62 protein-coding genes, 4 tRNA genes and 1 pseudogene (2 of these 67 cut by a window edge) are annotated in these 54,749 nt (G+C 66.8%); 35 read left to right on the top strand and 32 right to left on the bottom strand.

All coding sequences use genetic code 11. From position 1 onward, the window contains the following. The 3 genes in view from C1A30_RS30565 to C1A30_RS36385 are tightly spaced (at most 4 nt apart) and all read left to right on the top strand, a layout consistent with a single transcriptional unit that may run on beyond the window. On the top strand, window positions 1-336 hold the 3' portion of the coding sequence (locus C1A30_RS30565) for a UBP-type zinc finger domain-containing protein (protein ID WP_101951976.1). 15 nt of this gene lie to the left of the window's left edge; only the last 336 of its 351 coding nucleotides appear in the window; its start codon lies off the left edge, out of view; the stop codon is at window positions 334-336. A 4-nt stretch (window positions 337-340) separates the two neighbouring features. Beyond that, window positions 341-1,285, top strand: coding sequence for a cation diffusion facilitator family transporter (locus C1A30_RS30560; RefSeq protein WP_101951975.1), 945 nt, complete (start codon window positions 341-343; stop codon window positions 1,283-1,285). After that, a complete protein-coding gene (locus C1A30_RS36385) occupies window positions 1,282-1,416 on the top strand; it encodes a hypothetical protein (RefSeq protein WP_255413275.1) in 135 nt (44 codons plus the stop codon). Before C1A30_RS30560 ends, C1A30_RS36385 begins: the two co-directional genes overlap by 4 nt. Here the strand turns inward: C1A30_RS36385 and C1A30_RS30555 are convergent. The 3 genes from C1A30_RS30555 to C1A30_RS30545 form a co-directional block, all read right to left on the bottom strand. Then, on the bottom strand, window positions 1,413-2,393 hold the full coding sequence (locus C1A30_RS30555; RefSeq protein ID WP_101951974.1) for an NAD-dependent epimerase/dehydratase family protein: 981 nt from the start codon (window positions 2,391-2,393) through the stop codon (window positions 1,413-1,415). The two genes, C1A30_RS36385 and C1A30_RS30555, sit on opposite strands and share 4 nt — an antisense overlap. A gap of 115 nt (window positions 2,394-2,508) precedes the next feature. Further along, window positions 2,509-4,065: an NAD(P)/FAD-dependent oxidoreductase gene (locus C1A30_RS30550; protein ID WP_101951973.1), complete on the bottom strand. Its 1,557-nt coding sequence runs from the start codon at window positions 4,063-4,065 to the stop codon at window positions 2,509-2,511. A gap of 54 nt (window positions 4,066-4,119) precedes the next feature. Then, window positions 4,120-4,725 carry a TetR/AcrR family transcriptional regulator gene (locus C1A30_RS30545; RefSeq protein ID WP_101951972.1) on the bottom strand — a complete coding sequence of 202 codons (606 nt, stop codon included), beginning with the start codon at window positions 4,723-4,725 and terminating at the stop codon, window positions 4,120-4,122. A gap of 69 nt (window positions 4,726-4,794) precedes the next feature. Between C1A30_RS30545 and C1A30_RS30540 the strand changes: the two genes are divergently transcribed. From C1A30_RS30540 to C1A30_RS30495, 10 genes are all read left to right on the top strand, one after another. Next, a complete protein-coding gene (locus C1A30_RS30540) occupies window positions 4,795-5,277 on the top strand; it encodes a DUF2834 domain-containing protein (RefSeq protein ID WP_101951971.1) in 483 nt (160 codons plus the stop codon). Window positions 5,278-5,287: 10 nt separating this feature from the next. After that, window positions 5,288-6,076 (top strand): MBL fold metallo-hydrolase, encoded by a 789-nt coding sequence (locus tag C1A30_RS30535; RefSeq protein ID WP_101951970.1) that lies wholly within the window; start codon window positions 5,288-5,290, stop codon window positions 6,074-6,076. Window positions 6,077-6,084: 8 nt separating this feature from the next. Beyond that, window positions 6,085-6,507, top strand: a complete 423-nt coding sequence (locus C1A30_RS30530) for an SRPBCC family protein (RefSeq protein ID WP_101951969.1) — start codon at window positions 6,085-6,087, stop codon at window positions 6,505-6,507. A 72-nt stretch (window positions 6,508-6,579) separates the two neighbouring features. Further along, the gene (locus tag C1A30_RS30525; protein ID WP_101951968.1) at window positions 6,580-7,047 is read left to right on the top strand and encodes an ester cyclase; all 468 of its coding nucleotides are present in this window, start codon (window positions 6,580-6,582) and stop codon (window positions 7,045-7,047) included. Further along, window positions 7,040-7,663 (top strand): TetR/AcrR family transcriptional regulator, encoded by a 624-nt coding sequence (locus C1A30_RS30520; protein WP_101951967.1) that lies wholly within the window; start codon window positions 7,040-7,042, stop codon window positions 7,661-7,663. The genes C1A30_RS30525 and C1A30_RS30520 overlap by 8 nt, the downstream gene beginning before the upstream one ends. Further along, window positions 7,660-8,436: an MBL fold metallo-hydrolase gene (locus C1A30_RS30515; RefSeq protein ID WP_101951966.1), complete on the top strand. Its 777-nt coding sequence runs from the start codon at window positions 7,660-7,662 to the stop codon at window positions 8,434-8,436. Before C1A30_RS30520 ends, C1A30_RS30515 begins: the two co-directional genes overlap by 4 nt. 118 nt (window positions 8,437-8,554) lie before the next feature. Then, window positions 8,555-11,722 (top strand): BTAD domain-containing putative transcriptional regulator, encoded by a 3,168-nt coding sequence (locus tag C1A30_RS30510; RefSeq protein ID WP_235010270.1) that lies wholly within the window; start codon window positions 8,555-8,557, stop codon window positions 11,720-11,722. 54 nt (window positions 11,723-11,776) lie between these two features. Further along, complete coding sequence (locus C1A30_RS30505; protein WP_101951965.1) at window positions 11,777-12,847, top strand: NAD(P)-dependent alcohol dehydrogenase; 1,071 nt, start codon at window positions 11,777-11,779, stop codon at window positions 12,845-12,847. 17 nt (window positions 12,848-12,864) lie between these two features. Beyond that, window positions 12,865-13,542: a type 1 glutamine amidotransferase domain-containing protein gene (locus C1A30_RS30500; RefSeq protein WP_101951964.1), complete on the top strand. Its 678-nt coding sequence runs from the start codon at window positions 12,865-12,867 to the stop codon at window positions 13,540-13,542. Between the two features lie 5 nt (window positions 13,543-13,547). Beyond that, the gene (locus tag C1A30_RS30495; protein ID WP_101951963.1) at window positions 13,548-14,339 is read left to right on the top strand and encodes an alpha/beta hydrolase; all 792 of its coding nucleotides are present in this window, start codon (window positions 13,548-13,550) and stop codon (window positions 14,337-14,339) included. Window positions 14,340-14,342: 3 nt separating this feature from the next. Here C1A30_RS30495 and C1A30_RS30490 read toward each other — a convergent pair whose 3' ends face one another. The 4 genes from C1A30_RS30490 to C1A30_RS30475 form a co-directional block, all read right to left on the bottom strand. Then, entirely contained in the window at window positions 14,343-15,347 is a 1,005-nt protein-coding gene (locus tag C1A30_RS30490; protein ID WP_101951962.1) for a medium chain dehydrogenase/reductase family protein, read from the bottom strand. 64 nt (window positions 15,348-15,411) lie between these two features. Next, window positions 15,412-16,272: an SDR family oxidoreductase gene (locus C1A30_RS30485; RefSeq protein ID WP_101951961.1), complete on the bottom strand. Its 861-nt coding sequence runs from the start codon at window positions 16,270-16,272 to the stop codon at window positions 15,412-15,414. A gap of 49 nt (window positions 16,273-16,321) precedes the next feature. Then, entirely contained in the window at window positions 16,322-17,233 is a 912-nt protein-coding gene (locus tag C1A30_RS30480) for an alpha/beta fold hydrolase (protein ID WP_101951960.1), read from the bottom strand. Then, complete coding sequence (locus C1A30_RS30475) at window positions 17,230-18,585, bottom strand: cytochrome P450 (RefSeq protein WP_101951959.1); 1,356 nt, start codon at window positions 18,583-18,585, stop codon at window positions 17,230-17,232. The genes C1A30_RS30480 and C1A30_RS30475 overlap by 4 nt, the downstream gene beginning before the upstream one ends. 157 nt (window positions 18,586-18,742) lie before the next feature. Between C1A30_RS30475 and C1A30_RS30470 the strand changes: the two genes are divergently transcribed. Beyond that, window positions 18,743-20,236, top strand: coding sequence for an NAD(P)/FAD-dependent oxidoreductase (locus tag C1A30_RS30470; RefSeq protein WP_101951958.1), 1,494 nt, complete (start codon window positions 18,743-18,745; stop codon window positions 20,234-20,236). On the opposite strand, the gene C1A30_RS30465 is transcribed toward C1A30_RS30470, so the two are convergent. The 8 genes and pseudogenes from C1A30_RS30465 to C1A30_RS30430 form a co-directional block, all read right to left on the bottom strand. Then, window positions 20,187-20,786 (bottom strand): TetR/AcrR family transcriptional regulator, encoded by a 600-nt coding sequence (locus C1A30_RS30465; RefSeq protein WP_101951957.1) that lies wholly within the window; start codon window positions 20,784-20,786, stop codon window positions 20,187-20,189. The two genes, C1A30_RS30470 and C1A30_RS30465, sit on opposite strands and share 50 nt — an antisense overlap. Before the next feature lie 34 nt (window positions 20,787-20,820). Continuing rightward, window positions 20,821-21,396 (bottom strand): annotated as a pseudogene (locus C1A30_RS30460) (adenylate/guanylate cyclase domain-containing protein); the annotation flags it as partial. A gap of 102 nt (window positions 21,397-21,498) precedes the next feature. Next, complete coding sequence (locus C1A30_RS30455; protein WP_101951956.1) at window positions 21,499-22,800, bottom strand: sensor histidine kinase; 1,302 nt, start codon at window positions 22,798-22,800, stop codon at window positions 21,499-21,501. Beyond that, the gene (locus C1A30_RS30450) at window positions 22,782-23,153 is read right to left on the bottom strand and encodes a response regulator transcription factor (RefSeq protein WP_235010269.1); all 372 of its coding nucleotides are present in this window, start codon (window positions 23,151-23,153) and stop codon (window positions 22,782-22,784) included. Before C1A30_RS30450 ends, C1A30_RS30455 begins: the two co-directional genes overlap by 19 nt. A gap of 65 nt (window positions 23,154-23,218) precedes the next feature. Further along, entirely contained in the window at window positions 23,219-23,890 is a 672-nt protein-coding gene (locus C1A30_RS30445) for a response regulator transcription factor (protein WP_101951954.1), read from the bottom strand. 67 nt (window positions 23,891-23,957) lie between these two features. Further along, window positions 23,958-24,034 (bottom strand) — tRNA-Phe (locus C1A30_RS30440). Between the two features lie 45 nt (window positions 24,035-24,079). After that, window positions 24,080-24,156, bottom strand: a tRNA-Asp gene (locus tag C1A30_RS30435). 44 nt (window positions 24,157-24,200) lie between these two features. Next, window positions 24,201-24,273, bottom strand: a tRNA-Glu gene (locus tag C1A30_RS30430). A gap of 142 nt (window positions 24,274-24,415) precedes the next feature. On the opposite strand from C1A30_RS30430, the gene C1A30_RS30425 reads away from it, so the two are divergent. Further along, window positions 24,416-24,491, top strand: a tRNA-Lys gene (locus C1A30_RS30425). A gap of 9 nt (window positions 24,492-24,500) precedes the next feature. On the opposite strand, the gene C1A30_RS30420 is transcribed toward C1A30_RS30425, so the two are convergent. Continuing rightward, window positions 24,501-25,133 (bottom strand): TetR/AcrR family transcriptional regulator, encoded by a 633-nt coding sequence (locus tag C1A30_RS30420; RefSeq protein ID WP_101951953.1) that lies wholly within the window; start codon window positions 25,131-25,133, stop codon window positions 24,501-24,503. A 66-nt stretch (window positions 25,134-25,199) separates the two neighbouring features. On the opposite strand from C1A30_RS30420, the gene C1A30_RS30415 reads away from it, so the two are divergent. Then, the gene (locus C1A30_RS30415) at window positions 25,200-25,718 is read left to right on the top strand and encodes a cupin domain-containing protein (protein ID WP_101951952.1); all 519 of its coding nucleotides are present in this window, start codon (window positions 25,200-25,202) and stop codon (window positions 25,716-25,718) included. A gap of 5 nt (window positions 25,719-25,723) precedes the next feature. On the opposite strand, the gene C1A30_RS30410 is transcribed toward C1A30_RS30415, so the two are convergent. Further along, a complete protein-coding gene (locus C1A30_RS30410) occupies window positions 25,724-26,878 on the bottom strand; it encodes a serine/threonine-protein kinase (RefSeq protein WP_101951951.1) in 1,155 nt (384 codons plus the stop codon). A gap of 40 nt (window positions 26,879-26,918) precedes the next feature. After that, entirely contained in the window at window positions 26,919-27,185 is a 267-nt protein-coding gene (locus C1A30_RS30405; protein ID WP_142392685.1) for a hypothetical protein, read from the bottom strand. Window positions 27,186-27,314: 129 nt separating this feature from the next. On the opposite strand from C1A30_RS30405, the gene C1A30_RS30400 reads away from it, so the two are divergent. Continuing rightward, on the top strand, window positions 27,315-27,638 hold the full coding sequence (locus C1A30_RS30400; RefSeq protein ID WP_101951949.1) for a hypothetical protein: 324 nt from the start codon (window positions 27,315-27,317) through the stop codon (window positions 27,636-27,638). On the opposite strand, the gene C1A30_RS30395 is transcribed toward C1A30_RS30400, so the two are convergent. Then, window positions 27,620-28,627: an oxygenase MpaB family protein gene (locus C1A30_RS30395; protein ID WP_101951948.1), complete on the bottom strand. Its 1,008-nt coding sequence runs from the start codon at window positions 28,625-28,627 to the stop codon at window positions 27,620-27,622. The genes C1A30_RS30400 and C1A30_RS30395 overlap by 19 nt on opposite strands. 80 nt (window positions 28,628-28,707) lie before the next feature. Here C1A30_RS30395 and C1A30_RS30390 point away from each other — a divergent pair, with 80 nt between their 5' ends. Further along, window positions 28,708-29,292 carry a TetR/AcrR family transcriptional regulator gene (locus C1A30_RS30390; protein WP_101951946.1) on the top strand — a complete coding sequence of 195 codons (585 nt, stop codon included), beginning with the start codon at window positions 28,708-28,710 and terminating at the stop codon, window positions 29,290-29,292. 2 nt (window positions 29,293-29,294) lie between these two features. Here the strand turns inward: C1A30_RS30390 and C1A30_RS30385 are convergent, their stop codons facing one another. Then, window positions 29,295-29,717, bottom strand: coding sequence for a hypothetical protein (locus C1A30_RS30385; RefSeq protein WP_101951944.1), 423 nt, complete (start codon window positions 29,715-29,717; stop codon window positions 29,295-29,297). 98 nt (window positions 29,718-29,815) lie between these two features. Beyond that, window positions 29,816-30,148: a hypothetical protein gene (locus tag C1A30_RS30380; RefSeq protein WP_235010268.1), complete on the bottom strand. Its 333-nt coding sequence runs from the start codon at window positions 30,146-30,148 to the stop codon at window positions 29,816-29,818. A 258-nt stretch (window positions 30,149-30,406) separates the two neighbouring features. On the opposite strand from C1A30_RS30380, the gene C1A30_RS30375 reads away from it, so the two are divergent. From C1A30_RS30375 to phoU, 4 genes are all read left to right on the top strand, one after another. After that, window positions 30,407-31,408, top strand: a complete 1,002-nt coding sequence (locus tag C1A30_RS30375) for an acyl-ACP desaturase (protein ID WP_101951941.1) — start codon at window positions 30,407-30,409, stop codon at window positions 31,406-31,408. Beyond that, the gene (dusB, locus tag C1A30_RS30370; protein WP_101952993.1) at window positions 31,396-32,559 is read left to right on the top strand and encodes a tRNA dihydrouridine synthase DusB; all 1,164 of its coding nucleotides are present in this window, start codon (window positions 31,396-31,398) and stop codon (window positions 32,557-32,559) included. The genes C1A30_RS30375 and dusB overlap by 13 nt, the downstream gene beginning before the upstream one ends. Window positions 32,560-32,756: 197 nt before the next feature. Continuing rightward, the gene (locus C1A30_RS30365) at window positions 32,757-34,781 is read left to right on the top strand and encodes an LCP family protein (RefSeq protein WP_101951940.1); all 2,025 of its coding nucleotides are present in this window, start codon (window positions 32,757-32,759) and stop codon (window positions 34,779-34,781) included. A 96-nt stretch (window positions 34,782-34,877) separates the two neighbouring features. Continuing rightward, entirely contained in the window at window positions 34,878-35,543 is a 666-nt protein-coding gene (phoU, locus tag C1A30_RS30360; protein ID WP_101951938.1) for a phosphate signaling complex protein PhoU, read from the top strand. 83 nt (window positions 35,544-35,626) lie between these two features. Here the strand turns inward: phoU and pstB are convergent, their stop codons facing one another. From pstB to C1A30_RS30330, 6 genes are all read right to left on the bottom strand, one after another. After that, entirely contained in the window at window positions 35,627-36,403 is a 777-nt protein-coding gene (gene pstB, locus C1A30_RS30355; protein ID WP_101951937.1) for a phosphate ABC transporter ATP-binding protein PstB, read from the bottom strand. Between the two features lie 9 nt (window positions 36,404-36,412). Then, complete coding sequence (pstA, locus tag C1A30_RS30350) at window positions 36,413-37,327, bottom strand: phosphate ABC transporter permease PstA (protein ID WP_101951935.1); 915 nt, start codon at window positions 37,325-37,327, stop codon at window positions 36,413-36,415. Next, a complete protein-coding gene (pstC, locus tag C1A30_RS30345; RefSeq protein WP_101951934.1) occupies window positions 37,324-38,379 on the bottom strand; it encodes a phosphate ABC transporter permease subunit PstC in 1,056 nt (351 codons plus the stop codon). Before pstC ends, pstA begins: the two co-directional genes overlap by 4 nt. A 49-nt stretch (window positions 38,380-38,428) precedes the next feature. Next, window positions 38,429-39,559 (bottom strand): phosphate ABC transporter substrate-binding protein PstS, encoded by a 1,131-nt coding sequence (pstS, locus tag C1A30_RS30340; RefSeq protein ID WP_101951932.1) that lies wholly within the window; start codon window positions 39,557-39,559, stop codon window positions 38,429-38,431. Window positions 39,560-39,659: 100 nt separating this feature from the next. Continuing rightward, window positions 39,660-40,547, bottom strand: a complete 888-nt coding sequence (gene mshD, locus C1A30_RS30335; protein ID WP_101951931.1) for a mycothiol synthase — start codon at window positions 40,545-40,547, stop codon at window positions 39,660-39,662. Then, window positions 40,544-41,329 (bottom strand): response regulator transcription factor, encoded by a 786-nt coding sequence (locus tag C1A30_RS30330; RefSeq protein WP_067794954.1) that lies wholly within the window; start codon window positions 41,327-41,329, stop codon window positions 40,544-40,546. The genes mshD and C1A30_RS30330 overlap by 4 nt, the downstream gene beginning before the upstream one ends. Before the next feature lie 175 nt (window positions 41,330-41,504). On the opposite strand from C1A30_RS30330, the gene lmeA reads away from it, so the two are divergent. The 9 genes from lmeA (at window position 41,505) to C1A30_RS30280 (ending at window position 46,422) form a co-directional block, all read left to right on the top strand. Continuing rightward, complete coding sequence (gene lmeA / locus C1A30_RS30325; RefSeq protein ID WP_101951930.1) at window positions 41,505-42,302, top strand: mannan chain length control protein LmeA; 798 nt, start codon at window positions 41,505-41,507, stop codon at window positions 42,300-42,302. After that, on the top strand, window positions 42,299-42,721 hold the full coding sequence (locus C1A30_RS30320; protein ID WP_101951928.1) for a thioredoxin family protein: 423 nt from the start codon (window positions 42,299-42,301) through the stop codon (window positions 42,719-42,721). The genes lmeA and C1A30_RS30320 overlap by 4 nt, the downstream gene beginning before the upstream one ends. A 29-nt stretch (window positions 42,722-42,750) precedes the next feature. Then, the gene (locus C1A30_RS36545; RefSeq protein WP_367776342.1) at window positions 42,751-42,843 is read left to right on the top strand and encodes an Ms5788A family Cys-rich leader peptide; all 93 of its coding nucleotides are present in this window, start codon (window positions 42,751-42,753) and stop codon (window positions 42,841-42,843) included. A 92-nt stretch (window positions 42,844-42,935) separates the two neighbouring features. Then, window positions 42,936-43,406, top strand: coding sequence for a DUF4395 domain-containing protein (locus C1A30_RS30310; protein ID WP_101951926.1), 471 nt, complete (start codon window positions 42,936-42,938; stop codon window positions 43,404-43,406). 35 nt (window positions 43,407-43,441) lie between these two features. Continuing rightward, on the top strand, window positions 43,442-44,275 hold the full coding sequence (locus tag C1A30_RS30305) for a sulfurtransferase (protein WP_101951925.1): 834 nt from the start codon (window positions 43,442-43,444) through the stop codon (window positions 44,273-44,275). Between the two features lies 1 nt (window position 44,276). Beyond that, a complete protein-coding gene (locus C1A30_RS30300; protein ID WP_067794968.1) occupies window positions 44,277-44,579 on the top strand; it encodes a DUF1416 domain-containing protein in 303 nt (100 codons plus the stop codon). Window positions 44,580-45,062: 483 nt separating this feature from the next. After that, a complete protein-coding gene (locus C1A30_RS30295; RefSeq protein ID WP_101951923.1) occupies window positions 45,063-45,371 on the top strand; it encodes a DUF732 domain-containing protein in 309 nt (102 codons plus the stop codon). Window positions 45,372-45,535: 164 nt separating this feature from the next. Then, complete coding sequence (locus C1A30_RS30285; protein WP_101951921.1) at window positions 45,536-46,165, top strand: FABP family protein; 630 nt, start codon at window positions 45,536-45,538, stop codon at window positions 46,163-46,165. After that, entirely contained in the window at window positions 46,165-46,422 is a 258-nt protein-coding gene (locus C1A30_RS30280) for a hypothetical protein (RefSeq protein WP_101951919.1), read from the top strand. The genes C1A30_RS30285 and C1A30_RS30280 overlap by 1 nt, the downstream gene beginning before the upstream one ends. Here C1A30_RS30280 and C1A30_RS30275 read toward each other — a convergent pair. The 3 genes from C1A30_RS30275 to C1A30_RS30265 all read right to left on the bottom strand — a co-directional run bounded on the left by C1A30_RS30275 (window position 46,419) and on the right by C1A30_RS30265 (window position 49,352). Then, window positions 46,419-47,273 (bottom strand): ABC transporter substrate-binding protein, encoded by an 855-nt coding sequence (locus tag C1A30_RS30275; RefSeq protein WP_101951918.1) that lies wholly within the window; start codon window positions 47,271-47,273, stop codon window positions 46,419-46,421. The genes C1A30_RS30280 and C1A30_RS30275 overlap by 4 nt on opposite strands. 259 nt (window positions 47,274-47,532) lie before the next feature. Then, window positions 47,533-48,441, bottom strand: a complete 909-nt coding sequence (locus C1A30_RS30270; protein WP_235010266.1) for an adenylate/guanylate cyclase domain-containing protein — start codon at window positions 48,439-48,441, stop codon at window positions 47,533-47,535. 32 nt (window positions 48,442-48,473) lie between these two features. After that, window positions 48,474-49,352, bottom strand: a complete 879-nt coding sequence (locus C1A30_RS30265) for an aminodeoxychorismate lyase (protein ID WP_101951916.1) — start codon at window positions 49,350-49,352, stop codon at window positions 48,474-48,476. Window positions 49,353-49,386: 34 nt separating this feature from the next. On the opposite strand from C1A30_RS30265, the gene C1A30_RS30260 reads away from it, so the two are divergent. Together C1A30_RS30260 and C1A30_RS30255 are read left to right on the top strand one after the other, a co-directional pair. Continuing rightward, window positions 49,387-50,460, top strand: a complete 1,074-nt coding sequence (locus tag C1A30_RS30260) for a folate-binding protein YgfZ (protein WP_101951915.1) — start codon at window positions 49,387-49,389, stop codon at window positions 50,458-50,460. Window positions 50,461-50,636: 176 nt separating this feature from the next. Next, window positions 50,637-50,819 carry a DUF3073 domain-containing protein gene (locus tag C1A30_RS30255; protein WP_101951913.1) on the top strand — a complete coding sequence of 61 codons (183 nt, stop codon included), beginning with the start codon at window positions 50,637-50,639 and terminating at the stop codon, window positions 50,817-50,819. A gap of 6 nt (window positions 50,820-50,825) precedes the next feature. Here C1A30_RS30255 and purM read toward each other — a convergent pair whose 3' ends face one another. Continuing rightward, window positions 50,826-51,899, bottom strand: a complete 1,074-nt coding sequence (gene purM, locus C1A30_RS30250; protein ID WP_101952991.1) for a phosphoribosylformylglycinamidine cyclo-ligase — start codon at window positions 51,897-51,899, stop codon at window positions 50,826-50,828. 108 nt (window positions 51,900-52,007) lie between these two features. Between purM and C1A30_RS30245 the strand changes: the two genes are divergently transcribed. Then, the gene (locus tag C1A30_RS30245; RefSeq protein ID WP_101951912.1) at window positions 52,008-52,433 is read left to right on the top strand and encodes a cupin domain-containing protein; all 426 of its coding nucleotides are present in this window, start codon (window positions 52,008-52,010) and stop codon (window positions 52,431-52,433) included. 15 nt (window positions 52,434-52,448) lie between these two features. Beyond that, window positions 52,449-53,399, top strand: coding sequence for an NAD(P)H-binding protein (locus tag C1A30_RS30240; RefSeq protein ID WP_101951911.1), 951 nt, complete (start codon window positions 52,449-52,451; stop codon window positions 53,397-53,399). Here the strand turns inward: C1A30_RS30240 and purF are convergent. Next, a protein-coding gene (gene purF, locus C1A30_RS30235) for an amidophosphoribosyltransferase (RefSeq protein ID WP_101951910.1) crosses the window boundary here: on the bottom strand, window positions 53,396-54,749 show its 3' portion. It continues 179 nt past the right edge of the window; 1,354 of the gene's 1,533 nt are visible here — the last part of the coding sequence; its start codon lies beyond the right edge, outside the window; it ends in the stop codon at window positions 53,396-53,398. The genes C1A30_RS30240 and purF overlap by 4 nt on opposite strands.

Below are 54,749 nucleotides of genomic sequence, written 5' to 3'. Positions count from 1 at the left end.
GATCCGTCAGTTCCGCCGAGCGGCCCGGGATGCGTCGAGTGCGACGCCGTCGGCGGCTGGTGGGTTCACCTACGCCGGTGCGCGGCCTGTGGTCACATCGGCTGCTGCGACGACTCGCTGGCGCGGCATGCCTCCGCGCACTGGCGGGAAACCGGGCATCCGATCATCCGGTCGTACGAACCGGGCGAAGACTGGTTCTGGAACTACGACGCAAACGAGTACTACGACGGACCGGAGTTGGCGCCGCCCGAAAGCCACCCGGCCGACCAGGCGGTGCCGGGTCCCGCCGAGCGGGTGCCCAAGGACTGGGTGGCCCAACTGCGCCAGCGCGGCTGAGCTGGTGGCCGAGGCCGGCGGCGGGAGCGCACTGACGGTTCTGGTCGCGTTCGGTGCAAACCTCGCGATCGCGGCCGCGAAGACGGCGGCCGCGGCGGTGTCGGGATCCGCGTCGATGCTCGCCGAAGCCGCACACTCGTGGGCCGACACCGGCAACGAGGTATTCCTGTTGATCGCCAACCGGCGCAGCGCCCGCCCGGCCGACGACCGTCGCCCGCTCGGGTATGGCCGCGAAGCCTACGTCTGGTCGCTGCTCGCGGCGGTCGGGCTGTTTGTCGTCGGCGCGTCGGTGTCGATCTGGCACGGCATCACCGAGCTGGCCGGCGGTGCAGAGGCGGGCGGCCGAGACTACACGCTCGCCTACGTCGTGCTGGCCGTTTCGCTTGTGCTGGAAGGCATTTCGTTTACACAAGCGGTCAGGCAGCTGCGCGCAGAAGCCCACACCCTGCATCGCGACCTGCTGACGCACGCGCTGGAAACGTCGGATCCGACCACCCGCGCGGTGTTCGCCGAGGACGCGGCGGCGTTGGTGGGCCTGGTCATCGCCGGGACGGGGATCGCGCTGCACCAGTTGACCGGTGTCGCCGCGTGGGACGCGGTCGGGTCGATCCTGGTGGGCGTGCTGCTCGGCGTGGTCGCGGTGCTGCTGATCGACCGCAACCGCAGGTTCCTGACCGGTGAACCGGGGTCTGCCGAATTGAGAGACGCGGCGATCATCCGGGTGCGGCAACTCGACGGTGTCGCCGAGGTGCGGTATCTGCGACTGGAATTCATTGGGCCCAAACAGCTTTTCCTGGTCGCCAGCGTGGATCTCACGGGCGACGACGCGGAGTCGTCGGTGGCGCGACGGTTGCGCCGTCTCGAACGCGAACTGGAGACCGACCCGTACGTGGTCGACGCTGTGCTGACCGTTTCCGAACCCGACGATGCGGGTAGTCAGCAGCGGTGAATAGCAAGAAACCAGCGACCGAAGACGACGTCGAAAGCGATCCGGCGAAAGGCGCGGGCGATCGCAGCGACTGGTCCGACGAAGGCGGCGCCACACCGAGTGGCCCTGCCGAAGACACCGACGACCGTTAGATCGCCTCACCCAGCGACGACAGCGTCTCGGCGGCAGTGTATTTGGGCGTCCACCCCAAGACGGTCTTCGCCTTGGTGGTGTCCATCAGCACCGACGTGCGACCCGCATGCAGCCACTCCAGCGCCGACGGTACGAACGGCAGTCGGGCGATGACCTCCGACGCCGCGGACGCGGTGATGCGGGGCAGCCGGATGGGCCTTGCGCCGAGCGTCTCGGCCACGTCTGACATCGACAGCACCCCGTCACCCGCGAGGTTGTAGGCCCCGGGCGGGGCGGAAGTCGTTGCCGCCAAGGCGATCGCGGCCGCGACGTCGTCGTGGTGGACCAGTTGCAGCGGCGTGCCGGGATCGGGGAACGGCGGCTTGAGTAGCGGCAGCGCCTGCGCGACCCGTTTGACCGGGCCGGGCAGCTGGTTCCACGGCATCGCTTCGGCCAGCGCGGGCGCCTTGGGCCCGGCGACGATACAGGGCCGCAACACGTACACCTCCAGCGACGAGCCGCCGGTGACCTCGGCCAGCGTCGCCTCACACGCGGCCTTCTGTTCGGAGTAGTAGTGCTCCGGCGAACCGCGCGGCGGCACATCCTCGCTGATCGGCACCGGATTGTCGGCGTGATAACCGTACGCGGCCACCGACGACGTGTACACCAAGCGGCGGGGGCGTGCCGCTGCCACGGTCGCCTCGAAGACGTTGCGGGTGCCCTGTAAATTGACGCGGGCGCTCTCTTCGCGCGAGCCGAGGATGATGAACGCGAGGTGGATCACCACATCGGCGTCGGCGACCAACGCGTCGACGGCGTCGCGGTCCAGGATGTCGCCCTGCAGGTATTGCGTCCGGGTCCACCCGTGCGCGGCCGGATCGAACGGCCGCCGCGCCATCCCGACGATTCGATCGACTGCGGGGTCGTTTTCCAGCGCCTGGACCGCCGAGATACCGATGTCACCGGTGGGACCGGTGACGGCAACTGTGAGGGACATACCTGGTGGCTTCCCCGCCACCCGGCTGAACAAACGGGCGCCGAGACTACGGTTTCTGATGGATTTCGGCGGATTTTTCGTCAGAAAGCGTAGTCTCGGCGGACCCCGGAGGCGCCTACGTGTCGGCGAGCGCCGCCTTGGCCGCGTTGTAGCCGGGCACGAACGTGATACCGGGTCCGCCGTGGCAGCCCGCGCTGCCCAGATACAACCCGTTGATCGGAATCGGCTGGTCGACATAGCCTTTCGGCCCCGGCCGATTGACGCCGATCTGGTCGGGATGGATCAGGCCGTGGCAGTAGTCGCCACCGGGCGCCCCGAACATGGTGCCCATGTGCTTGGGCGTGAACGTGGTGTGCCTGATGATCAGATCCGCGAAGTTCGGCGCGAGTTTCGTGATCTTGTCGATCACCCGTTGTCCCATCTGCACTTTCATCTCGCCGTAGCCGACGTCGCCCTCTTCGATCGGGAACCACAGCGAGAACGCCGACGCGGCGTGCTTGCCCGGCGGCGCGAGGCCCGGATCGTTGACCGACGGAATCTGCAGCGCGATGGACGGATCGGCGGGCACGATGCCGCGTCTGCAGTCCTCCCACTGCTGCTGCAGTTCCTCCGGCGTGCTGAAGATCCCGATGTTCGACTGCATCGCCGGGTCGTTCAGCAGTTCGTAGGGCGCGGCGAACTCCGGTATCCCGTCGAGTGCGAAGTGCATCTGCAGGTAGCTGCCGCGGTGGTCGATGCGGGAGAACCGCTCCCGGATGTCGGCGGGCATCGCCGCCCCGTCCACCAGTCCCACCGTCAGATCGGGTGCGATACCGGACACCACGACCGGCGCGGTGAGCGTCGTACCGTCCTCCAGGCGAACGCCGGTGACCCGCTCGTCGGCGACCAGGATCTCCTCGACCTTGCTGCGCAGGCGCAACTCGCCGCCGTCGGCGGTGAACACGTCGAGCAGGTGCTTCGTGAGCGCGCCGATGCCGCCACGCAGTTTCTTGACCAGCAGCGCGTTTTCGTCGGGAACGGCGAAGCCGTACGCCAACGCGGCGGCGGTGCCGGGAGTCGCAGGACCGCGATAGGTGGTGTTGCACGCCAGCAGCGCGAGCATGCCGCGCAGCGCCCCGTTCTTCTCCTTGTCCGGCAGATAGCGGTCGATCACATCGGTGACGGATCCGAACAGCAGGTCGGTGATCGACGAACGCTCGAATTCAGTTGTCGCGCAGGCATACATCTCATCGAGAGTCTTCGGTGGCTGGCCCGCGTCGAAGCGCCCCAACGCGCGCGTCGGCGCTTGGCACCAGGCCATCAGACCGGCCATCCCGTTGACGGCCTCGGCGCCGTGCACCTCGTTGATGTGGGTCAGCAACTTCATCGGATCGGTGTAGTAGACGAGGGGTTCGTCGCCGACGCCGCGCAGCGATACCGACATCACGTCGAGGTCGACGGTCGGCAACTCGTCGAGTCCGAGTTCGCGGCTCACCACCGCCGAGGTCGGAATCTGCACCGAGCCTGCGATCTCGAATTTGTATCCGTCGAACAACTCCACCGTGGACGCCATCCCGCCGGCGTAGAGCTTGGAATCGAGGCACAGCGTGCGGAGTCCGGCCTTCTGCAGCAGCACCGCCGCAGTCAGCCCGTTGTGACCCGCGCCAACGACAATCGCGTCAAAGTCCGTCATCGGCTGAGGCTGACACGGGTCCGATAGTTTTGTCAATATTGACAAAACTCCGAGTCAGTCCAGCTCCCCCAACCCCGTCCGCAGCGACTTCAGCGCGGCGCGGCACAACCGGTCCAGTTCGGGCAGCGACCGATCCTCGCCCAGCATCCAGACCTCCATCGCCCCGAACACCGCGGCGGCGATGCAGCGCGCGGTGACCGTGATGCGCATCCGCTCGTCGGTACCCGCTTTGGGCGGATTGTCGCCGGTGAGTCGCTCCTCGATCGCCTCGGCGAAGTCGACCTCGAGTTGGCGGATGTGCCGGACGATCCGGCCGGGTTCGAGTTCCTGCGCGCGAAGCCCGGCAATCTCGGTCACCGCCCAGTCGTCGTAGGGCCTCGCCATGATGGCCGCCTGCACCGATTCGATGATCGGTTCGTCGGCCGAGCGCTCCGCCAGCGCTTTTCGGAACCAGTGCACGCCGGCGTCGTAATCGGCGAACAGCAGATCGTGCTTCGAGGCGAAGTGGCGGTAGAAGGTCCGCAGCGACACGCCGGCGTCGGCGGCGATCTGCTCGGCCGACGTGTCCTCGATGCCCTGCGCGGTGAACCGCACCACGGCGGCGCGGCGCAACGCCTCGCGGGTGCGCTCGCTGCGTGCCGTTTGGGCAGGCCGGACCATGTGCGTAAGGTACCCCAATCCAGTTATGTCAATATTGACAAAACTCGGATTGCTGGCGACACTCCGGAAATGGTCTCCCTCGTCGTGCACGCAATTCTCGGAATCGTGACCGTGTGGTTCACCATCGCGTCGAACCCGAAGATCTTCAACCGGCCTCCCGGCGGTGCCCGCTTCTCCACTCTCGAGATCGTGTTCTGGGCGATCGGCCTGGCGTCACTGCCGCTGTGCTGGTACTTCAACGTCCAATACGTGTACGGGTACTCGGCCAACCCGTTCTGGGGCGACGGCGCGAACTGGACGCAGTTCATCTCGCTGGGTTACGTCAACCCAGCGGCAGCCTCGGCCAGCGCCGATTACACGATCGTCAATGTCCTTCTGCTGCCGTTGTTCACGATCATCGACGGGCGCCGGCGCGGCATCCGGCGGCCGTGGCTGTTCTTCGTATCGAGCCTGTTCACCAGCTGCGCGTTCGCCTACGCGTTCTACTTCGCGACCGTCGAGCGGCAGCATCGGCACAAGATTAGCGACCTCGAGGTGCCATCTCGCGTGTGAGACTGCACGTGTGAGAGTTCACCACCTCAACTGCGGAACCATTTATCCGCTCGGGTGCGGGCAGATGGTGTGTCATGTCCTGCTCGTCGAGACCGACAACGGCCTGGCGTTGGTCGACACCGGCTTCGGAACGCACGACTGCGCCGACCCGTGGCGCCGGGTGGGAGCCTCCCGCACCTTCGTCCGGCCGGTGCTCGACCCTGCCGAGTCCGCTGTCAAACAGGTTGAGCGGCTTGGCTTTCGAGCTGACGACGTCCGCCATATCGTGATCACGCACTTCGATTGCGACCACATCGGCGGCATCGCGGATTTCCCCGACGCCCAGGTGCACATCACCGGCGCGGAGGCATTCGGCGCGCTGCGGACGCCGACCCGCGGAGAGAAGATGCGGTTCCGCACCATCCAATGGGCGCACGGACCCAAGATCGTCGAGCACACGCCCGACGGTGAGAAATGGCGCGGATTCGCGGCGGCCAAGGAACTCGACGAGGTGTCGCCGGGCATCGCGCTGATTTCGTTACCGGGGCACACCCGAGGCCATGCCTGCGTTGCGGTCGACGCCGGACACCGGTGGGTGCTGCACTGCGGCGACGCGTACTTTCATCACGGCACGCTGGATGGAACGGCGCGCATGCCGCGGTCGCTCGCCGCATTCGAACGAGCGACGGCGTTCGATTGGAAGATGGTGCACGACAACCACGCTCGCCTCGTCGAGTTGTACCGCAGCGGTGATCCCGACATGCTCATCGTGTGCTCGCACGACCGCAAGCTCTACGAACACGCCAAGAACACCGCCTAGGGGGACGAATGCAGGTCACGTCACAAACCACGGTTGCCGTACCGATCGACGCCGTGTGGGATGCGCTGAGCGATCACGTCGGGATCGGCCGATGGGCGCCCGGGCTGTCGGTGACGATGGACAAAGTCGGCACAGGCGAGCCGAACGGCCTTGGCGCCGTTCGGCGCATCGCGGTCGCGGGACCTGCACCGGACCTCGTCGAAGAAGTCGTGGCGTTCGAACCGCCGCACCTGCTCGGGTACAAAGCGCTGTCCGGCGTGCCTTTCCCCGGCTACGGGGGCGAGGTGCGACTGAGCGAGGCCGGGACGGGCACGCAAATCACCTACACGCTCACGTCCAGCGCCCGGTTGCCGCTAATCAAGGCGCCACTGGCGGCGGTCTGCCAGTTGTTGACACGGATGCTCGCGCACGCCGCCACGCGGCAAAACTAACGCAATTCTTGACGCGGTACCGCCAGGTACCGTAACTTGTTCGCCAACAAGCAAGTGCCTCGGGAGGGCCCCATGATCACTGACGATCTCCGCCAACGCCGCCTCGCGATCGTCCGCGAGCACATGGACACCGAGGTGACCAAGGAGTTCGACGCCACCCTGGCGACGTTCAAGACCAACGGGGAAGGCCATCCCCGCTACGAGATCATGGCCACCGGTCAGATCTACGACGGCGACGACGAGGTGATGGGCTATTACCTGAGCACCCGCACCGCGTTCCCGGACCAGCGTCACGAGAACGCCCGCTTCCATGTCTCCGACGATGCGGTGATCGTCGAATTCGAGCTGCTGGGAACAAATCTCGGCGAGTTCTACGGTATGCCGCCGACCGGTAAGTCGTTCCGGGTGCCTCTGATTGCGGTGTTCTTCTTCGAGGGCGACCGAATCATCAACGAGCGCATCTACTTTGACACCGCGAGCCTGGTCACGCAGATTGGCCGCGGCGAACTGCTCGCGCTGGCCGGGACGCTTGGTGACTGAATCGGCGCTGCCGCGCACCCAGGAGCAGCGCCGGATCGACGCCGAGCGCCGGTTGGTGCGTGCCGCTGCGGAACTGGTCGGCGAGGTCGGGCCCACCCGAGTAACGCTGGCCAATGTCGGGCAGCGCGCCGGCTACAGCCGCGGGCTGGCCACGCACCATTTCGGCTCGAAAGGTGCGTTGATGCAGCGGCTGGTCGAGGTGGTGACCAGTCAGTTCCGCGACGCGATCAGTCAACAGAGTCAATCGGATTCGCCGCTAGATCAGCTGCGCCAGCTGGTCGACTTCTACTTTCAAGTGGTGTCGGACCTACAGCCGGTGAACCGGGCCAGGCTGGTGTTGTGGGCCGATGCGGTGGCGGGGCCGTCGGAGGACGTCAGAGACCAGATGGTCTCCGCCGACCGCGAGTTCCGCGAGGAGATCGAGAAGCGGATCCAGTTGGCGGTGAGCGCCGGTGACGTGCCCGACGACATCGACCCTGTCGGTTTGGCGACGGTGATCGTCGCGATGCTGCGAGGAGTCGCGTTACAACATCTGCTGGACGAGCAGGTGGATCTGGTCGCCGCGCGCGGCGAGGTGGAGCAGTTGCTCGCCTCCCGACTGGGGAGGCGGCCGTGAAGGTCCATCACCTCAACTGCGGCACGATGACGAAGCCACATCCGATGGTCTGCCATGTGTTGCTCGTCGAAACAGACAGCGGACTCGTGCTCGTCGACAGCGGCTACGGGAGTCACGATTGTGACGATCCCAAGCGGGTGGGGCCTGCCCGCCGGATGGTCAGACCGGTTCTGCGGCACGACGAGACCGTCGCGCATCAGATCGAGGGTCTCGGATTTACGCGAAATGACGTGCGGCACATCGTCATCACCCACTTGGACATGGACCACGCGGGTGGGCTGGCCGATTTTCCCGAGGCGCAGGTCCATCTCACCGCGGCCGAGGCTCTCGGCGCGATGTGGGCGCCGTCGCGACGGGAGAAGGTCCGCTACCGCTCGGTGCAGTGGGCACACAATCCGAAGATCGTCGAACACGATCCGCGGGGCGAGAAGTGGCGTGGCTTCGCCGCCGCGAAGGAATTGATGGAGATCGCGCCGGGCATCGCATTGGTCGCCCTACCCGGGCACACCCGCGGCCACGCCTGTGTGGCCGTCGACGCAGGCCATCGTTGGGTGCTGCACGCCGGTGATGCGTTCTATCACCACGGCACACTGGACGGAACGACCGTGCCGCGGGCGCTGACCGCCATGGAGACGATGTTCGCGTTCGACCGAAAAGCGGTGCTGGACAACCATGCTCGCCTCGCCGAATTGTATGCGCGCCAGGAGCCGGACTTGTTGATCGTCTGCGCGCACGACCCGACCTTGCTCGAGCGTGCACGCGCCACTGCCTAGCATGGTGGCGGGCCAGCGCAGCGCGCGCCCTGGTCCGGGGTCAGCCTCGCCTTTTCTCGACAGCAAGTTGACAGTAAGCTCGCCGAATAGCTGAGGCGTCGATCCGGGAGTGACAGACGTGGCTGTGCCCATCGGTGCTGTCGATACCGGTGACGAGCGCGGCCGATCGGCCCCCAGTGCACCCCTGCGCCTTCAGATTCTCGGCCCATTGCGCATCTGGCGCGACGGCGTGGAACTGGACCCAGGACCTCCGCAGCAGGCGCATCTGCTCGCGCTGCTCATTGCGCGTGCGGGGCGGCCGACCAGCGTGACAGAGCTGGTCGAATTGCTGTGGGGCCAGGAAGCGCCGGTGAGCGCCCTCAACGTCATCCACAAGTACGTCGGTACCCTGCGGCGGTTGTTGGACCCCACGATCGCGCCCCGGGATGCCGGTGCACACCTGCTGAGACGCGGAACCGGTTACCTGTTCACAGCAGGCCCCGACACGCTGGACCTGGTCGGCTTCCGCGCATCAGTCGCGGCCGCGGAAGCGGCGCTCGCAGAGCGGCAAGAACATCGTGCGCTCGATTATTACGTTGACGCCCTTGCACTTTGGGCAGCGCCCGCTGGCGACGGGCTGACGCCCGGACCCGCAGCGATGGCGATCTTCGCGGGGCTCAACGGTGAGTTCTTCGACGCGTGCGCAGCGGCGACGGATCTTGCCGTGTCGCTGGGCCAGCCCGAACGCGTGCTGGGACCGCTTCACCTCGCCGCGACGATGGCGCCGTTGCATGAGCCGGTGCAGGCCGGACTGATCACGGCGATGGGCGCCGCGGGCCGACAGGCAGAAGCCCTGGCAGTGTTTCGTCGGGTCCGTGCCCGACTGGCCGAAGAGATCGGGATTGATCCGGGTCAGGCGCTGGAGGCCGCGCACCGCCGGGTGCTGAGCCAGACGGTGGCCTCGGCCGATGGCGGCCTGGTCGGTCGGGTCGACGAGCTGGCGGTGCTGCGACAGGCGGTCGAGTCAGCGTTCGCCGGACATGTGGGGCTTGCCATCGTCGAGGGTGAACCCGGCGTTGGCAAGACGCACCTGCTGCGGCAGATCACTTCGGAAGCGGAGCGGCGCGGCGCCCAGATCGTCTGGGGCAGTTGCCTCGACGGTGAGGGAACGCCGTCGATGTGGCCGTGGGTGCAGGCCGTCAGCTCCGTTGTGGCCACCCTGCCCGACGACGCGAGAAGGCGGTGGCTCGACAGCGACCTCGGCCGCCTCGTCGAGCCACGGGAGGGCATCTTGGCGGCACCTGTCCTTCCCGACAGCGGAACTCAGTTCCGGCTCTTCGAGCGGGTCGTGGATGTCGTCGGTCAGGCCTCGGCGCTCAAGCCGCTGGTGGTCGTTCTCGACGACCTGCACTGGGCGGACGTCGCGTCGCTGCATTTGTTCAGCCATCTCGCGACTCGGCTGCCGAGCCGCACCCTCTTCATCGGTGCGCTCCGCGACCGCGCGCCGGCACCCGGCACCGAGTTGGCGCGAACCCTGGCCGCCGTGAGCCGGGTACCAGGCCACCGACGCATCCGTGTCGGCCCCCTCAACCTGGCCGAGGTGACGGAACTCGTTCGCCGAGAAACCGGCCAGGATCCCGAATCCTCCGTCGCGCGCAGCATTCACGCCCGCACCGCGGGTAATCCGTTTTTCGTCCGGGAGCTGTCCCGGTTCCTCGCCGACGGGGGCGCGCTCGCCGCAGACACCGCAGTGCAAGCCGGTGTGCCTGCCACTGTCCGGGACGTCGTCCAAGACAGGCTGACCCGCCTCGACGAGGGCGTCGAAGACCTACTGCAGACCGCCGCGCTCATCGGCAGAGACGTCAGCATCGAACTGCTCGCCGCGTCCTCCGGTGTCGACGTTCAAACCTGCCTGCACCGACTCGAGCCGCTGGAGGCGCTCGGCTTTCTCGAAGCGACGCCCGGGAATCCCTACTCCTACCGTTTCACGCACGACCTGGTCCGCCAGTCGGTTGCCGAGAGCACGCCGCCGCGACGCGCCACCCGACTACATGTGCGCATCGCGGACTCGCTCGAGCGCACCGGCGCAGACGACGAATCGGTCGCGGAACGACTCGCCTACCACTTGTGGTCGGCGGGCCCGCTGGCCGAGCCGGCCCGAACCGCAAGTGCGCTGGTGCGCGCGGGCAGTTGCGCCGCAACGAAATCCGCGTTGGAAGCGGCCGAGCGGCTACTGCGGTCCGCCGTCCAAGTTGCGCGCAATGCCGGTCTGACGGAGCTGGAACTGTCCGCACTCTCCCAGCTGGTTGCGGTCGTCGGGATGCGTCAGATGTACGGCACGGCGGCACTCGACCTGTTGGAGCGCGCCGAGCATCTGGCGCGCACCCTCGGCCGAGAGGTGGAGGCCGCCGCCTTCCTCTTCTCACGATGGACCGCTCACGTGCAGGCGATCGAACTCGACCGCAGCGGCCCGCTGGCCCGCCGATTGCTCGAAGGCGGCTATGCGTCATCTGATCCGACCATGCGGCTCTATGGCTTGCAGGCCTGGGGCATTCAACAGTCACATGCCGGCAATGTCGGCGAAGGGTTCAGGTACGTCAGCCAGTTCGAGCAGCCGCTGCTCGCGGGGCTCGCGCGCCGTGACGAGGATCCGGTCCGCGCCGACCTGCAATTGCTCATGACGGGCATGCTCGCCGAGATCACGGCATTACACGGCGACGTCGAGGCCGCACGGGTGCTTCTCGACAAGCTCGAGGCCGTCGCGGGCGACAACCCCTACCGAATCACGGTGTGGGCCACCATGGTTGCGCGAACCGCCTCGGTGATCGGCGACTCGCAATGGGCGCTGCGCGGGGCCGAGCGCGGAATCGCGGTGGATGAAGGCTTCTCCTTCGTGTTCCTCGGCACCTACCAACGACTGGCCCGATGCTGGGCGCTGGCACTGGCAGGCGAGAACCCAGCCGCCGCCATCGCAGAGGCCCAGCGTGTCATCGCGGCGAACCTTCTCGACCCGCCACGTTCGTGTGTCGCCACCTGGTATGCGCTGCTCGGTGAGATGCACCTCGCGACGGGCGCGACGGACGAAGCCGCCGCAGCCCTGGACAGGGCCGACTTCTATCTCAACGCCTACGGACAGCGGTACCCGGAGGGACTCATCCTGCTATTGCGGGCGCGACTGCTGCACGCGCGCGGCGCACCCGTGTCCGCGGTCCGGGCAGCGGCCGAGAAGGTCCGCGCTTTGTCGGCCGACCGGGGAGCGCATTTGTTCGCCCACCGCGCCGATGAGCTTCTCGCCGGACTGCGGTAGCGGCGTCCACTGAGCATCCACTGGTTGTAAACACCGTCCAGTTACCTTCGGCTCATGCAGATGCGAGCCGCTCGATTGCACGGATATCACCAACCGTTGCGACTGGAAGAAGTCGACGTACCCGTCACAGGCGCGGAGGACGTGCTGGTGAAGGTGTCGGCAACAGGTATGTGCCGCAGCGACTGTCAGCTCATCGAGGGTTATTTCGCACAGGGCGCGCCGCTGACGGCTCCGATCACGCCGGGTCACGAAGTGGCCGGCCGGATCGCGTCCACCGGGGCCGGTGTGCCGCGTTCCGCGAGCCTTGCGGAAGGCGACCTGGTGGTGGTCAACCCGAATTGGGGCGACGGAACGTGCAGACAGTGCCGGGAAGGCAACGAACAGATATGCGGTAACGGCCAGATGGCGGGATTCGGTCCGCCAGGCGGTTTCGCGGAGTACATGCCTGTCCCCTATCGCCATGTCATCAAGGTCCCGGACGGTCTCGATCCGCGGCCCGAGACACTGGCACCGCTGACCGACGCCGGACTCACCCCGTACCGGGGAATGAAGAAGCTGCGGCAAGCGGGAAAACTCGGCGCGGGCCGCACGGTTGTGGTGAACGGCATCGGCGGTCTCGGCAGCTACGGGGTCCAGTACGCCCGCCTACTGGGTGGCGGTGCGACCGTCGTGGCCTTCGCTCGCAGTGCGGAAAAGCTCGCTCTGGCAAAGGAAAACGGTGCACACCACACCGTCAACACCCGCGACAAGTCCGCGGCAGAGGTTCAGGACGCTCTCGAAGAACTGACCGGCCGGCGTGACGCCGACGCGGTCCTGGACTGTGCCGCCGCTGAGGAGTCATTGGAGTTGGGAGCGGCCATCCTGGCCAGGGAGGGCGCGCTCACCTCCGTCGGCCTGATGGGACAAAAGGTGGTTTTGCCGCTGCTTCCCTTCACCAACGGGGAGAAGTCGTATTTCGGCTCGTTCTGGGGAAATTACGACGACCTGGCCGAGGTGCTCTCACTCGCGAGCGAGGGACTCATCAAGCACACCGTCACACCGGTCAGTTTGGACGACGTCAACGAAAACCTCGAAGCACTGGCGCGCGGCGAGATCGTCGGCCGTGCCGTCATCGTCTTCGACTGAATCCGTGGAGGAATGACATGAAGATCTTGATCGTGGTGACATCGCACGACCGGCTCGACGGCACCGACGTACCGACAGGTTATTGGGACGAAGAGCTCGCCGGACCGTACTACGTGTTCACTGACAACGGTCACGACGTCACTCTCGCGTCTCCGAAGGGCGGTAAACCACCGGTCGACCCGAAAAGCACCCGACCGCCGTTCGACACCGAATCGTCGCGCCGTTTCGCGGGTGACGAACACGCCCAGGATGTGCTGGCCAACACCAGCCGGTTGGACGCGATATCCCCTCAGGACTTCGACGCCGTGTTCTACCCTGGCGGCCACGGCCCGATGTACGACCTGGCCGCAGACCCACAGTCGATAGCGCTGATCGAAAACTATGTCGCTGCCGACAAAATCGTCGCTGCAGTCTGTCACGCGCCCGCCGTGTTCATCAACGCCAAACTGCCCGACGGTCGGCCTTTGGTCGAAGGTCGACACGTAGCCGGGTTCACCAACGGGGAGGAGGCCGCGATGGGCCTCACCGATGTCGTTCCCTTTCTCGTCGAGGACGAACTGATCAGGCTCGGCGCCAAGTACGAGAAGGTGGCTGACTTCGAGCCGTTTGTCATCACGGACGGTCTGCTGGTCACCGGGCAGAATCCGGCGTCGGCGCACGGCGTCGCCGACGCGATGTTGCAGCTCGCGCGGTAGCGCCCGTGACCGACGTGGTTTTCATCCACGGATTGTGGATCTCGCACACCGCGTGGCAACCGTGGATCGAGCACTTCACCACCAATGGGTACCGAGCGATCGCACCGCGTTGGCCTGGCGAGGCCGAAACTGTGGCTGCGACGCGCGAGAACCCCAATCCGCAAGCCGGTTTCGGCATCCGCCAGCTCACCGAGCACTTCGCCGCTGTCATCGAGCAGTTCGATGGTCCACCAGCCGCGATCGGCCACTCGTTCGGCGGCCTGATCGCCCAGAAACTACTCGGCGAGAACAAGGTCGCGGCGGCGGTGGCCATCGATCCCGCCCCGATCAAGGGCGTCAAACCAGTGCCGCTCGCCCAACTGCGGTCGGCATTCCCGGTACTGCGCAATCCACTGAATTTCAGGCGCGCAAAAGCGTTGACACGCAGCCAGTTCCGCTACGGATTCGGCAATGCGTTGACCGAAGCGGAGTCCGATTCGCTGTGGGACCGATGGGCGATTCCCTCACCGGGCAAACCGCTGTTCGAAGCCGCGGTCGCGAACTTCGTCCCGAATTCCCCCGCGAAGGTCGCCACTGCGAATACGACGAGGGGTCCGCTGCTGATGACGGCCGGCACCGAAGACCACACCGTCCCCCTTGTGAGCGTTCGAGCCGCATTCAAGAGATACGCGACGTCGACGGCCACCACGGAATTTCACGAATTCAACGGAGCCGGGCACTCGCTGACCGTTGATCACCGTTGGACCGAAGTCGCCGACGTCGCCCTGACATGGCTCACCAAGAACGGCTTCTCCTAGCCGTCAGGGCACCAGTACGACCTTGCCCACATTCTCGCGCGCCGCCAGGATGCGGTGGGCTTCGCGGGCATCGGCGAACGGCACCGCGGCGTGTACGACTGGTGCAACGATGCCGTCGGCCAGTGCGGTGGACAGCGGCTCGATCCAGGGTTGCAGCGTGCCGCGGTCGTCCCACAATGCGAGCATGTTGAGCCCGATCAAACTCTTCGACTCCGACAGCTGCTTGATCAGGTTGAACCCGCGCAGCATCGACAACAATTGCGGTAACGCGGTACGCAACGACCGCTTCTCGCCCTGCTGCATCGCGGATGCGCCGTATCCGACAAGCCGGCCGCCGGGCCGCAACAACTGATACGACCGCTTGAGCGAGGTGCCGCCGATCGCGTCCAGCACGATGTCGTAGGGCGGCAACCCTTTCCACCACCCGTCGCGGCGGTAGTCGATCGCGCGGTCGACGCCCAACTCGGCGAGTCGCGCGTGCTTGCCCGGCGAGGCCGTACCGTGCACCTCGGCCCCGGCAGCCTTGGCCAACTGGATGGCCGCAATGCCGACTCCGCCTGCCGCCGCGTGGATCAGCACGCGCTCGCCGGCCCGCAGTGACCCGTAACCATGCAGCGCCGCCCACGCCGTCGCATAGTTGACCGGGATCGCGGCGCCCTGCTCGAAGGTCAGCGAATCAGGCAGTGGCACAGCGTCGTCCGCCCTGACATTGACGATCTCCGCGTAGCCGCCGAACCGGGTACCCGCGAACACCCGCTGCCCCACCCGGGCGGGGTCCACGCCGCCGCCGACCGCCTCGATAGTGCCGGCGACCTCGTAGCCGACGACCATGGGTGGCTTTGGCGCGTCGGGATACAGCCCGACCCGGGCGAGATGGTCGGCGAAGTTGACCCCGGCCGCGCGCACCGCAATGCGTACCTGCCCGTGGCCTGGTGGTGGAGGGTCGGGACGGTCCTGCACTTGGAGCACCGACAGGTCACCGTGCTTGGTGATGACGACCGCGCGCATGCTCACGCACCAACGCGCGCGCTGCGCTGTGCGGCTTTCGCCGCGGGCGGCACGACCACGGCACTCACGAGACGGTGGCCTCGGCTGCGCTGTTGGTCCGGCGGCGCAACACCGATTCGAGTCGACCGAGGATGTCGTAGTAACGCGTGGGGGCCAACCGTCCGAGCGCGTCGAACAGATACGCGTCCGGACCCACCAGGATGCGGGCTTTGCCCTGTTCCACACCGCGATGGATGATCTCGGCGGCCTTGTCCGGCTGGGTGAGTGTGATCGCGGCGAACTCCTGCACCATCTGCTCGTGGCTGCGGCCGCGGCCTTCGGGGTCCTTACGCCACCGGGCGTTTCGCACGATGTTGGTGTTGATGCCGCCGGGGTGGACGTTGATGGCGGTGACGCCGGTGCCGCGCAACTCCTGGCGCAGCGAATCGGTGAAGCCGCGGACAGCGAATTTGGCTGCACAGTAGGCGCTTTGGTTGGGCATGCCGACCAGACCGAACACGCTGGACGTGTTGACGATCGCGCCGTCGTTCTGCTCGACGAGGATCGGCAGGAATGCCCTTGTGCCGTTGACGACGCCGTGGAAGTTGATGTTCCACAGCCAGTCGTCGTCCTCGGGGATGGTGTCGAGCACGCTGGAGGACGTGGCGACGCCCGCGTTGTTGAACACCGCGCCGATCGGCTTCGGCGCCCAGTCGCGCACCTCGGCCGCGAAGTCGCGTTGCGCCCCAGCGTCGGCTACGTCGAGCACCCGCAGCAGCGTCGGGCCGCTCAGTGACGCCTCCGTCTCCTTGAGTCCCTTTTCGTCGATGTCGGTGATCGCGACGGGGCAGCCGCGAGCCGAAAGCCGTTGCGCCAGAGCCCGGCCGATGCCGGAAGCCGCTCCGCTGATGACGACCGTGCGGCCGCTGATGGTCCTCTTACTCATGCTCGACCCCTCTTCGCTGCGGTCCTCGCTCGTTGTCGTCTTCGGTTGCTCATGCGTGCTCCTCCGAGGCGGTGTGGGTGGCTGGTGAGAAGGTGGCGTGCTCGGTGATCAGGTCGATGATCCGGCCCCACGCCCCGATGGGCAGATCGTGGCCGAGCCCGACGATGGTCTCCAGGCGGGCGCCGGGGATGGCCCGCGCCGTCGCAGCGCCTCCGGTGGGGTGCACCATGCGGTCGCGGTCGCCGTGGATGACGAGTGTCGGCACGTCGATGTGGCGCAGTTCGGCGGTGCGGTCGCCCGAGGCGAAGATGCCCGCCAGTTGACGGGCGATGCCCGCGGGGCTGGGATCCCGATCCCACGCGATGCCCGCGTATTCCCGCACGGCATTCTCGTCGAACGGAAACCCGTGAGAGCCGATGTGCGCGAACATGTTCGCTGCGCGGTCCATCGCCTCGGCACGCGTCCGCGGGGGTCGCGCGGTCAGCATCCGCCGCCACGTCGACATTGCAGGACGGCCCACCTTGCGCGCTCCCGTGTTCGACATGATCGACGTCAGCGTGCGGACCCGGCCCGGATGGTGCGCGGCGACCGTCTGGGCGATCATCCCGCCCATGGAGATGCCGACCAGGTGAGCGTCGGAGAAACCGAGCGCGTCGAGAAGCCCGACGGTGTCGCGGGCCATGTCGCCCAGGTGGTACTGGTTGCGGCCCCGCAGCATCGCGATCGGATTCGGCGGCCGGTAGGACATGTGCGTCGACCGGCCTGCGTCTCGGTTGTCGAACCGCGTCACCAGAAACCCGCGTACGGCCAGCGCCGCAACGAAATCGTCTGGCCACGAATGCAACTGCTGGCCGAGACCCGCGATCAACACGATCGGCGGATCGGCGGGGTCGCCGGTCTGGTCGTAGCACAGCCCGATGCCGCGGCCGACGTCGACCAGCGCTTCGTCGCGGGCGCTCACGCCGAGACCTGCTGGGCGCGCCCGGCCCTCGGCGCCGTCTTGACCGCCCGGCGGTACACCACCGCGCGGCCGCCCTGTGCGGGTGCGGTTGCCACCCCACGTGAGTGCAGGCGTTCACCGGGGGCGTAGGTGGTGCCGAATTCGAACTCGCGCAGCAAGGTTCGTAGTGTCACATTCATCTCCATGTTCGCGAACGCCGCACCGATGCAGCGGCGCACCCCACCCCCGTAGGGGATCCAGGCATAGTTGTCGGGCGGATTGCCCAGGAATCGGTCCGGATTGAAGGTCGTGGCGTCGGGGAAGCTCACCTCGGACGCGTGCGCCAGGGAGATGCTCGCCAGGATCGCGTGTCCCTGCGGAATCACCCATTCGCCCAGCCGGATTCGCGCCTTGGCCAGTCGCGCCGTGCTGTTGATCACCGGACGGCTGCGCTGCACCTCCCAGATGGTGGCCTGCACCAGGTCCGAACCGCCCGCGCAGACCTCAGCGGTCAGCCCGGCCAACAGGCGCGGGTGGCGACGCAGCCGCTCCACAGCCCAGGCCAGTGTGGTCGCGGTCGTCTCGTGCCCCGCGGCGAGCAGTGTCAGCAGTTCGTCGGCGACGTGGTCGTCGGAGATCGGCGAGCCGTCCTCGTAGCGGGCCTGCAGCAGCAGGGCGAGGACGTCGTTGCGCTCGGCGAACTTCGGGTCGTCACGGATGTCGGCGATCAGGCGCCGGATGATCTCGTCGTAGCGCGTACGGTGGGCCGCCAGCTTCCCGCCTGGGCTCCACGATCCGAGGTCGCGGCGCACGACGCGCGGCATCACGGCCAGCCGCGACGCGTGCAGCACCATGCCGGGCAGCAGTTCACGGAGTTCGTCGAGCGCTGCACCCTCTGCGCCGAAAACGGTGCGCAGTATGGCGTTCAGGGTGATGCGCATCATCGACGGCATGGTTTCGAATTCCCTGCCATCGGGCCATGTCGCGGTCTCGCGCAACACCTCTTCTTCGACGATGTCCTCGTAGGACGTCATCCGCTTGCCGTGAAACGGCGGCACCAGCAGCTTGCGGCGCTCGCGGTGTTCTGTGCTGTCCAGGCTGAAAGTCGAGCCAGGACCGAACATTTCGCCGAGCACGCCGGCCCGGCCCACCAGGTCGGTGTTGGTGGTGAACAAGTCTTTGACCAGCGCCGGGTCGCTCACCACCACGGTCTCGCCGAAGATCGGCAACCGCAGCGTGAACGCCGGACCGTAGCGGTTGGCCAACGCGGCGACGGACTTCTCCCTGGCTGCGACGAAGCCGACGCCCTGCAGAAGTTTCGGGATCCGCGGTGTCGGCGGTAGCCGTACCGGGTCCGTGGTCGCCACGGCCATGCGATCACCTCCGTTGGTGGTACTCCAAGGTACCGGTTCACGGTACGTCAAAGTACCGATTTGCACAACCCCTTTCCAACACACGTCTAATAGTGGTACCGTCTGGTACCGAACGTGGTACAACGCGGTACCGAAACGCGGGCGAGAGGCGGCGTCGATGTCACTACCAGCGGAAACAGTTGATGTCTTGATCGTCGGCGCGGGACTGTCCGGCGTCGGCGCAGCCTGCCAACTCCGGCAGGAGTGTCCGGACAAGTCGGTGGCGGTGCTCGAGGCGCGCGGCGCCGTCGGCGGCACCTGGGACCTGTTCCGCTACCCGGGCATCCGGTCGGATTCGGACATGTTCACGCTGGGCTACCGGTTCTCGCCGTGGACCGACCCCAAGGCGATCGCCGACGGGCCGAGCATCCTGCGCTACATCCACGACACCGCGCAGAATTTCGGTGTCGACAAGCTCATTCGCCTGAATCACCGTGTGGTGAACGCCAATTGGGACAGCACCGAATCACGCTGGGCTGTCGAGGTGCATCGCACCGACACCGACCAACTGCTGACGATCAGTGCGTCGTTTCTGTACGTGTGCACCGGCTACTACCGCTACGACGAGGGTTACAGCCCGGAATTCCCTGGCGTCGAACGCTTTCGGGGCCCGGTGATCCACCCGCAGCACTGGCCGGAAGACCTCGACTACCGCGACAAGCGGGTGGTCGTCATCGGCAGCGGAGCCACCGCGGTGACGCTGGTGCCGTCGCTGGCCGAATCGGCCGCCCACGTCACGATGCTGCAGCGCTCGCCGACGTACGTCGCGTCGCGGCCCGCCAGCGACGCCATCGCGGACCGCCTCCGTGCATGGCTGCCACCCAAGCTCGCCTATGCGATCGTGCGGTGGAAGAACGCATTGCAGGCGATCGCCATCTTCAACCTGAGCCGGCGCCGCCCGGAGACGATGAAGTCGATGCTGCGCAAGGCGGCGATCAAGCAACTGCCCGAGGGCTACGCCGTCGACACCCACTTCGCGCCCTCGTACAACCCGTGGGACCAACGCATGTGTCTGGTGCCCGACGGTGATCTGTTCACCGCCATCCGCGACGGGCGCGCATCCGTCGTCACCGACCACATCGACACGTTCACCGAATCCGGCATCCGCCTGCAATCCGGTGCAGAGTTGGCAGCCGACATCGTCGTCAGCGCCACCGGGTTGAATCTGCTCGCCATCGGTGGAATGCACCTCGAGGTCGACGGCCGCGCCGTGGATCTGTCGAATACGGTGTCCTACAAGGGCATGATGCTCTCGGGTGTGCCGAACTTCGCGTGGACGATCGGCTACACCAACGCGTCGTGGACGCTGAAGGCCGATCTGGTGGCCGAATACGTGTGTCGACTGCTCAGGCACATGGACCGAAGCGGCTACACCGCGGTGACGCCGGATGCCGCAGGTGCGACGGCTGCCAACCCGTTCCTCGACCTCGCGTCGGGGTACGTCAAACGCAGCCTGGCCGAGCTGCCGAAGCAGGGCGATCGCGCGCCGTGGCGGCTGCATCAGAATTACGTCAAGGATGTCCGGTTGCTGCGCCGCGGTCCGGTCGACGACGCCGTCGTGTTCACCGCGGGCTCAGCAAGGCGATCGACGCGTCAACTGCTTCCTCGGTGATATCACTCATCCGGCCACCCTCCTCGACGGTGATGGCGGCCAGTTCACGCAGACCACCGAGCAGCATGATGATCCGTTGTCGGGAAACGGGTCCGACGCCGGCGGCGCGGAATTCGTCGGACCCGCCGAGCGCCTGCACCATCTCGATGAAATGCTCTGTGCCGTCGCGCTGCAACCGCCGCGCGGCCGCGCCAAGTGACGGTACGTCGCGAAACCAGCTCAACATCAGCGGAGACCGCGCCTCCCCGGAGGACACCCAGGCCTCGATTGCCTGCCGCACCTGCGTTCGCCACGGGGCGTGCGGATCGACCGCCGCCGAGATCTGCCGGATCTGCGACGCATTCGCATCGGTGAGCAAAGCGACGAAGCACGCTTCCCTGCTGTCGAAGTGTTCGTAGAAGGTCCGTCGTGAGGTACGCGCCCGGCGCACGATATCGGCGACAGTGGTACGCGAATAACCGTCCTCGGCGATCGACGCTTCGAGGGCGTCGAGCAGGCGTTGGCGGAAATTGCTCGCGTCCTCGTCACGCCGCCCGGCGGCTGCCGTCACTCAATGCCTTTCATGTCACTGGCATCGTACTGCGGCGCAGCGGCGGAAAGTCGTTGACCAGGTCGGGATGGCACAGCTGCGCCACCCGCTCGGGACGCGTCAGATCACGAAGCCGATGGCAACCCAAACGTGTCAACCACGCCTGATCGGGTAGTGCGGCGTGAACGAGATCGCTTGTCGCACCGGACAATAGGGTTTGTCCGCCGTGGGCGAGCTCACGCAACCGGGCGGCCCGGTTGATCGTCGGCCCCATGTAGTTGCCGGGATCGCGCAGCATCACTTCACCCGTGTGCAGACCGATCCGAAGCCGAATCGGTGACAAGGCGGCCCGTTGTAGCGCCAATGCGCATGCCACTCCGTCGGCGGCACGGGTGAATGCCACCACGAAGCTGTCTCCCTCGCCCTGGGCCACCGGGCACACACCGTTGGTGGCGCCGACGACGTCGGCCACCACTTGATCCATGGCGGCCAGGGCGGTCGCCATCCGCTCGGGCTGAGATTCCCAGAGTCGGGTGGAGCCTTCGATGTCGGCCAGCAGCAGTGTCACGGTGCCGGTCGGTAACAGTTCGTCGGCGTCTGTCGCACTCAACGTGCTCATGGTGATCGTCATGTCTGCCCCCAGTTCGACGATGACTTTCATCCTGCTGGCCCCGGTCGGCGTTAGCTACCGTGCGCACAACACGATTGATGGTGGTGTGTACACCCCCTGCGGTCAGGACCCGCTGCCGTCGACGGCGGCGACGATGCGGGTACCGCGTCCCGGCGACGTCTCGATCACGAGTCGGCCACCGATGGCCGAAAGCCGGTCGGTCATATTGGTCAACCCGTGGCCGATGGTTCCCGGCTCGAATCCTCGCCCGGTGTCGCTGATCGAAAGGTGCAGTGTCTGCCCGTCGCCGCGCGCCTTGATCGTCACCGTGGTGCCGGGACCACCGTGTTTGGCGGCGTTCTGCAACGCCTCGCTGCAGCAGTAGTACAGCGCCGCCTCCGTTGAAGGCGGGTAGCGGCCCAGGCCCTGCAGGTCCACGTGCGCGGGGACCGACGCGCGTGCGGCCAGCGTCGGTAGGGCTTCGGTCAACCCGCCGCTGACGAGCAGCGGCGGGGAGATGCCGTGGGCGAGCCTGCGTATCTCGACGATCGAGGGCTCGACGAGTTCGGGCGCCTCGCTCAACAGCGACTGGCACCGCTGCGGATCCGCTTTGCGCGCAAGCTGAATGAGCACCGAAAGGGAGACCAGGTGCTGCTGGGCGCCGTCGTGCAGATCCCGTTCCAGCCTGCGTCGCTCTTCGTCGGCGGCCGTGGTCAACCGGGTGCGCGAGGCCGCGAGTTCGGCGGCACGTTCCGCGAGTTGTCCCTCCGACGTCCGCAAGGCCGCCGCGTTGTTCCACACGATCACCAACAAGTGAAATGCGTTGAACGGCAACGCCACAACGATGAACGCGGTTTCCAGCCAGCGGGGCCCGTTCTGCACCGCCTCCGGAACGGGAAGGATGCGCACCAACAATGCCATCGCCAGCACGCACAACGCGGTGATCACCGTGAACGCCAACCCGCGTTGCCAGCGGATATAGGGCTCGGCGAAGACGACAGGAACAAGGGCCACCAGCGCCATCACGGCCAGGAAGTTGGGGTTGATCAGCGTCACGAGTACCACGCTGATCCAGTTCGTGACGCAGACCAGGCTGATCGACTGTGAGTACCTGCCGAGCCGGGCCAGGTGCAGGCCCACCGCGAGCGCCACACATTGCGGGGCGCCGACCGCCGCGAACAGCAGCACGTACGGGTTGCGGTACCAGAACGCGAACTCCAAGAGCGGCAACAGGATTCCGGCGCCGGCCCATCCGAGCAGATGACCGGTGAGGAACAGCTGATAACGCTCCGCCCGGAAGCGGTTGATCAGGTCATGACCCAGCAGCGACGACGAGCGCACCGCGGCGGTGAGCAGCACCTGCGGTACACGCCAGTGCGGCATCATGCCGCCGGTGGCGGGCGACTTCAGCTCGCTGTTCGCCATATCCGGCTCAGCAGTTCCGGTGACAGGTGCTCCTTGTGCAGATACGCGACGGCGCCGCAGGTCGACGCGGCCGCAGGGAGATCCTCCAGGTCGTAGGTCGACATCAGCACGACGATCAGCTCAGGGTGTGCCGCGCGGAGTTGCCGGGTGGCTTCGATGCCGTCGATACCGGGCATGTGGATGTCCATCAGCACGAGGTCGGCGCCGTCGGGTATGCGGTCGACGGCGGATTCACCGGTCTCGCATTCGCCTGCCATTTCGAAGTCGTCCATGGCAGCCAGCGTCGCGGCGGCAGCCCGCCGGAAACTGGCCTGGTCGTCGACGACCCAGACGCGCACGAGATCGTCCGCCACGATGTCATCGTGTCGAGCGGATTTGCTGCGCACCAGGGTGCACACACCACCTTTTCCCGCGGCGGTCACGTCGACCCGCTGTCGTTGAGGAACATCAACACGGCCTTGACGCGACGGTCAACGGCGTCGTCGGCGGTCAATTCCAGCTTGGCGAAGATGGAGTTGATGTGCTTTTCCACCGCCCGCTGCGACAACACCAGTCGCTCGGCGACGGTCCGGTTGGAGAACCCGGTCGCCAGTTCGCTGAGCACCTCGCGTTCCCGTGGCGTGAGTCGACTCAGGGTGGGGGCCGAGCGGGGCTGCGCGAGAAGCACTTCGACGACCAGGGGATCCAGCACCGTGCCGCCGGCGGCGACCTGGCGCACGGCGTCGTTCAATTCGTCGAAATGCGAGATCCGCTCTTTGAGCAGGTAGCCACGGCCTGCCGTGCCGTCCTCGAGCAATCCGGCCGCATAGCGCGGTTCGGCGTACTGCGACAGCACGATCACGCCGGTGTCGGGGTGCGCTGTGCGCATCCACCGCGCCAAGCGGATCCCCTCGTCGGTCGACGTCGGCGGCATCCGGATGTCGGTGACGACGATGGTCGGTCGGAGCTTGTCGACGAGTTCGACCGCGGAGTCGTAATCCTCGGCGGTGCCGACGACGGTGATCTCGGGATCGGTGGACAAGGCCCGCTCGACGCTGTCGCGCACCAGCAGCGAGTCCTCGGCAATGAGGATCGAGATTCGATCACTCACCTTCGCGTCCTCCCCCGGTCGGTCATGATCACCACAATCATCGCCGCAGGAAGCAGAAGTTACCTCGTGGTGGCCAGGGCCGGGATCGAACCGGCGACCTTCCGCTTTTCAGGCGGACGCTCATACCAACTGAGCTACCTGGCCGGAAGGCACCCACATCTCGAGAAACCCAAGTGCCTCGCCAAACACTGGCGACCCTGACGGGACTTGAACCCGCGACCTCCGCCGTGACAGGGCGGCGCGCTAACCAACTGCGCCACAGGGCCTTGCTTGTCGTGCCGTGCGACTCCATCGTACGAGGCGTCGCGTGTACCCCCTACGGGATTCGAACCCGCGCTACCGCCTTGAAAGGGCGGCGTCCTAGGCCGCTAGACGAAGGGGGCCAGCCGAATCTCTCCGGGGTACTCACAACGCTGTGACGCTGGGAGCTTCGATAGCTTAGGGTACCGAGGCCCCAATCCTCAAACGAGATGCTCGCAGGCACCGACTACGGCACTTTGCCTGCCGCTCCGATAGAGTGTCTGCGCCCCCGTAGCTCACTCGGAAGAGCAGCGGACTTTTAATCCGCGGGTACGGAGATCGAAACTCCGCGGGGGCACCAAAAAGCTCGTCACCGCGGCGTCAGCAGTGCCACGGCGGCCTGCTCGCGCAGCCAGTCCTCGGCCTCGTCCCACGTCCACCCCGCCTCGGCGACCAACGTGTGCCACGACTGATGGCCGAAGTAGAACCACAGCAGATCGGTCGCGCGCTCGTCGGTGAGATACTCTCGGAGAGCGCCCATTTCACGTAACCGCGCCGCCGCCACCGCCAGCGCTTGCCGATAGGCGCGGTTGGATGCCTCGAGGATTTCGGCCGCGCTTTCGTCGACGGCGGATGCGGTCCGGTTCACCTGAATGATGTCGTGGTAGCGCTCGTTGTCGACCCGGGTGCCGTTGGCCGTCACATCGATCACCTCACGCGGATCGCGCGCCCTGCGCACAGCGGCCAGGGTCTGTTCGACGACGGGGTCACGGACCGCCTCGTCGATGATCGTCGCAAGGATCGCGGTCTTGCCCCCGGCGCTGGTGTACACGGTAGGCACCGCAACGCCGGCCTCCCGCGCGATGTCGTTGACGGTGACCTTGCCGTAGCCCTTCTCGACGAACAGCCGGATCGCGGCGGCGAGGATTCGCGCGCGGGTGTCGTCCGCCGCCTCCGCCCTGCGCGCCGATCGGTACGGCCTGCCCCGCGCTGTACCAGACATTCGTTATAGCATTCCTCTAATCAATAGAGCTTCCACACAAGACTAGGCCGAGAGGGCAGATGCCGCATGAAATCGGAATTCAGCACCGTGTTCCACCGACTTGCCGGGATGCCGCCGACCCCGAGCTTCGAGGTGTTCGGCGGCATCGTCGAGTTCCTCAGCTGGTCCGACGAGTTCTGCGTGCTGCGCGGCACCGTGCCGCCGGGCTCCGTGGTGCCCCTGCACCGTCATCCCGATGCTGAGGACTTCCTCATCCTGTCGGGCACCCATCAGGTGCTTGTTCAGGGCGACAACGGCCTCGAGTGGCGCGACGCCCATGCCGGCGACTACGTCCGTGTGCCCGGCGATGCGCCGCATGCGCACCGCAACGTCACCGACCGGCCCGCGGTCGATCTGATCGTCACCACCGCGCGGCTCGGCCGGTTCTTCCAGGAGGTGGGCCGTCCGATGACCGAGGGCCTGGCTGCTCCCACGCCGGAAGAGGTGGCGAACTTCATCGCGGTGTCCGAGCGATACGGCTACGTGCTGGGCACCCCGGAGGAGAACGCGGCGGTGGGCATCACGATGCCGGTGTTCAGCGGCTGAGCCCCTCAGTCGCGACCTTTCTTGGGGCCCTTGCCATTTCCGTGCCCTGGCGGCCCTTTCTTTTTCGGCGGTGGCTGCTCGATTTGCGCGGGCGTCGTGATCGGTGGCGGCGGCACGAATGACGTCGGAGGCGGAGGTGGCACCGATGTGCTGGTGCTCGCGGGCTCCGGGACGGCGGGCTTCGACGACGAATCGACGATGAACGCGATCGCGATGACGAGCACCGCCACCACCGCCGCGGTGACCAGCCACCACCGCGACCGGTTGGCTCGCCGCACGGGCGCCGCCACCATCGTCGTCGGGTCGGGCAGCGGTGCGGCCATCACCCGCGTGGCCGGCCGTGCGGGAGGGCCGCCGCGGCCCGCCAAGGCCGCGCGCATCTCTTCGGCGTTGGCGAATCGCCACGCCGGATCGGGCGCCATCGCCCGCTCGATCACTGCCGCCAACGCCGGGTCCGCGTCGGGCCGCACGGCGCCGAGCGGTGGCAGCGCCCCCTGCGAGATGGCGCGGGCCAGCTCGGCGATGTTCTCCTGTGGAAAGGCGCGACGGCCGGTCAGCGCTTCGTAACCCACCACACCGACGGCGTACAGATCGTCGGCGACCGACGCAGGCCTGCCCGCGATCCGCTCCGGGCTCAGATACGCCATGGTGCCGACGATCTGGCCCGTCATCGTGTGCACGCTGCCCGGGCTCTTGGCCACGCCGAAATCGGCCACCTTCGCATGCCCTGACAGGGAGAACAAGATGTTGGCCGGCTTGATGTCGCGGTGCAGGATGCCCGCCGCGTGCGCGACGGACAGCGCAGACAGCACGTCGCCGAGGATCGCCCGCACGTCCGGCTGCGGCAGTGGTCCGCGCGCGATCACGTCGGCCAGCGTCTGCGTGGACAGCCGCTCCATCACGATGTACGGCGTGCCTGCGTGCTCGCCGCTGTCGTGCACGGACACGATGTGCGGGTGGTTCAGCGCGGCCGCCGCGCGCGCCTCAGTCTGGAATCGCAGACGGTTATCGGGTGCTTCGATCAACATCGGGTGCAGCAGCTTGACGGCGACCGGTCGGTCCAACCGAATGTCCCAGCCGTCGCGGACTTCTGCCATGCCACCGCGTCCGAGAACGCCCCGAAGTTCGTAGCGGCCGCCCAGCACCTCCGGCGCCTGCATACCTAAAAGCTAGCCGGTCGACGCCGGCGTCAAACAACCGCTAGGTCGCGGCGTGCGGGGCTGGGACCGTGATCGGGGCGGGCGTCGCGATCATCTCGACCGCGTTGGCGAGGCCCTCGGCGATCGCCTCGATCACGTGGATGCCGATGGTGAACGGCGTGACCAGCACGGTCAGCGGCGACGGCGGCGGGTTGTAGCCGTTGGTCACCGTCGTCGCCGACGCAGGCACTGGCGTGGACAGCCCGATGGCCAGGGCGGCGATCATCGCCACCACTGCACAGCCCACGGACCGGATCGCACGCGACACAGGTGAATCGTGCCTTATAAACCGCGCCAGGCATAGCGGAAAACGCCGAACGTTACCGAGCTGGCACGGGTCGGCACCGCCGAAGTGCTGGGCCGCCCTTTCGGACGGCGAATCGTATGATCAAAACCGATGCTCTACCAGCAACCTGACAGGTCGTTTCCGCGGCGGCATCCGGTGCTCACCGGCGCGGGACTGCTGCTGGCGTTGTGGTGGCTGCACAACGGCTGGTACGAGGCGCTCGCGGTCGTGGTGATCGTCGGCCTTCTGAGTGTCGTCACGCGGCGCAGACGGGCCCTCGAGATTCGCCGCGCCGGCCTACGGGCACGCGCCGACTTCGAGCACCGGCTGACCCTGGCAGGCGACCCCCGCGGCGTATTCGGGCGTTACCCGCCCGTGCAGTGGGGCCCCTTCCCCGACCCGCCCACCGTGAGGCGTCAGACCTTCGGGCAGTAATGCATCCCGTTGTCGCGGTGTTCGACCGGCGGCAGATTGCGTGCAGGCGTGTGCACCAGCGGCGCGTCGACGGGGCAGCGTCCCGTTGCCCGGTCCCAGCCTGCGCGAGCCCGCGGATGGAAGCGGCGCCGTCTCGGCAGCAGCTTGAACGTCAGATTCACCAGCCTGCCGAACAGCGTGTGCAGCCGCTCGTCCCTGGCCGACCAGGTGTAGCCCATCAGGTCGCGAACAGGTTGGTCATACAGGCCGACGGTGACCCAAACTGCAAAGGGCCCAAGTACTTTCAGTTGTAGTCGCCACAGCCAGTCCGGAATCCATTGCAGTGACGGATGCTTGGGCATGGTCGACAGGTTGAGGACCTCGCGCGCGGCGAAATTGTTCTCGAGGACGTTGCGACACATGTGATCCCAGTAGACCTGGAAATCTTCCCAGCTCTCGGGAACTGGTCGCATGCTCACGCCATACATGCTGTACCAGGTGACGTGTTCGTCGAACAATTGCCGCTTCTGGGCCTCGGTCAGACCGTCGCCGAAGCGTTCGGCGGTCAGGATGGTGCCCATGAAGAACGTCGAGTGCGCCCAATAGAAGACGTCAGGGTTGAGCGCGCTGTAGCGGCGGCCCTGATCGTCGACGCCCTTGATGCCGATGTGGTAGTCGCGAACTTCAGCACCCGTCTGCGGGGCCCGGTCGCCGTCGAAGACGACGCCGCCGATCGGGTACAGCGAGCGAAGCAACCGCGGCATGCGTTCTTGGAAGAAGATCGAGTGTTGTTCGACGGCGGCGCCGAGTTGCGGGTGCATGTTCTGCATGGAACCCGCCCATGGCCCCTGCAGCAGCCCGCGCCAATCGCCGAATAATTGCCAGGTCAAGGAGTCGGGGCCGAGAAACGCAGGGACCGCGTCGTAGCCGCCCGTCGTGACCGGGCAGCCCGGTGCCGCAGGGGTGGCTCCGGTGGTCTGGAGGCGCGCCTCAGAAGTATCTTGAGTCACTGGTGAACTTCCGCTCGTGTCAAAAGCCGTTCACGGCATTCTGACTACGGGTGTTGTCACCATCGAGTTTAGGGAGTGATGTGGCTTCGGGTCAACGACGGGGCCGTTGGTCGGGCGTTCCGTTGCAGGATCGTCAGGTTCTGCGGCGCGACGAACTGATCGCCGCCGGCGTCGGACTGCTTGGCAGCGAGTCCGGCCCCGGACTGACGGTGCGGGCGGTGTGCAGGGCGGCCGGGTTGACCGAGCGCTATTTCTACGAAAGCTTCGCCGACCGCGACGAATTCGTCCGTGCGGTCTACGACGACGTGTGCGCGCGGGCGATGTCGACGCTGATGACCGCGGAGACCCCGCGCGACGCCGTCGAACGCTTCGTCGCGCTGATGGTCGACGATCCGTCACGGGGTCGGGTGCTGCTGCTGGCGCCCGGCGTGGAACCGGTGCTGACCCGGTCGGGCGCGGAATGGATGCCCAGCTTCATCGACCTGCTGCAGCACAAGCTGACCCGGATCACCGAACCCGCTGTCCAGGCGATGGTGGCCACGGGTCTGATCGGCGCGCTGACGGCGTTGTTCACCGCCTACCTGAACGGTCGGCTCCCGGCCACCCGTGAGCAGTTCATCGACTACTGCGTCGACATGCTGCTCAACCGGGTGTCGAGCTATTAGAGCTACTCGTCGGGAGTGCTGACCTCTTCGAGGGACTGCTCCTCTTCGGCGGCGGCCTCATCGGCGGCGGCCTTGGCCTCGCGGCCCTCCGGGCTGGCCACCGAGGCGCCCGGGTTGTTGGCGGTCGCGTATCCGCCGTTGCAGTTCAGATAGAACTGCACCTGGCCGCTGTAGTGCGAGCCGTCGTCGGCGTCGGCGAACGGCGCGGTCTGCGAACGCGTGACCAGGCACTCGTCCTGCGACAGTTTGTCGCCCACCCGGGCGGCGACGGTGACGGAAAGTCCGGCATCGCTGGCCGCCGACGCGGCATCCGCGTAGGTCTGGCCTGCGAAGTCGTCCGCGGCGGCGACTCCGGTGCCGAACAGCGCCATGAAGGCTGACGCGGCCACGGCCGAGCCGGCCGAAAGAACGAGGGACTTCTTCACTGAGTCCGACCTCCGAATTGTCGTAAAACTGCCTGGATAGGTGATGGTCGGAGTGTATTGCGTGGTACGCGTCACCGCTACCGATCGGGCAGTCCAGGTCAGCCGACTTGTTGCGAGGTGATCGCCTGGCGGCCCGCGGTACTGGCGGCGGAGTTGCCAGGAGTTCCCGGGCCCGCGATCGCGGCGTTACAGCTCAGCGCGACCCACACTTCGCTCGGACCGGACGCCTGCCGGGGCTGGTCGACACTCGGCTTACCCCAGGCGTTGGTGACGACGCACTTGTCGATGTCCGCCGACCCGCCGGTGCGCGTCGCGATCACGACCGCCGACCCTTGGCTCTGGATAGTGTTCTTGGCATCCCGGAAGGTTTGGCCGACGACGTCGGGTACCGCGCCCGCGACGCCCGCGCCGATAGAAATGGTTGCTGCCACCCCGGCGGCAGCGCCTAATAGAACAGTGAGGGTCCTCATGTGAGCCCGACCTCCGAGTCGTGGTTGGCTGCGGCAGGGTTTGCGGGCTCCCCCATTTGCCCGGGCCGATAGTACCGCGACTGTTGGCAACCTGTGAGGCGGATGTGACACACCGCGAGGCAACTTGAATGTCACCGGGGTACACAGATATATTGAGTGCAACCAACGGGTACAGATAACTGGGATAGAGCTTCCCGGCCGCGAGGAGGACGAAAACCCATGGCGCAAGGTCTGACCGATCTTCAGCTACTGCACGAACTCGAGCCCGTCGTCGAGAAGAACGTCAATCGGCATCTGTCGATGCGCAAGGACTGGAATCCGCACGACTACATCCCGTGGTCGGACGGCAAGAACTTCTACGCCCTCGGCGGTCAGGACTGGGACCCGGAACAGTCCAAGCTCTCCGAGGTCGCCCAGGTGGCGATGCTGACCAACCTGCTGACCGAGGACAATCTCCCGGCCTATCACCGCGAGATCGCGATGAACTTCTCGATGGACGGCCCGTGGGGATTCTGGGTCAACCGCTGGACGGCCGAGGAGAACCGGCACGGCATCGCGCTGCGCGACTACCTCGTCGTCACCCGCGCCGTGGATCCCGTCGAGCTGGAACAGCTGCGGCTGGAGCAGGTCACCCGCGGCTTCTCCCCCGGCCAGAACCAGCAGGTCGAGGCGGACCTGTTCGCCGACAGCCTGTTCGACTCGGTCATCTATGTGACGTTCCAGGAATTGGCGACGCGCGTCTCGCACCGCAACACCGGCAAGGCATGCAACGAGACGGTCGCTGACCAACTGCTGCAACGGGTTTCGGCCGACGAGAACCTGCACATGATCTTCTATAGAGACGTGTCGGCTGCCGGGTTTGATATCGCGCCGAACCAGGCGATGCACTCGCTGCACAAGGTGCTGAGCAACTTCAAGATGCCCGGCTACACCATTCCGGACTTCCGGCGGAAGGCCGTCACCATCGCGTCGGGCGGCGTCTACGACCCGCGCATCCACCTCGATGACGTCGTGATGCCCGTGCTGAAGAAGTGGCGCATCTTCGAGCGCGAGGACTTCACCGGCGAGGCTGCGCGACAGCGCGACGAACTCGGCAAGCTCGTCGAGGAACTCGAGGAAGCCTGCGTGAAGTTCGAGGTTGCCAAGCAGCGCAGGCTCGAGCGGCTGGCGCAGATGGCGGAGAAGAAGGCTGCGAAGGAGCTCGCCGCATCAGCGTCGTAGCCGACACCCGGTCGCCGTTACGTATCGGGCCGATCGAACTGCGGAGCCCGGTCGTGCTGGCCCCGATGGCCGGTGTGACAAATGTCGCATTCCGCACGCTCTGTCGTGAGTTGGAGTTGGCGCGTGCCGGCACCGTCAGCGGACTGTACGTGTGCGAGATGGTCACCGCGCGTGCGCTCGTCGAGCGGCACCCGGTGACCATGCACATGACGACGTTCGCGCCCGACGAGACACCACGCTCGCTGCAGCTGTACACCGTCGACCCGGACAACACCTACGCCGCCGCGAAGATGGTGGCTGACGAGGGCCTGGCCGATCACATCGACATGAACTTCGGCTGCCCGGTGCCCAAGGTCACCCGACGCGGCGGCGGTGCGGCGCTGCCGTTCAAACGGCGGCTCTTCGGCCGCATCGTGGCTGCGGCCGTGCGGGCGACGGAGGGCACCGGCATCCCGGTCACCGTGAAGTTCCGCATCGGCATCGACGACGAGCATCACACCCACCTGGACGCGGGCCGGATCGCGGCGGAGGAGGGCGCGGCCGCCGTGGCTTTGCACGCCAGGACCGCTGCGCAGCGCTACTCGGGAACCGCCGACTGGGAGCAGATTGCCCTGCTCAAGCAGCATGTCACCACGGTTCCAGTGCTCGGCAACGGCGACATCTTCGACGCCGACGACGCGCTGGCGATGATGGCCGCCACCGGTTGCGACGGTGTGGTCATCGGCCGCGGCTGCCTCGGCAGGCCGTGGCTGTTCGCCGAGCTGTCCGCGGCGTTCACCGGCACCACCCCCGCGACGCCGCCGACGCTCGGCGAGGTCGCGGCGATCATGCGGCGACACGGTCAGCTGCTGGCCGAGCACTTCGGCGAGGACAAGGGCATGCGCGATATGCGCAAGCACATCGCCTGGTACCTGCACGGGTTCCCCGCAGGCGCCGACCTGCGGCGGGCGCTGGCGCTGGTCAAGACCCTTTCCGAGCTGGATGAGCTGCTCGGTCAACTCGACCAGGACGTGCCGTTCCCGCAGGCCGCCACTGGTCCGCGGGGCAGGCAGGGATCCGCGGCAGCGGTGTCGCTACCGGAGGGCTGGCTGGCCGATCCCGACGACTGCACGGTCCCCGCAGGCGCCGAGATTATGCATTCCGGAGGCTAAACCGAGACGATCTCGGTACCTCCGGTGGACTGGCCGTTGAACACGATGTCTCAGTACGATAAGGATCTTGTCGTATCCGGCTCCAACGGCGGAGCCTGCGAAGTGCTGATACACCAACCGAGGGCACACGAAAGCACTGCATACGCCCACGCGCACCGAGGCGCGCGACGGTCCAGAAGTCGGAGGCCACGAGGAACATGAGTGACGGCCAGCACGCCACTCCTGGGTCTTCGGGCGACGGACCCAACCGATGGCTTACCCGAAGTGCGCCGCCGCCACCACACGCCGCGCCGTGGGAGCGCAGCGGAACTTCGGATTCCGGCGAGCTGACGAAGAACGAGTCGGCAGGAAACCACACCGACGGCGTCACCGTCGCCGACCTGATCGCCAAGGTGCAGGGCGCCGAAAGCGTGCCCGAGGAGTTGCGGCGGCCCCGGCAGGAACCCGAACCGGAGCCTGAACCGGAGCCGAAGGCCCCGCCCACCGAGATCCTCGCCCCGGTCGTCGAGGACCACGATCCGGACACCGAGGTTATTCCGATCGTGGCGGGGTACGCCTCCGAAGTGCCCGATCTGGCGGCACTGCGCCCCCGTGACAGGGTGCAGCCGTCGCGCGTAGGCACCGGACGCGGCCGCAGAGTTCCTGCGCCGACCCGGCGCCGCCTGAGGAAGACGGCGGCCGCAGGCCGCGCCGCCGCCGCCCTGATCGCCGTGGCCACCCTGGCCGTCACCGGCGGGGCCTGGCAGTGGCAGTCCTCGAAGAACAACATGCTCAACAAGGTCTCCGCGCTCGATTTGAATTCGCGCGACATCGTCGACCCCAATGCGCAGTTCGGCGACGAGAACTTCTTGATCGTCGGCGTGGACAGCCGCATCGGCGAGAACAGCGATATGGGCGCGGGCAGCACCGAGGACGCCGCGGGCGCGCGATCCGACACCATCATGCTGGTCAACATCCCGGCCAACCGCAAACGCGTTGTCGCCGTGTCGTTTCCGCGTGACCTCGAGATCACGCCGACGAAGTGCCAGCACTGGGATCCAGACACCGGCGAGTACGGACCGGTCACCGACACCGAGTCCGAGATGTACGGCCAAAACGAGGTCTACACGGAGACGAAGATCAACTCCGCGTACGCGGTCGGCGGCCCCAAGTGCCTGGTGAAAGTGATCCAGAAGCTGTCCGGGTTGTCCGTAAACCGCTTCATGGCAGTCGATTTCGCCGGCTTCTCCAAGATGGTGGACGCGATCGGCGGCGTCGAGGTGTGCAGCACCACGCCGTTGGAGGACTACGAACTGGGCACTGTGCTGGCCAACGCCGGCCGCCAGATCGTCGACGGCCACACCGCGCTGAACTACGTCCGCGCCCGCCAGGTCACCACCGAGACCAACGGCGACTACGGCCGGATCAAGCGGCAGCAGTTGTTCCTGTCGTCGCTGCTGCGGTCGCTGATCTCGAAAGAAGTGTTCTTCTCGTTGTCCAAGCTCAACAACGTCGTGAACATGTTCATCGACGACAGCTACGTCGACAACATCAAGACCAAAGACCTTGTCGATCTTGGCCAGTCGATCCAGGGTGTGAACGCGGGCCGGATCACCTTCGTCACCGTGCCGACGGTCGGCTATGCCGACGAATACGGCAACGAGGTCCCGCGCACCGACGACATGCGGGCGCTGTTCGACGCGATCATCAACGACGATCCGCTGCCCGAGGAGAAGAACCCGGACAACACGCCGGTGCCCGGTACGCCGGAGTCGCAGACCAGCGAACCCGAAGCGACGCAGGCGCCCGCCCCGGAGAATGCCGAGTTGGTGAGCGCGGTGACCACCAATCCGCAGGACATCACCGTGCGGGTGTCGAACTCGACCGGTGAGAACGGGCTGGCCGCGACCGCGGCGACCGAACTGCAGTCCCACGGCTTCAACGTGACCAGCCCCGACGACTACCCCGGCCCGCTGTCGGCGACGACGGTGTTCTTCTCGCCGGGCAACGAGCAGGCGGCCGCGACCGTCGCGTCGTCGTTCGCCAACCCGACCATCGAGCGGGTGTCCGGGATGGGCGACGTGGTTCGGGTGGTGTTGGGCAACGACTTCTCATCGGTCACCCCGCCGTCGCCGAGTGGCTCGCCCGTACAGGTTCACGTCATGAAGGGCGCCAGTGCGCCGCCAACGCACCTGCCCGAGGATCTGACCGTCACCAACGCCGCCGACACCAGTTGCGAATAACGCGCATCGGCTCACCCATTTAGGCAGGTGGCATTCACCTTTCGTTCACCGCCTGCGTCGTGACGTTGTGCCTAGTCAAGCCGTAGGCTTGGGTGTATGCGAACCGCATACCACGACCAACTGGACGCGCTCACAGCTCAGCTCGGCGAGATGTGTGGACTGGCCGGCGCCGCGATGGAACGCGCCACCCAGGCCCTGCTGCAGGCCGATCTGGTGCTGGCCGAACAAGTCATCACCGACCACGAGCAGATCGCGGCGATGAGCGCCAAGGCCGAGGAGAGCGCGTTCGTCCTGCTGGCGCTGCAGGCCCCGGTCGCGGGTGATCTGCGGGCGATCGTCAGCTCGATCCAGATCGTCGCCGATGTCGACCGGATGGGCGCGCTGGCATTGCACGTCGCCAAGATCGCCCGCCGCCGTCACCCGCAGCATGCGCTGCCGGAAGAGGTCAACGGCTACTTCGCCGAAATGGGCCGCGTCGCAGTCGAATTGGGCAACAGCGCGCAGGAGGTGCTGCTGACCCGTGACCCCGAGAAGGCCGCGCGGATCCGCGAAGAAGACGATGCGATGGACGATCTGCACCGGCACCTGTTCACCGTGTTGATGGACCGGGAATGGAAGCACGGGGTCGCCGCCGCCGTCGACGTGACGCTGCTCGGCCGGTTTTACGAGCGGTTCGCCGACCACGCCGTCGAAATCGCCCGCCGGGTCATCTTCCAGGTGACCGGCAACCTCCCCGACGAAGAGGAGATGGCCGCGCGCTGAGTTTCTCTTGCGCGAGCAGACGCAAAAGGTCCCGACACGCCGGAAATTTGGCGCACTTTGCGTCTGCTCGCGCGGAGAAAAAGTCAGCCGAAGCGGCCCGAGATGTAGTCCTCCGTGGCCTTCTCGTTCGGGTTGGAGAAGATCTTCTCGGTGTCGTCGATCTCGATCAGCCGGCCGGGCTTACCCGTCGCCTCCAGGTTGAAGAACGCGGTCTGATCGCTGACGCGGGCGGCCTGCTGCATGTTGTGCGTGACGATCACGATCGTGAAGTCCTGTTTGAGCTCGGCGATGAGGTCCTCGATCGCCAGCGTCGAGATGGGGTCCAGCGCCGAGCACGGCTCGTCCATCAGCAACACGTCGGGCTGCACGGCGATCGCGCGGGCGATGCACAGTCGCTGCTGCTGACCGCCCGACAGCCCGCCGCCCGGCCTGTCGAGCCTGTCCTTCACCTCGTTCCAGAGGTTGGCGCCCCGCAGTGATCGCTCGCACACATCGTCGAGCATCTTGCGGTTGCGAACGCCCTGCAGCTTCAGCCCGGCCACCACGTTGTCGCGAATCGACATGGTGGGGAAGGGATTTGGCCGTTGGAACACCATACCGATGGTCTTGCGCACGCCGACCGGGTCGACGCCTGGGCCGTAGATGTCCTCACCGTCGAGCAGCACCGATCCTTCGACGCGGGCGCCGGGAATGACCTCGTGCATGCGGTTCAGCGTCCGCAGCACCGTCGACTTGCCGCAGCCCGACGGCCCGATGAACGCGGTCACGCTGCGGGGCTGCACCGACAGCGCTACATCGGCGACGGCGTGGAAGGAGCCGTAATAGATGTTGACGTCTTTGAGGTCCAATCGCTTGGCCACTGAAAGCTCCTAAACCTTCTTGGGGGCGAAGATACGCGCGACGACTCGCGCCCCGATGTTGAGTAAGGCGATCAACAAAATCAACGTCAGTGCGGCGCCCCATAGTCGGTCGGTGGGCACTGGATCCGCGCCGGCCCCCGCCGAGATCTGGTCGTACATCATGCCGGGCAGCGATCCCATGAAACCGCTGAAGATGTCGAAATTCATGGCCTGCGCATAACCCACCAGGATCAGCAGCGGCGCGGTCTCACCCATCACGCGGGCCAACGCCAGCATGATGCCGGTGATGATGCCCGACAGCGCGGTGGGGATGACGATGCGCACGATGGTCTTCCACTTCGGCACGCCCAGTGCATAACTGGCCTCGCGAAGGTCCATCGGAACGATGCGCAGCATCTCCTCGGTGGCACGCACGATCACCGGAATCATCAGCAGCACCAACGACAGTGACACCGCGAAGCCGGACCGCTGGAACCCGAGCGTGGCCACCCACAGCGCGTAGATGAAGAGGGCGGCCACGATCGACGGGACACCAGTGAGGATGTCCACCATGAAGGTGGTCAGCTTGCCGAGTCGGGTGCCGCCGCCGTATTCGACGAGGTAGACGGCGACCATGATGCCGATCGGGATCGAGATGATCGCGCACACCAAGCCCTGCAGCAGCGTGCCGACGATGGCGTGGTAGGCGCCACCGCCGGCCTGGAAAGCGGTCATTCCGGCCTGTGAATGGGTGAACCACACCGGTGAGGTGATCGCTTTGAAACCCTTGGTGATCACCGAGTACAGCACCCACAGCAACGGCACCAACGCGACGACCAACGATGCGGTGACGAGCACGGTGGCGATGTTGTTGGCGAGCTTGCGGCGCAGGCTGACACCCTGAAAGGTGGTGACCTTGACCGGGCGGTCCAGTGTGGAGGTCACTTCGCCCCCCTTCCGGCGACTGCGGCGCGCGCCGCCGAGTTCACCACGAACGTCAGGATGAACAGCACCAGGCCCGCCGCGATGTAGGCGCCCGCCTTGTACTGGTCGTTGAATTCGCTTGCGGTGGCGGCGATTTTGCTTGCGAACGTGTAGCCGCCGTCGAACAGTGACCAGCCGAACGCCTTTTGAGTGCCGCGCAGCACGATCAACAGCGCGATCGTTTCACCGAGCGCGCGACCGAGGCCGAGCATCGCACCGCTGATGTAGCCGGAAAGGCCGAACGGCAGCACCGTGGTGCGCACCACCTCCCAGCGGGTGGCGCCCAACGCAAGTGCGGCCTCGATCTGGCCGCGCGGTGTCTGCACGAACACCTCCCGCGTCACCGCCGTGATGATCGGCAGGATCATCACGGCCAGCACGATGCCTGCGGTGAAGATCGTGCCGCCGCCGGCCACCGAGGCGTTACCGGTCTTGAATAAAAAGATCCAGCCGAGGTTCTCGTTGAGCCACAACGCAAACGGCTTCAGCACCGGCGCCAGTACGTACAGTCCCCACACGCCGTAGACGATCGACGGCACCGCGGCGAGCAGGTCGACCATGTACGCCAGCGGGCCCGACAGTCGCCGTGGTGAGTAGTGGGTAAGAAAGATCGCGATACCCAGCGCGACGGGCATGGCAAGGATCAACGCGAAGACCGACACGAAAACCGTCACCTGGAGTAGGTCGCGGATGCCGAAGTGCATCGCCGATGTGTCTGTGGTGATCCAGTTTCCGCCGTAGAGGAAGAAGTTCTCCTCGTTGCGGGCGAGCGCGGGAATCGCGCGCCACAACAGAAACGCGCCGATCGCCGCGATGATGACGACGATCAGAATGCCCGCACCCTCCGCGAGGCCGCGGAAGATCCTGTCTCCCAACCGGACCTTCGCGCCCTTCGCGGGATTGGTGGGAATGGGCTCCGGTTCAGGGAAGGGTGAAGCGATCACTTCACCCGATCCCGCGTCGGACGGGTTAGGCAGCCCGCTAGCTTCCGTCACATCGAGCCTATCGGTCATCGGTTCCCGTTACCCATCCTCACTGCAATAGTGCTGTCGCGCCGGACAACTATGCAATTGCGTTGACCGATTTGAGCAGACGCTCCTTGAACGAATCCGGCAGCGGCACGTATCCGGCGGGCGACAGGTTGGCCTGGCCCTGGTTGGCGGACACCGTCAAGAACGACTTCACCGCTGCCGCGGTGTCGGCGTCGTAGCCCTTGCTGCACACGACCTCGTAGGTGGCCAGCATCAACGGGTAAACACCGGCCTCCTTGCTGGCGTACAGGGCGTTGAGGTCAAGCGTCAGGTCGTTGCCCGTGCCCTGGATCTTTGCCGCGGCGACGGCGGCCTTGGTGGAGTCGTCGGTGAGCGCGACCGGCCCGGCGCCGCTGTCGATCTCGGCGGTCTTCAGGTTGGCCGCTGCGGCCGGGCTCTTCTCGACATAGCCGATGGAGCCAGGGGTGGCCTGAATGGCCTGCACAACGCCGGACGACTTCTGCGCGCCCTCACCGGCGCCGCCCTGGAACTCCTTGCCCGAACCCTTGGTCCACGTCTGTGGCGCCGCGGCGGCCAGGTACTTCTGGAAGTTGTCGGTGGTGCCCGACGAATCCGAGCGGTAGACGGGCTTGATGTCGGTGTCCGGCAGGTTGGTGCCGCTGTTGAGCGCCGCGATCGCCGGGTCGTTCCACTTGGTGATCTGGCCCTGGAAGATCTTGGCGAGCACCTCACCGTTGACCACGAGCTTGTCGACGCCGTCGATGTTGTATGCCATCGCCACCGGGCCGAACACCAGCGGCAGGTTCCACGCTTCGTTGCCGCCGCAGCGCTGGGCCGCCTTCGGCTTCTGGTCGTCGCTCAGCGCCGAGTCGGATCCGGCGAAGTCGACCTGCTTCGCAATGAACTGGTCGACGCCCGCGCCCGACCCGGTGGGGTTGTAGGCCAGCGTTTTTCCTGAGCACACCTGGCCCCACACCTTGTTGAACTCCGCGATCGCGTTCTGCTGAGCCGTCGACCCCTCGGCGGTCACCGAGTTCTTGCCCCCGCAGTCGGCCGCAGCGGACGCGGTGCCCGTCCCCGAAGCGCTCGTGGAGGGCGCCGCGGTGTTGTTGTCGCTACCGCAGGCGGTCAGCGTCAGCGCGGCGACCGCCGTCGCGGACAGGGTCGTACCAAGCGCCTTGCCAATGCTGTTGAGCTTCACTGATCCCACTTTCGAATTTGACTGCTGAACTCCACGGCAACGTATGCGGCCCCAGTAGACGGCTCTGAGATGGAACGTGAACGAAGAGTGAACAGGTCGGCTAGTTCACAGGTGGTGCTGCGTAGGCCGCATCGACGCTGAATACCTCGAAACCAAGGCGTTCATACGTGTTCACCGCGGCGGAGTTATCTGCCTCCACGTAAAGCATCACAGTCGGTTCTGCGCTTTCCGACAGCCGCGCGGCAAGGTAATGCAGCCCGGCCAGTGTGAGCGTGGCACCGAGGCCGCGGCCCTGCGCCGCCGGATCCACGCCGACCACATAGACCTCGCCGAGATCGGCGCTGTGCCGCTTCGTCCAGTGGAAGCCGGCCAGCTTGTCGGTGTCGGAGTCGAACGCCATGAACAGGCCTGCGGTGTCGAACCAGGGCTCACCGCGGCGCTCGGCGATGTCGGCCTCGGTCCACCCGCCCTGTTCCGGGTGCCAGGCGAATGCGGCGTTGTTCACCCGCAGCAGTTCTGCGTCGTCGGTGGGACCCGAATACGTGGTCAGGCGGATCCCGTCGGGGACGGTCAGCGGCGGCAGGTCGGTCAGCGGCCTGCGCATCTGCAGCAGCTCGCGGACGACGACGAGGCCGAGTGCGGCCGCGGTGGCCCGCGCGGGCGCCAAGTTGCCGTGGGCCCAGATGCGGGCGTCGGCGCCGCCCTCGGACAGGCCGGTGCGCACCATCACCGAGCCGATCCCGCGCCGCCGCGCGTCGGGATGCACCACCGCCTCGGCCATCGCGGGCTGGGCGGTCAGGTTCAGATAACCGACCACGTGATCGCCGTCGACGGCCAACAGGTGGCGGGTGCGGTCGTGCGCCAACTCGCGCAACGCCTGATCACCGACGGGCGCGACGCCGTCGACTTGTCGCGCCACCGCGATCAGTTCGCGGATGTCGTGCTGCTCGGCGAGGGAAAGGCTTGGGCGCCAACCGATTTCAGTCACTGACTGCGCAGCGGGTCGACCAGCGCGTCGGGCAGGCTGTCGGGCGCCTCATAGCCGCCTGCCTCGTCGACCATGTCGTCGGACACCTCGGCACCCGCGGGGGCCGGGCGGCCGCGGGCGGGCCGCACCGCCTTGTATCCGACGTTGCGCACCGTGCCGATCAGCGATTCGTACTCCGTGCCCAGCTTGGCCCGCAGCCGCCGCACGTGGACGTCGACGGTGCGGGTGCCGCCGAAGAAGTCGTAACCCCAGACCTCCTGCAGCAACTGCGCGCGGGTGAACACCCGGCCCGCGTGCTGGGCCAGATACTTCAACAGTTCGAATTCCTTGTACGTGAGGTCCAACGGCCTGCCGCGCAGCCGGGCGGTGTAGGTGCCCTCGTCGATCACCAGTTCCCCGAGGCTGATCTTGCCGACGTTCTCCTGGTTGGCGACCCCGCCGCGGCGGCCGACCAGCAGTCGCAGCCGGGCGTCGATCTCGGCAGGGCCGGTGCTGGGCAGCAGGATCTCGTCCAGGCCCCATTCCACGTTGACGGCGACGAGGCCGCCCTCGTTGACGACGGCCACCACGGGGACCGACGTGCCCGTCGTCCCCAACAGCCGACACAGGCCGCGAGCGGCGGCCAGGTCAGTACGCGCATCGACGATCGCCACATCCGCGGTGCCTGCTTCGAGAAGGGAAGACACCTCTGTCGGTGCGGTCCGCACGTTGTGCGCGAGCAGCGCCAACGACGGCAGCACGGATTCGGGATGCGGGTCGACGGTCAGTAGCAATAGATCCAACTGGCCCTCCAGCAGCCATAGGGACCTCGCCTGGACAACGATGTCGGTGGTGACTTCCCAGATTCACGCCTGACATATGGCCGTTACCGGCCGTTAGTCATCTAACGATAGCGCGCCACCTGCTCGTTAGCCGCGCCGAAGAGGGCAACGACTGTCCGTAGGCCAGAATGTCCGGGTGCGGAAGGTGCTGATCGGTGCGATCGCGACGGTAACCGCGGTGGTCGTCGGCGCCGTCGGAACCGACTTCGGCGCCGCTATCTACGCCGAGTATCACCTGGCCAGAAGCGTGCGCACGGCCGCGAACCTGGATTTCGACCCGTGGGTCAGCATCCTGGGCTTCCCGTTCATCACCCAGGCCAGCCGCCATCGGTACAACGAAATCGAGATCAAGGCCAGTGGCGTGGATCACCCTGTCGTCGGCAAGGTCGGACTCGAGGCGACCCTGCATCAGGTCGACGCTTCACAGACGTCCTGGCTGATCGGTCCGGACGCCAGCCTGCCGGTCGGCGAGGTGGAAAGCCGCATCATCATCGACTCGACCCATGTCGGCCGCTTCATGGGCATCCCTGACCTGCTGGTGGAGGCGCCGTCGCGGGAGACCAACGACGCGACGGGAGGCACCACCGAGTCGGGCATCTCGAGCAACCGGGGGCTGGTGTTCACCGGCACTCCCAGGAAGGCGGATTACGACAAGAAGGTCAGCATCGCCGTCGATCTGTCGATCAGCGGGCCGGACCAGACGACGCTGGTTTTCACCGCGACCGGGGTGCTGACCGGCGCAGGCACCGCTGACCAGGAGATTCCTGACGACAAACTGCCCGCGGTGCTGGCCGCGTTCAGCACCAGCATGCCGGGCCAGAAGCTGCCGTTCGGCGTCCGTCCGACCAGTGAGGGCGCCAGGGGTTCGGACATCATCATCGAGGGCATTACCAAGGGAGTAACCGTCCCGCTTGATCGGTTTCGATTGTCATGAGCTCTTCGGTGGTGCTGGCCGTCACGGTGTTGATCGCGGCGCTTGGCGTCGCCTTCGTCGTCGGCAGGCTGCTGACGCTGCGCGCCGGGATGTTGAAAGCCGCCTCCGAGGCCAGCGACGTCGACACTTCGGGCCTGGGACTTTCCGAGAGTGGACCGACGATCCTGCATTTCAGCGCGGAGTGGTGCGGGCCGTGCGCAGCGGTGCGACGGGTGGTGGACCAGGTCTGCGAGGAACTGCCCGGTGTCGCACACGTCGAGATCGACATGGACGTCAATCCCGAAGCCGCCCGGCGACTTTCAGTGCTGTCGCTGCCGACGACAGTGATCTTCGACGCCGACGGTCGGCCGCGGTATCGCACCAGCGGCGTCCCCAACGCCGCTGACCTGCGGTCCGCGGTGCAACCGCTGTTGGCTTGATCACCCTGTCATTGGGTAAGCTGTCTGCCGTGCCCGCCCGCCTCGAGCCGATGCTCACCAAGCGCCGCGCAGTCGATCTGTGCCGCGTCGCGGGTTGTTGCTGTTGTTGTTGTAGCTGCTGAGCGCAGCCGCGCGAGTTAAAGCGCGTCCGCTCGGAGCAGCCGGTCCGGCCTGCTCATGCCCAGCCCCCTCCAACGCAACAGGAGTCTGCTTCATGTCGACCAACACCACAGCCACGCAAGTGGATGTGCGGGGTCCCCGGTTCGCCGCATGGGTGACGACGGTCGTGATCGTGGCGACGCTGCTCGCCGCGGGCGTCAGCCTCCTCGCCGCTGCCGTGATCCTCGGCGCCCAGGCCGTCGTCTTCGCCATCGGCGCATGGCAAGGACCGCGCCGGCATCCCTACGGGGTGATTTTCCAGCGCTTCGTCGCGCCCAGGCTCGGGCCTGTCACCGAGAAGGAACCGGCCGCACCACTGAAGTTCGCGCAGTTGGTCGGCTTCGTGTTCGCGGTCGTCGGTGTCGTCGGATTCGCCTCGGGCGTCGAACTTCTCGGCTTGATCGCCACCGGCTTCGCGCTTGTGGCGGCGTTTCTCAATGCGGCCTTCGGTATCTGCCTCGGCTGCCAGATCTACCCGCTCGTCGCACGCGTCCGGAAACGGGCGAGTGCACCGTCCACCGCATAACGCTCAAACAGTAAGCAATCGAAAGGATTTCGTTCATGGCACGCTCCGACGTCCTGGTCAGTACGGACTGGGCCGAGAGCAATCTCAACGCGCCTAACACCGTTTTCGTCGAGGTCGACGAGGACACCAGCGCCTACGACGGCGGCCACATCGAGGGCGCCGTCAAGCTCGACTGGAAGACCGATCTGCAGGATCCGGTGCGCCGGGATTTCGTTGATCAGCAGCAGTTCTCCAAACTGCTCTCCGAGCGCGGTATCTCCAACGACGACACCGTGATCCTCTACGGCGGCAACAACAACTGGTTCGCCGCATACGCCTACTGGTACTTCAAGCTGTACGGCCACGACAACGTCAAGCTGCTCGACGGTGGCCGCAAGAAGTGGGAGCTCGACGGGCGCCCGCTGTCGAAGGAGCCGGTGAAGCGTCCGGAGACCAGCTACACGGCCAAGGCCCCGGACAACAGCATCCGTGCCTTCCGCGATGAGGTCATCGCGGCGATCAACCAGAAGAACCTCGTCGACGTGCGCTCCCCCGACGAGTTCTCCGGCAAGATCCTCGCGCCCGCGCACCTGCCGCAGGAGCAGAGCCAGCGGCCCGGGCATATCCCCGGTGCCATCAACGTTCCGTGGAGCAAGGCGGCCAACGAGGACGGCACCTTCAAGTCCGATGAGGAGCTGGCCAAGTTGTACGCCGAGGCCGGCCTCGACGGCGAGAAGGAAACCATCGCGTACTGCCGGATCGGTGAGCGCTCGTCGCACACCTGGTTCGTGCTGCAGGAACTGTTGGGACACAAGAACGTCAAGAACTACGACGGCAGTTGGACGGAATACGGCTCCCTGGTGGGTGCCCCGATCGAGTTGGGAAGTTGATATGTGCTCTGCACCGAAGCAAGGACTGACGTTGCCTGCCAGCGTTGACCTCGAGAAGGAGACGGTGATCACCGGTCGCGTCGTGGACGGCGCGGGTCAGGCCGTCGGCGGCGCGTTCGTGCGCCTGCTGGACTCCTCCGACGAGTTCACCGCCGAGGTCGTCGCGTCGGCCACCGGTGACTTCCGGTTCTTCGCTGCGCCAGGTACGTGGACGCTGCGCGCGCTGTCGCCTGCGGGCAACGGCGACGCGAGCGTGGCGCCGTCCGGGGCGGGCATCCACGAGGTCGACGTCAAGGTCGCCTGACGACGAAGGCGGCTCGGCACGAGCCGACGAGGAGTCGGGCAATTGGGGTTCGCCTGACGACGAAGGCGGCTCGGCACGAGCCGACGAGGAGTCGGGCAATTGGGGTTCGCCTGACGACGAAGGCGGCTCGGCACGAGCCGACGAGGAGTCGGGCAATTGGGGTTCGCCTGACGACGAAGGCGGCTCGGCACGAGCCGACGAGGAGTCGGGCAATTGGGGTTCGCCTGACGACGAAGGCGGCTCGGCACGAGCCGACGAGGAGTCGGGCAATTGGGGTTCGCCTGACGACGAAGGCGGCTCGGCACGAGCCGACGAGGAGTCGGGCAATTGGGGTTCGCCTGACGACGAAGGCTGCGGCCGGGTGAGACCGGCCGCAGCACGGCTTTCGCCGCGAAAACGCTCCAAAATTTGCTGTACCGGCCCACCATTGTGGGTAGCTCCCGCGCCGTCGCGTGGAGACAACCACGATGAACAGGGTCGATCATGAAATTCGCAATTGGGGGATTCGCGACAACACTCTTCGCCCTCCTCGCCATAGCTACCGCTCCCGCGTCGACGGCCAGCCCGGACGACGACTTCCTCGCCGCTCTGACCAGGAGCGGCATCTCGTTCCCGCCGCAGGTGGGACTCAACCTCATCAGCGCGGGCCACAACGTCTGCGCCAAGTTGGCCAAGGGTGACCCGTACGACGACGTCGTTTCCTACGTCTCCAAGGGTCTGGGCAACAACAAGGGTCTGACGAAGAGTTTCATCAGCGCCGCGACCAGTACGTTGTGCCCCGATCAGGGCTGAGCGCCCGTGTGATCGCAGCCACCACCACCGCCGAGAATCGGTGCGCCCTCGGCGGCTAGACTCACCGCCGTGGTGTTGTTCTTCGAGATCATGCTCGTCGCGGCCGTCGTGGTGATCACGTGGTTCGCGCTGTACGCGCTCTACCGCCTCATCACCGACGAGTCGTGACCTCCGGCGACGACGCCGTCGCGGCGGCGGCCGAACGAGCCAAGAGCACGGCGGCCCGCAACATCCCGGTGTTCGACGATTTGCCGCTGCCTGCGGACACCGCGAACCTGCGGGAGGGCGCGCACTTCAACGACGCGCTGCTGGCGCTGCTTCCACTGGTCGGGGTGTGGCGCGGTGAGGGCGAGGGCCGCGGCGCCTCCGGTGACTACCGGTTCGGCCAGCAGATCGTGGTGTCGCACGACGGCGGTGACTACCTGAACTGGGAGGCGCGCTCCTGGCGGCTCACCGAGAACGGTGAGTACGAGGCCCCCGGCCTGCGCGAAACCGGCTTCTGGCGCTTCGTGGACGATCCCGCCGATCCGTCGGAGTCCCAGGCCATCGAACTGCTGCTCGCACATTCCGCGGGCTACATCGAACTGTTCTACGGCAGCCCCCGCAACCAGTCGTCGTGGGAACTGGTCACCGATGCGTTGGCACGCAGCAAGTCGGGAATGCTCGTCGGCGGCGCCAAGCGGCTCTACGGCATCATCGAGGGCGGCGACCTGGCGTATGTCGAAGAGCGGGTCGACGCCGACGGCGGGCTGGTACCGCATCTGTCCGCGCGGCTGTCCAGGTTCGTCGGCTAGTGCGGGCGCTGGCCCTGGCCGCGGGAGTCGCGGCGGCGGCATTGCTCGCCGCCTGCTCGTCGAATTCGCCTGCGCCCCAACAATCTTCGACGTCGGTCGCCCCGGCGGGCCACGGTAGTCTCGCGCACTGCCTCAGCGAGCACGGCGTGCCGGCCGCACCCGGTCCGGCCGCGGGTCCGCCGCCCGGCGTCGACCAGAACACCTGGCATCAGGCAATGCAGGCCTGCTCCTCTTTCGCGCCGGGGCCCGCAGGTTAAGCCAGCAGCGGCGCCCTGCCCACATCGGCCAACCACGTCTGCTCGAGGCGGCCAAGGGTGCCGTCGCCGTGTAGCTGGTCGACAGCCCACGAGACGCACCGAGTCAACGCGCTGCCCTTGTCGAGCACTATCCCAAGCTGCTCGACATCTCCTGGGGCACTTGGCAATTGGCCCACCATCAGACCCTCCCGCAACTCGTTTGCGACCGCGAAGGCGGTGGGCAGATCGGCCACCAACGCGTCGATCTCACCGGTGCTGAGGGCCATCTTGGCGTCGCCGTTGGTGTTGTACACCTCGATCGGGATGTCGCCGTTCACCGACTCCGCCGCCGTGTAGCTGGTAGTGCCGACCTGGGCGCCCAGCCGGACCTTCTTCAGCCCGCGCACGGTCGTGACCGTCGCAGCGGGCGACGACTTCACCGTGACGACGGCTTGGGTCACCGTGAAATACGGTGCCGAGAAATCGACTGCAGCCCTGCGCTGTTCGGTGATCGAAAATTCCGAGAGGTTGGCGTCGAAGGTCTTGGGGCCCGGCGCCAGCGCCGCATTGAACGGCACCCGCACCCAACGCACCTCGTCGCGCGTGTAGCCGAACTTCTCCGCGACGGCGTAGGCCACCGCCGCTTCGAATCCCTCGCCGCTGGCCGGGTTGTCGCCCATGTACCACGGGGGATACACCGGCTGGTCGGTGCCGAAGGTGAAAATGCCCGGGTATAGCGTCCCCAGCGCGTCCTTCTTGCACTTGTCGGCGGTAGGGGCCGACGTGTCATCGGAAATCGGGGCGCATGCCGCGCTCACCGCGGCGAGGGCTGCCACCGCCACTTTGGCCACCCGCCACACGCCATGCATCATCGCGCACCGAGTTATCTGGTGCCAGCATCGGGGTGGTCCAGGCATGAAGCGGCCCCCGAGCCGTCGTACCTGGTTGGACAAGACCGAGGGGCTCGGGGGCCGGGTGACTGCGGGGAATTCGCCAGCGCGCGCAGGAGACTCCCCCGGTGCTGCTAGCTCGCAGCCACCTCACATGTCCGTAAGTCAATCAATTGGTCGGACCACCTCCTTCCTTGTGTACAGGCGACGGTACCTGCGTATCCGCACGGCGACAACCGATTTAGGGCTGCGTCGGGGTTTGGAACCAGCGCGCGCGTTGCGCGGCGACCGGTTCGTGCTTGCCTTTCACGGCAAGATGTTCGAGCGGTCCGACGGGTTCATCGAGGAAGTCCGCGAGGCGTTGGGCCACCACCACTTCCCCGCTGCCTGCGCACGCCTGCAATCGGGCCGCGGTGTTCACCACGTCGCCAATCGCCGTGAAGTCACTGATGGCGCCGCGTCCGCCGATGTTTCCGACGAACGCCTCGCCGTAGTCGAGGCCGACTCCGAGGTCGAGGGCCGGGCCCTCCCGACTTCCGTAGCCGAGACCGGCGAGCAGCAGGCGGGCGTGCTCGAGCATGACCTTCGCCACCGTTCGCCGGTCTGCGTCCTGCGGCTTGAAGGAGCTTCCTGCGACGAAGATCGGCAGATACAGCGCCATCACCTCGTCGCCGATCAACTTGTCGATCAGCGCTTCAGGGAACAGCACGTCCTCGGCGACGGAATACAGGCGTCGCAACAGCGCGGTCGCCTCCTGCGGCGTGATGGATTCCGAACGCGCGGTAAACCCGCGCAGGTCGGCGAACATGACACCCACCTCTGTGGTGATACCGCCCGGCGGTGCCAGCTCGACGCACGTCGCGCACAGGTTCGGATTCTTGCGCGACGGGCGGAACCCCAGCGGCCGAACGAACCGGCTGCCGATGCCGGCGAACGGCGCCCCGCACATGCCACATCGCGGGCTCGACGGCAATGCGCGCATCACCCGATGTACCGCCCGCGTGCTTCTGACGGTGGAGAACTCGAAGTAGGCCTGCCAATCGTCCGAGGTCAAAGGCTGGCCCGGCCGCAGCCCGGCGTGTTTCACCAGCCGACGCAACGCCATCCGTTGGTACCGCGTCAGCGGGACGTCCGCAGACGTGTCCCCCACTCGCCCAGCATGTCGTATTCGTCGTGCGATGTTCAGCGATCGGACACGATTGCCGCGTCGACCAATTCAGCCAGATCGGCCGCCATCGGCGCAGGCGGCAGCAGCTTGCCGTCGAGGGTGTGCACCCTGGCAGCGAGCGTGATGCTCGACACCAACCAAACACCCTGCGCCGCAAAGAGATCCGCCGGGGTCAAGGTGCGGTAGTCGCAGTCGAAGCCCTTGTTACGGGCTACCTCGAACAACGCCTGCTGCGTGGTACCGCGCAGGATCGGATACCACGGCGGCGGTGTCAGCAACGCTGGTGTGCCGTCGAGTTCCGTCGCGATCACCACCGTCGAGCGCGGCCCCTCCAGCACATTGCCCTCGGCGCTGACGAAGATCACATCCCCCGCGCCTTGGCGCTCGGCGTGCCGCAGCGCGGCCATGTTCACCGCGTACGACAAGGTCTTCGCGCCCGCCAGCAACCACGGCATCTCGGTCGCGCAGTCCGACGGCAGGCCGCGCGCCAGCGTCACCGCGGCCACTCCCTTGCGGCGGGCGTCGGCGACCCGCGCGGGAAGCTGGCCGATCGTCGCGTATGCGGTGCATGGCGATCCGCTTTCCCTGCCCCGGCTGTACACCAACCGCAGCACGCCTTCGTCGCCGCCGTCGGCGATCCACCGCTCGACACCGACCGCCACCGCGGCCCGCCACTGCGCCAACTCGGGTTCAGGCAGATCGGTCATCCGCGCCGACTGCGTCAACCGGGCGAGGTGCGCCTCCAGCAGGCATGGCCTGCCGTCGCGCACCAACAGCGTCTCGAAGACACCGTCACCGCGGACGGCGGCCAGGTCGTCCGCGAAGAGCAGGGGTGCCGCGGGGTCGTGCAGTTCGCCGTCGAGGGTGACGACCACTCCGGGTGCGCTGGCCATGGCGTAGAAGCGTAGCCCTCGTAGAGTTGAGGACATGTCCGCAGTTCCCGCCCCTGAGACCGGACCCGATGCGGGGGCCGTGTGGCACTACGGCGATCCGCTCGGCGAACAGCGCGCGGCCGCCGAGGCCGCCGTCGTCGTCGACCGCTCGCACCGTGCGGTCCTCACGCTCACCGGCGCCGACCGCAAGACCTGGCTGCACAGCATCTCGTCTCAGCACGTCAGCGAGCTACCCGACGGCGCCGTCACCCAGAATCTGAGCCTCGACGGGCAGGGCCGTGTCGAAGATCACTGGGTGCAGACCGAGCTCGACGGCGTCACATATCTGGACACCGAACCGTGGCGCGGCGACCCGCTGCTGGCCTACCTCCGCAAAATGGTGTTCTGGTCCGACGTCGCCGTGGCACCCGCCGACTTGGCGGTGTTGTCACTGCTCGGCCCCGGGCTGGCCGACCAGCAGGTGCTCGACGCGCTCGGAGTGACCGCGCTACCTGCCGAGGGCACGGCGGTGTCGCTACCCGACGGCGGATTCCTGCGCAGAATGCCGGGTGACCGCCAGGAACTCGACCTCGTGGTGCCCCGTGAGCAGGCCGGTCAGCGACGGCAGCGACTCATCGACGCGGGGGTGCGCGCCGCAGGCGTGTGGACCTATGAAGCGCATCGCGTCACGGCCCTGCGGCCCCGCCTCGGCGTCGACACCGACGAGCGGACCATCCCGCACGAGGTCGGCTGGATCGGCACCGCGGTGCACCTGGACAAGGGCTGCTACCGAGGCCAGGAAACCGTCGCCCGGGTCCATAACCTGGGTAAACCGCCGCGGATGCTGGTGCTCGTGCATCTCGACGGGTCCGCTGAGCGGCCCGCGACCGGCGACCCGCTGCTGGCCGGCGGCCGGCCCGTCGGCCGGGTGGGCACCGTGGTCGACCACATCGACGAAGGTGCCGTCGCCCTGGCTCTGGTCAAGCGCGGACTGCCGGCCGACACCCCGTTGACCACCGGCGGCGAGGCGGCCGTCGCGGCCGTCATCGACCCCGATTCGGTACCGCCCACCGACGCGGTGGGCGCCGGGCGGCTCGCCGTGGAACAGCTACGCGGCCGAGCGCGTTGAGCCAACTGTCTGATCCACGGCTCAGCCGCGGGTCGCCTGTTTCGCGGCTCGGCCGTGACCGGGCCTGCCAGCGCACATCAGCCGGGCACGGTAAAGTGTTGGCAGGACAATAAAGACACACAGATCGGAGCCGCCTGATATTGGGCCGCTCCGTTATTGCGCGAGGGGGTACCCCCATGGGCCGCGGCCGGGCTAAGGCAAAGCAGACCAAGGTTGCTCGTGAGCTTAAATACAGCTCACCGCAGACGGATTTCGAACGGCTACAGCGCGAGCTGGCGGGTTCCGACAATCCCGGCGATCTCAACGGCGCCGACACCGAAACCGACGATTGGGCCGCCGAGGACGACTGGCGGCGGTAACCCCTTCTAGAAGCGCGGGTGCTGGCCCACCAGGCTGGCACGGGGACTGTCCTTGCTGCCCTTCTTGACGGTGCCCAAGGTCCAGCAGTCCAAATGCCTGGCGGTCAGTACGGCCAGTGCGCGGTCGGTGTCCTCCGGCGCGACGACGGCCACCATGCCGACGCCCATGTTGAACGTCTTCTCCATCTCCACCCGCTCGACGCGGCCACGCTGCGCGATCATCCCGAAGACCGGCGCAGGCGTCCACGTGCCGCGGTCGATCTCGGCGATCAGTCCGGGCGGGATGACCCGCTCCAGATTTCCGGCCAGCCCGCCGCCGGTGACGTGGCAGAAGGTGCGCACCTGAGTCTCAGCGGCCAGCGCCAGGCAGTCCTTGGCGTAGATGCGGGTGGGCTCCAGCAGTTCTTCGCCGAGTGTGCGGCCGAACTCCTCGACATGCCCGGCCAAATTCATCCGGTCGATGTCGAGCAGCACCTTGCGCGCCAGCGAGTACCCGTTGGAATGCAGCCCGGTCGACGCCATCGCGATGATCACATCGCCCGGTTTGACCCGCTCGGGCCCGAGCACGTCGTCGGCTTCCACCACGCCGACGCCGGTGGCCGAAATGTCGTAGTGGTCGGGCGCCATCAGCCCCGGATGCTCGGCGGTCTCACCGCCGAGCAGCGCGCAGCCCGCCATCACGCAGCCGTTGGCGATGCCTGACACCAATTCGCTGACCCGCTCGGGGACGGTCCGGCCGACGGCGATGTAGTCCTGCAGGAACAACGGTTCGGCCCCACACACCACCAGGTCGTCGACAACCATCGCGACCAGGTCGATACCGACCGTGTCGTGCTTGTCCATGGCCTGCGCGACAGCCAGCTTGGTGCCGACACCGTCGGTCGACGACGCCAGCAGCGGCTCGCGGTAGCCGCCGCGTAACGCGAACAACCCGGCGAAGCCACCGAGTCCGCCTCGAACTTCAGGCCTGGTGGCCTTCTTGGCCAGCGGTTTGAACAGTTCGACGGCGCGGTCACCGGCTTCGATGTCCACACCAGCCGATGCGTAGGAGATGCCGTGTTGTTCGGCTTGATCCGTCATCGACAGCAAGGCTACCGTCGTTGCCCACCGCTGGGTAACCGGTCGAACGGCAGCGGTTCTCCCAGATCGACCGCCATGATCGCGCCCGCTGTGGGAATGTGACCGACCATGAAAACAGTTCGCTGGTTTGCGCTCCTCGGCACGGCGATCACGCCTGCCGCCACGGCCGTGGCGGCGACGGCGTCCGCCACGGCCCCGGTCATGACCGACGCGGTGACCATCTCGCAGGCCACGGTCGACGGCATCGACTACATCACCCGGGAGATCACCATCCAACCCGGCGGCAGCACCGGCTGGCACTACCACGACGGCCGGGTGTTCGGCGTCGTCCGCGAGGGCACGCTGACCCGCACCATGGGCGACTGTTCTGTCATCGCGTCTCCGCAAGGCTCGGCGGTCACCGAGGAAAGCGGACCCAACGCGGCGCACAACGGCCGCAACCTCGGTCCCGGTCCGGTGAAACTCTGGGTTGATTACATCCAACCCGCGGGTACTCCGCTGGCTGTGGAAGTGCCCGATCCCGGCTGCGGATAGGGCCCAGATCGGGGGGTGAGTGACATCCGCTGCCTGGTGACGGGCGCGACCGGCTACATCGGTGGCCGGTTGACGCCGCGACTGCTCGACAAGGGCCATTGCGTGCGCGCCATGGCCCGCAACCCCGACAAGCTCGCCGGCGCCGAATGGCGGGAACGCGTCGACGTCGTCCGCGGGGATCTCGCCGAACCGGACTCGCTGACCGCGGCGTTCGACGGAACCGACGTCGTCTACTACCTGGTGCACTCGATGGGCACCGCCAAGGATTTCGTCGCCGAGGAGGCGCGCGCTGCACGCAACGTGGCGGCCGCCGCCAGGCAGGCGGGCGTGCGCCGGTTGGTGTACCTGGGCGGCCTGCATCCCGAGGGCGCCGAGCTGTCGCCGCATCTGCGGTCGCGCGCCGCGGTCGGCGATGTCCTGGTGGACTCCGGCGTGGAAACCGTTGTGCTGCAAGCAGGAATAGTGGTCGGTTCGGGTTCGGCGTCGTTCGAGATGATCCGGCACCTGACCAACCGGCTGCCCGCGATGACGGCGCCGAAGTGGGTACACAACAAGATCCAGCCGATCGCGATCGACGACGTGCTGCACTACCTGACCGAAGCGGCGACGGCGCCGGTCGGATCGTCGCGGGCGTGGGACGTCGGCGGACCGGACGTGATGGAGTACGGCGACGCGCTCCAGATCTATGCCGAGGTGGCCGGGCTGCGCAGGCGGTTGATCGTGGCGCTGCCGTTTCTGACCCCGACGATCGCGAGCCTGTGGATCGGGCTTGTCACACCGATGCCGCCCGGCCTGGCGCGTCCGCTGATCGAATCGCTGGAATGCGATGCGGTGATGCGTAATTCAGACATCGACGACGTCATCGCGCCACCCCCGACCGGCCTGACCGGCTACCGCGACGCGGTCGCACGCGCGTTGCAGCACGGTCCGCTGCCGAGTGATCCGAGTTGGGCTGGCCCGCGCTAGGGCCTGCGCAGCGCCGACGCGTTGTCGTTGTCGGCCTGCAACGGGATGCCGGTGCGCGCCGCGGTTGTCAGCATCTGCTCGATCACGTTCTTGCCCAACGCCGTTTCGCCGGGCAGTTCGATCGGGTAGTTGCCGTCGAAGCAGGCCGAGCACAGCCTCGATGTCGGCTGCTCGGTGGCCGCGATCATGCCCGCCTGTGAGATGTAGCCCAGGGTGTCGGCGCCGATGGCGTGCCGCACCGCCTCGGTCATGTCGGCCTCGTTCGCCTCCATGCTCTTGGCGTTGGCGATCAACTCGGCCGGCGTGGCGAAGTCGATGCCGTAGAAGCACGGCCACTTCACCGGCGGCGAGGCGATCCGCACATGCACCTCGATGGCACCCGCCTCGCGCAACATCCGGACCAGCGCGCGCTGGGTGTTGCCGCGCACGATCGAATCGTCGACGACGATCAGCCGCTTACCGCGGATCACTTCCTTCAGCGGGTTGAGCTTGAGACGGATGCCCAACTGCCGGATGGTCTGCGACGGCTGGATGAAAGTCCGCCCCACATAAGCGTTTTTCATCAGGCCCTGGCCGTAGGGGATGCCCGACTCCTGCGCATAACCGACCGCCGCCGGTGTGCCGGACTCGGGCACACCGATCACCAGGTCGGCGTCGATGGGATGCTCGCGCGCCAGCGCCCTGCCGATGTCGACGCGGGTCTTGTGCACCGATCGCCCCGCAAGCGTGCTGTCCGGCCGGGCCAGATACACGTATTCGAACACGCAGCCCTTGGGCTCAGGGTTGGCGAAGCGGGTGGAGCGCACCCCGTCGGCGTCGATGGCCAGCAGTTCGCCCGGCTCGATGTCGCGCACGAAGGACGCACCGACGATGTCGAGTGCGGCGGTTTCGGAGGCGACCACCCAGCCGCGGTCCAACCGGCCCAGCGACAGCGGACGTACCCCGTACGGATCGCGCGCCGCGTAGAGGGTGTTCTCGTCCATGAACGTCAGGCAGAACGCGCCGCGCACGGTCGGCAGCAGTTCCAGCGCCGCCTGCTCGAGCGTGGAGTCAGCGGCGCCGTGGGCCAGCAGCGCGCCCAGAATGTCGGAGTCTGTGGTCGCGGCGGGAGCGCCGCGGGTGCCGAGCAGACCGGCTTCGCGGGCACGGGCGGCCAACTCGGTGGCGTTGACCAGGTTGCCGTTGTGGCCGAGCGCGACGCCGGTGCCTGCAGCGGTGTTGCGGAACACCGGCTGGGCGTTCTCCCAGGTGGTGGAGCCGGTGGTGGAGTAGCGGCAGTGCCCGATGGCGACGTGGCCTTCCATCGCGGCCAGCGTCTGTTCGTCGAAGACCTGGCTGACCAGGCCGAGA

It is taken from the genome of Mycobacterium sp. 3519A (assembly GCF_900240945.1).
Taxonomy (GTDB): domain Bacteria; phylum Actinomycetota; class Actinomycetes; order Mycobacteriales; family Mycobacteriaceae; genus Mycobacterium.
This window is presented reverse-complemented; position numbering and strand designations above follow the sequence as displayed.

What these genes read in the sequence shown, in the direction of transcription:
- C1A30_RS30490 (WP_101951962.1), bottom strand. Translation starts at nt 15,347, where the DNA reads ATGCGCGCGGTCGTCATCACCAAGCACGGTGACCTGTCGGTGCTCCAA.
- pstC (WP_101951934.1), bottom strand. Translation starts at nt 38,379, where the DNA reads ATGACCGATAGGCTCGATGTGACGGAAGCTAGCGGGCTGCCTAACCCG.
- C1A30_RS30275 (WP_101951918.1), bottom strand. Translation starts at nt 47,273, where the DNA reads ATGATGCATGGCGTGTGGCGGGTGGCCAAAGTGGCGGTGGCAGCCCTC.
- C1A30_RS30245 (WP_101951912.1), top strand. Translation starts at nt 52,008, where the DNA reads ATGAAAACAGTTCGCTGGTTTGCGCTCCTCGGCACGGCGATCACGCCT.
- C1A30_RS30500 (WP_101951964.1), top strand. Translation starts at nt 12,865, where the DNA reads ATGAAGATCTTGATCGTGGTGACATCGCACGACCGGCTCGACGGCACC.
- C1A30_RS30400 (WP_101951949.1), top strand. Translation starts at nt 27,315, where the DNA reads ATGCTCTACCAGCAACCTGACAGGTCGTTTCCGCGGCGGCATCCGGTG.
- phoU (WP_101951938.1), top strand. Translation starts at nt 34,878, where the DNA reads ATGCGAACCGCATACCACGACCAACTGGACGCGCTCACAGCTCAGCTC.
- C1A30_RS30530 (WP_101951969.1), top strand. Translation starts at nt 6,085, where the DNA reads ATGCAGGTCACGTCACAAACCACGGTTGCCGTACCGATCGACGCCGTG.
- C1A30_RS30255 (WP_101951913.1), top strand. Translation starts at nt 50,637, where the DNA reads ATGGGCCGCGGCCGGGCTAAGGCAAAGCAGACCAAGGTTGCTCGTGAG.
- C1A30_RS30295 (WP_101951923.1), top strand. Translation starts at nt 45,063, where the DNA reads ATGAAATTCGCAATTGGGGGATTCGCGACAACACTCTTCGCCCTCCTC.
- C1A30_RS30375 (WP_101951941.1), top strand. Translation starts at nt 30,407, where the DNA reads ATGGCGCAAGGTCTGACCGATCTTCAGCTACTGCACGAACTCGAGCCC.
- C1A30_RS30410 (WP_101951951.1), bottom strand. Translation starts at nt 26,878, where the DNA reads ATGCAGGCGCCGGAGGTGCTGGGCGGCCGCTACGAACTTCGGGGCGTT.
- C1A30_RS30475 (WP_101951959.1), bottom strand. Translation starts at nt 18,585, where the DNA reads ATGGCCGTGGCGACCACGGACCCGGTACGGCTACCGCCGACACCGCGG.
- C1A30_RS30265 (WP_101951916.1), bottom strand. Translation starts at nt 49,352, where the DNA reads ATGGCCAGCGCACCCGGAGTGGTCGTCACCCTCGACGGCGAACTGCAC.
- C1A30_RS30300 (WP_067794968.1), top strand. Translation starts at nt 44,277, where the DNA reads ATGTGCTCTGCACCGAAGCAAGGACTGACGTTGCCTGCCAGCGTTGAC.
- C1A30_RS30320 (WP_101951928.1), top strand. Translation starts at nt 42,299, where the DNA reads ATGAGCTCTTCGGTGGTGCTGGCCGTCACGGTGTTGATCGCGGCGCTT.
- C1A30_RS30525 (WP_101951968.1), top strand. Translation starts at nt 6,580, where the DNA reads ATGATCACTGACGATCTCCGCCAACGCCGCCTCGCGATCGTCCGCGAG.
- C1A30_RS30550 (WP_101951973.1), bottom strand. Translation starts at nt 4,065, where the DNA reads ATGACGGACTTTGACGCGATTGTCGTTGGCGCGGGTCACAACGGGCTG.
- C1A30_RS30555 (WP_101951974.1), bottom strand. Translation starts at nt 2,393, where the DNA reads ATGTCCCTCACAGTTGCCGTCACCGGTCCCACCGGTGACATCGGTATC.
- C1A30_RS30470 (WP_101951958.1), top strand. Translation starts at nt 18,743, where the DNA reads ATGTCACTACCAGCGGAAACAGTTGATGTCTTGATCGTCGGCGCGGGA.
- C1A30_RS30305 (WP_101951925.1), top strand. Translation starts at nt 43,442, where the DNA reads ATGGCACGCTCCGACGTCCTGGTCAGTACGGACTGGGCCGAGAGCAAT.
- C1A30_RS30540 (WP_101951971.1), top strand. Translation starts at nt 4,795, where the DNA reads ATGGTCTCCCTCGTCGTGCACGCAATTCTCGGAATCGTGACCGTGTGG.
- C1A30_RS30455 (WP_101951956.1), bottom strand. Translation starts at nt 22,800, where the DNA reads ATGGCGAACAGCGAGCTGAAGTCGCCCGCCACCGGCGGCATGATGCCG.
- C1A30_RS30485 (WP_101951961.1), bottom strand. Translation starts at nt 16,272, where the DNA reads ATGAGTAAGAGGACCATCAGCGGCCGCACGGTCGTCATCAGCGGAGCG.
- C1A30_RS30545 (WP_101951972.1), bottom strand. Translation starts at nt 4,725, where the DNA reads ATGGTCCGGCCTGCCCAAACGGCACGCAGCGAGCGCACCCGCGAGGCG.
- C1A30_RS30505 (WP_101951965.1), top strand. Translation starts at nt 11,777, where the DNA reads ATGCAGATGCGAGCCGCTCGATTGCACGGATATCACCAACCGTTGCGA.
- C1A30_RS30310 (WP_101951926.1), top strand. Translation starts at nt 42,936, where the DNA reads ATGTCGACCAACACCACAGCCACGCAAGTGGATGTGCGGGGTCCCCGG.
- C1A30_RS30415 (WP_101951952.1), top strand. Translation starts at nt 25,200, where the DNA reads ATGAAATCGGAATTCAGCACCGTGTTCCACCGACTTGCCGGGATGCCG.
- C1A30_RS30365 (WP_101951940.1), top strand. Translation starts at nt 32,757, where the DNA reads ATGAGTGACGGCCAGCACGCCACTCCTGGGTCTTCGGGCGACGGACCC.
- C1A30_RS30260 (WP_101951915.1), top strand. Translation starts at nt 49,387, where the DNA reads ATGTCCGCAGTTCCCGCCCCTGAGACCGGACCCGATGCGGGGGCCGTG.
- C1A30_RS30420 (WP_101951953.1), bottom strand. Translation starts at nt 25,133, where the DNA reads ATGTCTGGTACAGCGCGGGGCAGGCCGTACCGATCGGCGCGCAGGGCG.
- purM (WP_101952991.1), bottom strand. Translation starts at nt 51,899, where the DNA reads ATGACGGATCAAGCCGAACAACACGGCATCTCCTACGCATCGGCTGGT.